Genomic DNA, 54512 nt, shown 5'->3' with positions numbered 1-54512 from the left:
CCGTGCCGAAGGCCACGCGGAAGGGCTGGCCACGGGTCTTGCCGCCGCCAGCGCCCATGCCGAGCAGCTGCGCGCCCTGGCCGCCGCGCTGCCGGCCGCGCTGCGCCACGCCGAGCGCGAACTGGCCGACGCCATCCTCACGCTGGCGCTCGACGTGGCGCGGCAGGTGGTGCACCGCACGCTGCGCGCCGAGCCCGAATGGGTGCTGCCGCTGGTGCAGGACCTGCTGCATGCCGAGCCCGCGCTGCAAGGCGAGCCGCGCCTGCTGCTGCATCCCGACGACGTGGCGCTGGTGAAGAACAGCCTGGGCAACGAGCTGCAGATCGCCGGCTGGCAGGTGCGCCCCGACGACACGCTGGCACGCGGCGGCTGCCGCGTGCAGTCCGCCAGCGGCGAGATGGATGCCAGCCTCGAGACCCGCTGGAAGCATGTGACAGCCGCACTCAACCGCGACGTCGACGCATCATGACGGCCCAGGCCAACCCGCATCTGCAGTCCTGGATCGGCACGCTGAATCAGGCGCGCGTCGACGTCAATCGCATCCCCGCCACCGTCACCCACTCCGGCCGCCTCACGCGGGCCGTCGGGCTGGTGCTGGAGGCCGTCGGCCTGCAGCTGCCCGTGGGCAGCGACTGCCTGATCGAGCTGCCGCAGGGCTATCCGCAGCGCCATGCCGAGGCCGAAGTGGTCGGCTTCGCCGGCGACCGCCTGTTCCTGATGCCGCAGAGCGAAGTGGCCGGCCTCATCCCCGGCGCACGCGTGTTCGCGCGTCCGGGATCGGCCACGGCCGGCGACGAGGCCCATGGAAAGCGCCTCCCGGTCGGCGAGGGCATGCTCGGGCGCGTGGTCGATGCCGTCGGCCGCCCACTCGACGGCCTGGGCCCGCTGGATATCGCGCGCAAGGTGCCGCTGTCGACACCGCCCATCAACCCGCTCACCCGCGCGCCCATCGACTCGGTGCTGGACACCGGCGTGCGCGCCATCAACGCCATGCTCACCGTCGGCCGCGGCCAGCGCATGGGCCTGTTCGCCGGCTCCGGCGTGGGCAAGAGCGTGCTGCTCGGGATGATGGCGCGCTACACCAGCGCCGAGGTGATCGTGGTCGGCCTGATCGGCGAGCGCGGCCGCGAGGTCAAGGACTTCATCGAGAACACCTTGGGCGAGGAAGGCCTGGCCCGCGCCGTGGTGGTTGCCGCCCCGGCCGACAACTCGCCGCTGCTGCGCCTGCAGGGCGCGGCCTATGCGACCTGCCTGGCCGAGTACTTCCGCGACCAGGGCAAGGATGTGCTGCTGATCATGGATTCGCTCACCCGCTACGCGATGGCGCAGCGCGAGATCGCGTTGGCGGTGGGCGAGCCGCCCGCGACCAAGGGCTACCCGCCATCGGTCTTCGCCAAGCTGCCGGCGCTGGTGGAGCGCGCGGGCAACGGCGCGCGCGACGCTCAGGGCCGCGGCGGCTCGATCACCGCCTTCTACACCGTGCTCTCCGAGGGCGACGACCAGCAGGACCCGATCGCCGACTCGGCGCGCGCCATCCTCGACGGCCACGTGGTGCTGTCGCGCACGCTGGCCGAGGCCGGGCACTACCCGGCCATCGACATCGAGGCCTCGATCAGCCGCGCCATGACGGCGTTGATCCCGCCGTCGCAGTTCGACGCGGTGCGCCGCTTCAAGCAGATGCTGTCGCGCTACCAGCGCAACCGCGACCTGATCAGCGTCGGCGCCTACGCCGCCGGCCACGACCTGCAGCTGGACCAGGCGATCGCCCTGTATCCCAAGCTGGAGGCCTTTCTCCAGCAGGGCATGGACGAGCGCACCGACTACGCGGCGTCGGTGGCGCGCATGGCCGGCTTGTTCGACTAGACCGCACCCACGGAGTCACACGATGTCCAGGAAGCTCCCTCTCGACACGCTGCAGGAACTGGCCCGCAAGCAGAAGGAAGAAGCGGCGCGCCGCCTGGGCGCGCTGCAGAGCGCGCAGGTCAGCGCGCACCAGAAGCTGGACCTGCTGCTGCAGTACCGCCAGGACTACGCCAACCAGCTGCAGTCGCTGATGGCGCACGGCCTGCCCGCCTCGCAATGGCGCAACTTCAACAACTTCCTGGGCACGCTGGACGGCGCGATCGAGCAGCAGCGCGCCATCGTCAAGCAGGCCGGGGTGCGGCTGGACCGCGGGCGCGGCGACTGGCAGCACCAGGCGCGGCGCCTCAATTCCTTCGACACGCTGGCCGATCGCCTGCGCCGCCAGGAGCTCGCCGTCCAGGCCAAGCGCGAGCAGCGCGACAGCGACGAGCGTGCGGCGCGCAAGTTCATCGATCGCGCCGCCCATCCGAATTTCTAGAGGAACCGCCATGCCCACCTTCATTCCTTCCGCCACCCTCCCGGCGAGCTCGGCGCAGCCGGCCGCGCCATCGGGCGTGCGCGGCCGCCCTGCCGCGGACGGCGACGCACGCGGCAGCTTCGGCGCCGTGCTGGAGCGCTCGCGCGCGGGCGCGCGCCGCTCGCAGGACGGCACGGAAACGGCCAACGCCGACGCCGCGGCCACGCCGCAGAAGCCGAACCGCCCCATGGGGCGGAAGGACGAACCGGGCTCCGAGCTGCTGACCATCGCGCTGTTCGCGCCGCAGGTCCTGGCCACGGCACCGGCGCCCACCGCGGCGGTCGGCGCGGGCAAGGGCACGGGCGGCACGGCGCTGCCCGCGGGAGGCACGGCGCTGCCGCAGGAGGCATCGCTCGCCGCAACGGCCGCCGCCGCATCGACGCCCACCTCCGATGCGGCGCCCGCCGCGGGCCAAGGCGCGCACCAGGACGCCAAGGCACCGGCGACCGGTCCCGCCGCGGACACGACCACGATCGCAGGCACCTCCACCCCGGCGGCCGACAAAAGCTTCGCACTGCCGGGCGCGCCGGCGACGACGGCCGCGAACGGCGATGCCGTCGCGCTGCCGGCCACGGCCGCTGCACCGGCGATCCCGCTGGCCAACGCCCTGCCGACCGCGAAGACGCCGGCAGCCACCGGAACCGCGAACGCTCCAGCCGCCACCGATGCGAAGGCCGCGCCCACGGCCTCGCTCGCCGCGGGAGATGCCGGCTCCGCCGCAGTGCAACCCGCCGCCTTCCTCGCAGCCGCCGCGGCAGACACCGAAACCGCCGCCGCGCCCGTGGCGCCCCCGGCCATGCTCGCATCGGCCTCCCCGATGCAACCCGCGCTGGACCGCGCGCAGCCCGCGGCCAGCCCTGCACCCGCCCAGACCCTCGCCCCGCCCGTCGGCAGCGCCGAGTGGGCGCCTGCGCTGGGCCACCAGATGCTGCGCATGACGGCCGGTGGCCAGCAGGTGGCCGAGCTCAACCTCAACCCGGCCGGCCTCGGCCCGCTGAAGATCACCCTCAGCGTCGGCGACAACCAGGCCCAGGCCATGTTCGTCTCCGCGCACGAGTCGGTGCGCAAGGCGGTCGAGGCAGCGCTGCCGCAGCTGCGCAGCACCCTGGCCGAGCAGGGCATCAGCCTGGGCCAGACCTCGGTCGGCTCCGAGTCGCGCCCCTGGGCCGGCGCGGGCGGCTTCGGCCAGCAGCAGGAGCAGCGCCAGAACGCATCCTCGAACGGCGCGAGCTACCCGGGCGCGGCACGCAGCGAGCCGGCAGCCGCGCCGCTGGCCGCACGCGCGAACGCACCGTCGCGCACCGCCGGCATCGACACCTTCGCCTGAACGACGAAACCCGCGATCTGAGGCCCTTTCCCCCGCTTGATCGGGGCTTCGTTTCGTCGCGTCCCAACCAAGAATAAAGACCACCCAAACATTGCTTCCATGGCCACCAGTCCCTCTCTCCCCACCGCCGCGGCGCCGCGCTCCTCGAAGCTGTTGATCGGGCTGCTGGCCCTCGCCAGCATCGCCGCGCTGGCCGGCGGCGGCTATGCCCTGAGCCGCAGCAGCCTGTTCGCACAGGAAGCGCCGGCCGCCGCGGCCCCCAAGGCGATGCCCAAGCCGATCTTCGTGACCCTCGAGCCGCTCACCGTCAACGTGCAGTCCGAGGGCCGCAGCCGCTTCCTGCACATCGGCATGGCGCTCAAGGTGAACGACGAGCAGGCCAAGGCGCAGCTGCTCGAGTTCATGCCCGAGCTGCGCAGCCGCCTGCTGCTTCTGCTGTCGAACCGCCAGCCCGAGACGCTGCTGTCCACGCAGGACAAGGCCAGGCTGGCCGAGGAGATCCGCACCGAGCTCAACCGGCCGCTTTCTCCCGAGGCGCAGCCGCAGGCGATCGCGGGCGTCTCCTTCAACACCTTCGTGGTGCAGTGATCAGCCCTAGATTCGGACACACGACCCATGGCCTATGAACAGGTGCTCTCGCAGGACGAGGTCGATGCGCTGCTGTCGGGCGTCACCGGCGGCGCCGTCGACCAGCGCCGCGCGCCCGAGCCCGAGGCCGACGGCCTGCCGCTCTACGACCTCGGCGCGCCCGACCGCGTGGTGCGCGGCCGCATGCACACGCTGGAGGTCATCAACGAGCGCTTTGCGCGCAACCTGCGCGGCGCATTGCTGAACTTCATGCGCCGCAGCCCCGACGTCTCGGTCGGCCCGGTGCAGATCCAGCAGTACGGCGAATTCGTGCGCCACCTGCCGGTGCCGACCAACATCAACATGCTGCACCTGAAGCCGCTGCGCGGCACGGCGCTGTTCGTGTTCGATCCGAAGCTGGTGTTCCTGGTGGTGGACAACCTGTTCGGCAGCGACGGGCGCTACCACGTGCGCGTGGAGGGCCGCGACTTCACGCGGACCGAGCAGCGCATCATCAAGCGCCTGCTCAACCTCAGCCTGCAGTGCTATGGCGATGCCTGGCAGCCGGTGTTCCCGCTGGCCTTCGACTACATCCGCGCCGAGATGCACGGCAAGCTGGCCAACATCGTGGCGCCCAACGAGGTGGTGGTCACCACCACGCTGCAGATCGAGTTCGGCCCGGTGGGCGGCTTCCTGCACGTGTGCATCCCCTATTCGATGATCGAGCCGATCCGCGACCTGCTGTCCAACCCGGTGCAGGACGAGATCGAAGTCGACAAGCGCTGGGTCAAGCAGATGAGCCAGCAGATGCAGAGCGCCGACGTGGCGCTCACCGCCGACTTCGTGACCATCGACACCACCATCGGCGAGCTGATGCGCCTGCAGGTCGGCGACGTGCTGCCGATCGAGCTGCCCGAAACCGTGCTCGCGCGCGTCGACGGCGTACCCGTGATGGAGTGCGGCTACGGCGTCTCCAACGAACGCTACGCGCTGCGCGTGCAACAGATGATCTCCCACCAAGACACCGATCCGAAGAGCGACCATGACTGACAACACTTCCTCCGGCGGCGACATGGACGACTGGGCCAGCGCCCTGGCCGAGCAGACCGCGGCCTCCGCCCCGGCGCCCCAGCCGGCGAGCGCCCCCGCCGCGGCCGCGGCACCGGCCGGCGCCCAGGTCTTCCAGCCGCTGCAGAACACCGCGGCCAGCGCTGCCGGCACGGTGGACATCGAGCGCATCCTCGACGTGCCGGTGCAGCTGATGGCCGAGATCGGCCGCACGCGCATCACCATCAAGAACCTGCTGCAGCTGTCGCAGGGCTCGGTGGTGGAACTCGACGGACTGGCCGGCCAGCCGCTGGACGTGCTGATCAACGGCTACCTGATCGCGCAGGGCGAGGTGGTGGTGGTGAACGACAAGTACGGCATTCGCCTGACCGACATCGTCACGCCTTCCGAGCGCATGCAGAAGCTCAGCCGCTCATGAAGCTGCCCGCGTATCTCGTGCGCGGCGCCGCCGTGCTGGCCGCCTGCGCGGTCACGCTCTGCGCGCATGCGGCCCTGCCCACGGTGCCCGCTCCCGCCGCCGAGGCAGCGCCGGCCGTGGGTGCCTCCGGCCTGCTACAGGCCGGCCTCGGCATGGTGCTGGTGCTGGGCCTGATCTTCCTGTGCGCCTGGCTGGCGCGCCGCTTCGGCCTGCCGCGCTTCGGCGGCAGCGCCCTCGTCAAGGTGGTGGGCAGCGCGATGGTCGGCCAGCGCGAGCGCGTGGTGGTGGTCGAGGTGGGCGAGACCTGGCTGGTGCTGGGCGTGACCGCGAGCCAGGTCAACGCGCTGCATTCGCTGCCCGCGCAAGCTCTGCCCGCCGCATCGGCGCCGCCTGCGGCGCACGGCGGCAGCGGCGTCGGCGCGAAGGCGGTGGACCTGTTCGCACAGAAGCTGCGCGAATCGCTGGGCATCCAGCCGAAGCCGGGCGCCTGATGCGACGCCTTCCTCTTCGCCACCTGCGCCATGCAGGCCTGCTGCTCGCGCTGACCCTGCCGGCGCTTGCCTTCGCGCAAGGCCTGCCGGGGCTCACCAGCACGCCCGGCCCGGGCGGCAGCCAGACCTGGTCTCTCAGCGTGCAGACGCTGGTGCTGCTGACCTCGTTGAGCTTCCTGCCGGCGCTGCTGCTGTCGATGACCAGCTTCACCCGCATCCTGATCGTGCTGGGCCTGCTGCGCACGGCGCTGGGCACGCAGTCTTCGCCGCCCAACCAGATCCTGGTGGGCCTGTCGCTCTTCCTCACCTTCTTCGTGATGGCGCCGGTGTTCGACAAGGTCTACGACGAGGCCTACAAGCCGCTGTCGGAGAACAAGATCAGCACCGAGCGCGCGCTCGAGCGCGGCATCGCCCCCTTCAAGACCTTCATGCTCAAGCAGACGCGCGAGAACGACCTTGCGCTCTTCGCCAAGCTGGCCAAGGTGCCGGCGATGGAAGGGCCGGAGGACGTGCCGCTGCGCATCCTGCTGCCCTCCTTCGTCATCAGCGAGCTGAAGACCGCCTTCCAGATCGGCTTCACCATCTTCATCCCCTTCCTGATCATCGACCTGGTGGTGGCCAGCGTGCTCATGTCGATGGGGATGATGATGGTGCCGCCCGCCTCCATCGCCCTGCCCTTCAAGCTGATGCTCTTCGTCATGGCCGACGGCTGGCAGCTGCTCATCGGCGCGCTGGCCCAAAGCTTCTTCGTATAGGGATCCCGGAATGACACCCGAATCGGTCATGTCCATCGGCAGCCAGGCCATCCACGTCTCGCTGCTGCTCGGCGCGCCACTGCTGCTGGTGGCGCTGGTGGTGGGCCTGGTCATCAGCATCTTCCAGGCCGCCACGCAGATCAACGAGGCCACGCTGTCCTTCATCCCCAAGCTGCTGGCCGTGTTCGCGGTGCTGGTGATCGCCGGGCCGTGGATGCTGGGCCAGATGCTCGACTACATCCGCGCGCTGTTCTCGAGCATCCCGCAACTCGTTGCTTAGCCCCATGGGCGCCGGTGTCCTTTCCGTCACCTCGGCGGAGCTGAACGCCTGGATGGTGGCCTTCCTCTGGCCCTTCGTGCGCATGCTGGCGCTGGTCGGCACGGCGCCGATCTTCGGCGAGCCCAATGTGCCGCGGCAGCTCAAGGTCGCGATCGCGGCGCTGCTCGCCATCGCGCTGGCGCCCGCGCTGCCGGCGATGCCCCAGGTGCCGGTGGTCTCGATCGGCGGGGTGTGGATCCTGATCCAGCAGGTGCTGATCGGCGCGGCCATCGGCTTCACCATGCGCATGTTGTTTGCCGCCGTGCTGGCCGCGGGCGAGTACGTGGGCCTGCAGATGGGCCTGTCCTTCGCCTCCTTCTTCGACCCGACGAGCGGCGGCGCGACCATGGTGGTGGCGCGCCTGCTGCACATGCTGGCGATCCTGATCTTCCTTGCGCTGGATGGGCACCTGCTGCTGGTGGCGGCGCTGGCCGACAGCTTCCAGGTCCTGCCGATCGCCGACGCGCCGCTGGCCGCGCAAGGCTGGCTGCTGCTGGTGCACGGCGGCGCGCAGATCTTCGCGACCGGCCTCATGCTGGCGCTGCCCCTGGTCACGGCGCTGCTGACGCTGAACCTGGCGATGGGCATCCTGAACCGCGCCTCGCCGCAGTTCAGCATCTTCGCGGTGGGCTTTCCGCTGACGCTGCTGGCCGGGATGGGGATGCTGCAGTTGCTGATGCCGCAGCTGGGGGCGTTTCTGGCGCCGCGCTTCGCGAGCGGGTTGGCGTCAGTGGCGGAATTGATGCAAGGGCTGCGGCCTTGATGGGGAAACTGTCAGGTGGGTGTCCGGCGTGCGATCAGTCGCAGAGGCAGGCCGCGGACGAGACGCGATCCCGACAATGTGCTGCAGGGCGCCCGGGCGCCGCTCTGCGCGAGCGAAAGGGGCTTCAGCTTCCGGGCGCAGAACTTGCGCATCGCGTGCGCCATGTGTCGTGCTCCGGACACCGCACACGCGAGACGCAAGTTTGACGAACAGGTGCTGGACCCGGGCAAGCGTTCGGGCGCACCAGAGGCGCTGCGTCGCATCGCGGAGATCTACCGTCGCAAGCGCCTGGCGAGAAGGCGCACTGAAGCCAAGCCACTGTGGGAAGGTCTGCATGCGTGGTTGCCGCCTGACCGCGCGGCGCGCTTGAACAGCCGCCGTTGACCCATGCCACTCCTCGCCGGCCACCTCTGCTGGATGGCGGCGCCAATGCGTTGGGTAGAGTTCGATTGCCCAACCTTCGAGCTCGCCCAGATCAGCGCGGCCCTCGGTCAGGCGGAGCCACTCTTCCCGAAATGCTGCGCGCCACGCAGCGGAAGTCCTGAACTCTGCGCTGGGGGTCATGGGTAGAACTCCGGCCTGCTCGAATGGGAATCCAATGCACAGCGGATCGCGCCCGATCCCGAGACAACACATCGCATACATCACTCCTGAGTTGCTTTTTCATCGACAGTCCCGCCGGGTCACTTCGGATGGCGGGCTTGCCGGGTCCGAATTTAGGCGTGCAGGCAGACATAGACATGAGCGTTGAGTCCCTTTTCGAGGAGGACAGAACGCCCGTCTTGATCTTCGCCAGGCATGACTAAATGCCTACCCATACGGGCCGGAATGCTGGACTGCATGCGCCGGCGCGTCCATGATGGGGGCCATTCGAGCTTGCCGGCGGCGCCCGCCCCGCCGTCGAACCAACGCCGATGTCCACCTGTGCCGCCCGCCTCGCTGCCTTCCTCGTCGGCGCCTTGGCCGCGGCGCCGGTTGCTGCCTCCGACGAGCGCGCCGACGAACGCCAGCGCCTGGTGCAGGCCGTCGCCGCCCAGATGCGGGAGACCGGCAGCACGACCGGCCGGCCGGCGCTCTCCGAGCGCGTGATGACGGCCATGCGCCAAGTGCCGCGCCACGCCTTCGTCCCCGAGGACCAGCGCCCCTCCGCCTACCAGAACCGGCCGCTGCCCATCGGCCACGGCCAGACCATCTCGCAACCCTACATCGTCGCGCTGATGACCGAGCTTGCGCAGCCGCAGCCCGATCACAAGGTGCTCGAGGTCGGCACCGGCTCGGGCTACCAGGCGGCGGTGATGGCGCGGCTGGTGCGCGCGGTCTACAGCATCGAGATCATCGAGCCGCTCGGCCTTGCGGCGCGCGAGCGGCTGCAGGCGCAGGGCCATCGCAATGTCACGGTGCGCCTGGGCGACGGCTACCACGGCTGGGAAGAACACGCGCCCTACGACGCCATCCTGGTCACCGCCGCGGCCAGCCACATCCCCCCGCCGCTGATCCGCCAGCTCAAGCCCGGCGGGCGCATGGTGATCCCGGTGGGCGCGGCCTTCCTGGTCCAGCAGCTGATGCTGGTCGAGAAGAATACGGACGGCACGGTCTCGACGCGGCAGATCCTGCCCGTGGCCTTCGTGCCCCTGACAGGCGGCGGACGCTAGGACACCCATGGCTTCGCGTGGCGCTCCGGTCATTGCCGTGGCGCTGATCTCGGGCGCCGCGCTGGCCTACGAGATCCTGCTGATGCGGCTGTTCTCGATCAGCCTGTGGCACCACTTCGCCTACATGATCATCAGCCTGGCGCTGCTCGGCTACGGCGCGAGCGGCGCGCTGCTGACGCTGGTGCCGCGCGCCGTCGAGCGGCACTTCGTCCTCCTCTTCTGCGCCGCGGCGGCGGCCTTCGGGCTCACGGCCGCGGGCTGCTTCCTGCTCGCCCAGCAGGTGCCCTTCAATCCGCTGGAGATCCTGTGGGACCCGCGGCAGCCCGCCTGGCTGCTGGCGCTCTACCTGCTGCTCCTGCTGCCCTTCCTGTGCGCGGGCGCCTGCGTGTGCCTGGCGCTCGCGCGCTTTCGCGGCATGCAGCCGCGCATCTACAGCTTCGACATCCTCGGCGCGGGCGTGGGCAGCCTGGGCGTGGTGGGGCTGCTGTTCGTGCTGCCGCCGCAGGCCGCGTTGAAGCTGATCGGCGCGCTCGGCTGGCTGGCTGCCGCCACGGCCTGGGTGGAGTGCCGCGGCATGAGCCGCACGGCCGCTCCGAAGGCGAATAGGACCGCAGCCGAAGGCGAAGGCATTCCAGTGAGCCGCTGGCCGGTGCTGCTGCTGTTGGCCGGGGCGGGCCTCACGATGCTGATGCCCGCGGCCTGGCTCACACCGACCATGTCGCCCTACAAGGAGCTCCCGCAGACGTTGCGCATCCCCGGCGCCCGCGTGCTGCTGGAGCGATCCAGCCCGCTGGGCCTGGTCAGCGTGGTGGAGAGCCCGCGCATCCCGCTGCGCCATGCGCCGGGCCTGAGCCTCAACGCGACGACCGAGCCGCCGCCGCAGTGGGGCGTGTTCACCGACGGCGAGGGCCTGAACGCGATGACGCGCTTCGATGGCCGGCGCGAGAGCCTGGCGCACCTCGACCAGGTCAGCTCGGCGCTGCCCTACCACCTGCTGCGGCGCCCGCAGGTGCTGGTGCTGGGCGCCGGGGCAGGCGCCGACGTGCTGCAGGCGCACTATCACGGCGCGAGCCGCATCGATGCGGTGGAACTCAATGCGCAGGTCGTCGCGTTGGTGCGTGAGCGCTTCGCGCAGGAAACGGGCGGCATCTATTCGAAGATCGCGCAGGTGCACGTGGCCGAGGCGCGTGCCTTCCTGGCCAGCGGCGACACGCGCTACGACCTGATCCAGGTCGCGCTGCTCGACGGCTTCAGCGCCTCCTCGGCCGGCCTCCATGCCTTGTCGGAGAACTACCTCTACACGGTGGAGGCGCTGCAGGAAGCACTGCGCCGCCTGCGGCCCGGCGGGCTGCTGGCGGTCACGCGCTGGGTCACGCTGCCGCCGCGCGACACCTTCAAGCTGTTCGCGGCGGCGACTGCGGCGCTGGAGCGCTCCGGCGCCACCGACGCAGCGTCGCGGCTGGTGCTGATCCGCAGCTGGAAGACCACCACGCTGCTGGTCAGGAACGGCGCTTTCGACGCGGCGGACATCGCGGCCATCCGGGCCTTTTGCCAATCGCGCTCCTTCGACCGCGGCTACTACCCCGGCATGCGGCCCGAGGAAGCAAACCGCTACAACGTGGTGGAGCGCCCGGACCTCTTCGAGGGCGCGAGCGCGCTGCTGGGCCCCGGGCGCGAAGCCTTCCTGCGCGACTACAAGTTCAACATCGCCCCGGCCACCGATGACAGGCCGCACTTCTTCCACTTCTTCAAATGGCGCTCGCTGCCCGAGCTGCTGGCCTCCCGGGGCCGCGGCGGCCTGCCGCTGCTCGAGTGGGGCTACCCGGTGCTGGCCGCGACGCTGGTGCAGGCGACGCTGGCAAGCCTGCTGCTGATCGGCCTGCCCATTGCCTGGGTGCGCCGGCAAGGCGCGCTTGCGGCGCCGCGCGGCGCACGCGGCCGCGTGCTGCTGTACTTCCTGGCGATCGGCTTCGGCTTCATGTTCATCGAGATCGCGTTCATCCAGAAGTTCGTGCTGTTCCTGGGCCATCCGCTGTATGCGGTCGCAGTGGTGCTGTTCGCCTTCCTGCTGTTCGCAGGCATCGGCAGCCGCGTGGCCGCGCGCCGGCCGCCGATGAAGGCGGTGGCGGCGGCCATCGCGGCATCGGCGGCGCTGTGCCTGCTGTTGCTGCCGCTGCTGCTGCGGCATGCGATGGGCTGGCCGGATGGGGCGCGGATCGCGCTGTCTGCCGCGCTCATTGCGCCGCTGGCCTTCTTCATGGGCATGCCCTTCCCGCTGGGCCTGGCGCGGGTGGAAGCGATCGATGCCCGGCTCATCCCGTGGGCCTGGGGCATCAATGGCTGCGCCTCGGTGATCGCGGCGGTGCTCGCGACGCTGCTGGCGATCCACCTGGGATTCACCGCGGTGGTGCTGGCCGCGCTGCTGCTGTACGGGCTTGCAGCGGCGGCGCGTCCTTGAGAACATGCAAGCCTCCAAGGACACACAAGCATGGCTGCAGGTCTGCGAATCGCACCGAGCCGCCGCGAGTTCCTGTGCACGCTCGCGGCAGGCCTCCCGCCCCTCCTCGGCCCCTCCGGCGGGCACGCCCAGGCGCGCCCGCGTGGCCCGGCCACGCGCGCGATTCCTTCCACCGGCGAGCTGGTGCCTGCCATCGGCCTGGGCAGCTGGATCACCTTCAACGTCGGCAACGACCGGGCCGCGCGCGAGGGCTGCGCGGAGGTGATGCGCGCCTTCTTCGACGCCGGCGGCCGCATGATCGATTCGTCGCCGATGTACGGCTCCTCGCAGTCGGTCATCGGCGAGGGGTTGTCGCGCATCAACCGCACGGCAGGCGTGTTCGCGGCAGACAAGGTCTGGATCGGCGCCGGGGCGCGCGGGCCCGGGCAGATCGAGGAGTCGCGGCGGCTCTGGCGGGTGCCGCGTTTCGACCTGCTGCAGGTGCACAACCTGCTCGCCTGGGAGGCGCACCTGCCCACGCTGTTCGCGATGAAATCGGCCGGGCAGCTGCGCTACGTGGGCATCACCACCTCAGAAGGGCGCCGGCACCGCGAGATCGAGTCGATCATGGCCAGCCAGCCGATCGACTTCGTCCAGGTCAGCTACAACCTGCTCGACCGCGAAGTGGAATCGCGCATCCTGCCGCTGGCGCGCGAGCGCCGCATCGCCGTGATCGCGAACCGGCCCTTCCGCGAAGGCGCGCTGCTGCGCGCCCTGCAGCGCCATCCATTGCCGCCCTGGGCCGACGAGATCGGCTGCGACAGCTGGGCACAGTTCGCGCTGAAGTTCATCATTTCGCACCCGGCGCTGACCTGCGCGATCCCGGCGACCCGCAGCGTGGCGCACGTGCAGCAGAACATGGGCGCTTTGCTCGGCCCGATGCCGGACGCGCCGATGCGCCAGCGCATGGCGGCACACGTGCAGGCGTTGTGAGCGCGCGCGATGTCGGAATGGTGGAGCTACCGGCCTTCGGACTTCCTGCTGTTCTCCGCACGCACCTGGCACCGGCTCTTCGAGCTCTACAACGCGGAGGTGTGGCCGGCGCAGTTCTTCGCCATGGCGCTCGGGCTGGCGCTGGTGCTCCTCGTGCTGAAGGCGCGCCCCGGCCCCGGGGCGCGCACCTGCTGCGCCATGCTCGCAGCCTGCTGGCTCTGGGTGGCCTGGGCCTTCCACCTGCAGCGCTACGCCGCCATCAACTGGGCGGCGACCTGGTTCGGGGTCGCTTTCGGCATTGAAGGGCTGCTGCTGCTGTGCGCCGCGGGGGCCAGGGTCGAACTGCGAACACCGCGCGGCGCGCGGGACGTGCTCGGCCTCGCGCTGCTGTGTTTCGCGGTTCTGGTGCAGCCGTGGCTCGGCCCCGGGCTGCTCGGCCGGCCCTTGCGCGAAGCCGGGCTGTTCGGAATGGTGCCCGACCCGACGGCGATCGGCACGCTGGGCCTGCTGCTGCTCCTGCGCGTGCCGCCGCAGGCGCGCGGGGCGCGGGTGCTCGCGGTGCTGTTGTGGCCGATCCCGCTGCTGTGGTGCCTGATCGCCGCGCTGACGCAATGGACGCTGCAGGCGCAGGGCGAGGCTCAGGGTGGGGCCTTGCCCAGCAGGAAATCCATCGCGGCCTGCCACCAGCGTGCATCGACCTGCCCGGGCCAGTCGTTGTGGCCGGCCTCCTCGATCGTCACCAGCCGCTTGGGCGGGCCCAGCGCGTCGTGGAGCGCGACGCCCATGCGCGAGGGCACGACGCGATCGCGGCCCGCGACCACTACCAGCACGGGACGGCCGAAGGCGGCGAGGTGGGCGACGCTGTCGTAGCGGTCGCGCAGCAGCCAGCTCACGGGCAGCCACGGGTAGTGGTAGGCGCCGACGTGCGCGAGCCGGTCCCAGGGCGTGATCAGCATCAGTCCGGCGACCTGCTCGCGCTGCTGCGCAAGCGCCGCCGCCGCGACGCCGGCGCCCAGCGATTCACCGATGACGATCAGCGGCGGGCCGTAGGCACGGTGAGCCAGCGCCACGGTCTGCCGCGCGTCTTCGACCAGGCTGCGCTCGCCCACGTCCCCGCCGCGCGGGCCGTAGCCCGGGTACTCGGCCAGCAGCACCCGGAAGCCCAGCCCCACGAGCGCCCTGGCGTAGAAGGCGCGGTGACCGGCATGCCCCGCGTTGCCATGGAAGACGACGACGGTGCCGCGGGCACCAGCCCCCGGTTCCGCCACCAGGCCGCGAAAGTCCTCCACCGAGGGCCAGGCCTGCAGCCCGCCCGTGGCCATTTCGGCCACCGTGGCCGGCGCGGGAAAGTAGAGCAGTCGGTCCTGGAACATGGTGACGCCGGCCAGTCCGATCGTGCAGGCCAGGGCGAGCTTGAGCATCGACGAGATGACCGGGTTCATGGGTGGTGTTTGCCGGCCATTGTCGTCAGAACGCGGGCGGTCGAAAGCGGATGTCCGCTCCCGACTCTGGCGCCAGCACGCAGCGCAGGGCTAGCGAACGTCCGCCCCGCGATCCAGCAACTGCGAGTCCGAGACCGCCTCCGCGCCACCCCACTTGTTCGCACGCCACCATGCGATCAGCCGCTCGAAGTCGCCGCCGAAGACGCGGTGCTTGAGCTCCTCCCCGACCATCGAGCAATGCGCGGCGCTGCCGAGGTCGAGCAAGGTGTGGGTCGCGACCCGGTCGCATTCGAGGTAGGTGCGCTGCAGCGCCTCGACGCTGACCGAGGTCAGGTGACGCCGGTCCGGGACGTGCGCCTGCGCGGGCGCGGGCGATGGCAAAGCCGCCATCAGGGCCAGCGCGGCCGCAGCGGCGCCGAGCATCAGTTGCGATGTTGTCATGTTGACTCCCTTCGGGTGCACGCACGATCGCGTGCAGTTCGACTGTAGGGCGCCGTGGGCGCGGAGGAATCCCCCGCACGGTGGATCTGGGGAGTCCTCAGTTGAAGAAGAGCAGCCGCGTGAGCAAGGTGTGCCCCGCCTCGGCCGCCATCAGCCAGACCAGCACCAGCAGCGCCAGCGGCGGCAGCAGGATGGCGTAGACCAGTGCCAGCCGCTCCCAGGCCATGTGCATGAAGACCGCGACGATCAGACCCGCCTTCAGGAGCATGAAGGTCAGGATCAGCCCCCAGCGCAGGTAGCCCTGCAGCTGCAGGTAGTCCACCAGGTAGGAGAGCGCGCTGAGCACGAACAGCAGCCCCCAGATCTTGAGGTAGAGGCTGATCGGGTGCTGCTGGCCGGTGCCGGGATCCATGGTCTTGCTCCTTCCTCACCAGAGATAGAACAGCGCGAAGATGAACACCCACACCAGGTCCACGAAGTGCCAGTAGAGCCCGGCGATCTCGACGACCTGGTAGTTGCCCGTTCGCTCGTAGTCGCCGCGGATCAGCTTGAAGGCGACGACCAGCAGGTACACCACCCCACAGGACACATGCAGCCCGTGGAAGCCGGTGATCATGAAGAAGGCCGAGCCGAACTGCGCCGCGCCCATCGGATTGCCCCAGGGCCGCACGCCGTCCTCCATGATCAGCTTGGACCATTCGAAAGCCTGCATGCCGACGAAGATCTCGCCGAACATCGCGGTGACCAGGACCAGCGCGGCGGCATTGGCTCGGTCGCGCCGGTAGGCGAAGTTGACCGCCATCGCCATCGTCCCGCTGCTGCTGATGAGGACGAAGGTCATGATCGCGATCAGCAGCAGCGGCACGTCGGTGCCGGCCACGTGCAGCGCGAACACCTCGCTGGGGTTCGGCCAGGGCACGGTGGTGGAGACCCGCACCGTCATGTAGCCGACGAGGAAGCAGCTGAAGATGAAGGTGTCGCTCAGCAGGAAGATCCACATCATCGCCTTGCCCCACGAGACGTGGAAAGCCTCGCGGTCCGAGGACCAGTCGGCGATCAGCCCGCGCCAGCCGCTCACGGCGGTGGCCGGCGCCAGGATGGGGGACGCGATCGGGGGGACGGCGGCGGTGTTCATCGCATGAGCTCCTCGGTCACGCGGTGCCGCAGATGAAGCGCGCCACTTCGGGCGTCACCCAGCCCAGCATGGCGAGCAGCGCCACCCACACCGCCAGCAGGAAGTGCCAGTAGCGCGCGCACAGGCCGATGCGCCAGCCGAGGCCCACCAGATCCGCGGCGGGATGCCAGGCGGCGCGCGCCGTCCAGGCCCAGGCCGCGAGGCCGCCCGCCGCATGCAACCCGTGCATCGCCGTCAGCAGGTAGAAGAAGCTGCCGCCCGGATTGCCCGCAGGCATGACCTGCGCCGACAGCAGCGCCGACCAGGCCCACAGCTGCACCAGCAGGAAGGCCCCCGCGCACAGGCCGCCGGCGAGCAGCAGCCGGCGCGTGCGGCGCATCGCCACGCTGCGCGCCGCCGCGGCGGAAGCCTGCAGCGCGATGCTGCTGGCTGCGAGCAGCGCGGTGCTGAGGCCCAGCTGCCATGGCAGCGCGATCGCGACTGCGTCTTCGCCGCTCATGCGCATCACGTAGGCGATGGCGAAGAGGGAGAACAGCATGGTGGCGACGCCGATGAAGACCCACAGGCCGATGCTTGCGGACAGGGCGGCGGCGCGCGGTTCCGGGTGGCGGGCGGCGTGGTGGGGGCGGAAGATGGCGCTGGTGTTCATCGATCAGCCTCCCGCTCCGGTCTTGCTCCCTTCCCCTCTGGGGGAGGGTTGGGGTGGGGGCACTCGTTTCGGTTGATTTCGAACGTTGCTGTTGTGTTGAGTGCGGAGCCGGGAATTCGCCCCGGCGGGCGAGTCACTTTCTTTGTCTCGCCAAAGAAAGTAACCAAAGAAAGGCGACCCCACTGCGCGTGACCCTCCGCTTCGCTACGGGCAACCTGCGGTGCTCGCTTTTCGCGGGGTCCGCGCAAACTCGCCTTCGGCTCAAACACGCGCGGCCCTTTATCCGCGAAAAGCTGCGCTCCTCGGCACGCGCAGAGGGGATTTGAACTCCAACGCGCCATGGCGCGTCCTTGTGTGGGGTGCAGGTTGGCGAGAGCTCCAGGTCCTCGCTCGCGCTGACACTCGCGCACACGTACGTGCTCGTGCTCGTGCTCACGTTCGCACGCATACGCATGCCCCTGTTGGTTACCTTTTTTGGCGAGACAAAGAAAGTAACTCGCCCGCCGGGGCGAATTCCCGGCTCCGCACTCAAACCAAATGCAATGCAAAGGCAAAGGCCCGGTGCCCCCACCCCACCCCTCCCCCGGAGGGGGAAGGAGCAGGGCAGCAGCACCGTGTCGCGGGCGTGTGGTGATCATGCTGCCGCCCCCCCGCCCTTGCCGCCGTACCCCTCCCCCTCCTCCACCCCACCCGCATCCGGCGGCGCATTCTGCGGAATAAAGTCCTTCCGCGCCCCCGGCACCCCGTAGGCATAGGCCCCGCGATACACCACCGGCAGCGTCGGCCCCCAGTTGCCATGCACAGGCGGCGTCTGCGGCGTCTGCCATTCGAGCGAGGCCGCACGCCATGGATTCGCATCCGCCGGCCGGCCATGGCGCACGCTCCACGCCAGGTTGAAGATGAACAGCACCTGCGCCACGCCGACCGCCAGCGCCACCACCGTGATGAAGGCGTTGAGGGTGTAGGCCGAGGGCGGGATGAACTCGTACAGATCGAAGTTGTAGTAGCGCCGCGGCATGCCCAGCACGCCGAGGTAGTGCATCGGGAAATAGATCAGGTAGGTGCCGATGAAGGTGATCCAGAAATGCAGCTGGCCCAGCCGGTCGTCCAGCATGCGGCCCGTCACCTTCGGATACCAGTGGTAGATGCCGCCGAACACCACCAGCAGTGGCGCCACGCCCATCACCATGTGGAAGTGCGCGACCACGAAGTAGGTGCCCGACAGCGGGATGTCCACGCTCACGTTGCCCAGGAAGAGGCCGGTGAGCCCGCCGATCGCGAAGGTGCAGATGAAGGCCAGCGAGAACAGCATCGGCACCGACAGGTGGATGTCGCCGCGCCACAGCGTGAGCAGCCAGTTGTAGACCTTGATCGCCGTGGGCACCGCGATGATCAGCGTGGTGGTGGCGAAGAAGAAGGCGAAGTACGGGTTCATGCCGGCCACGAACATGTGGTGCGCCCACACCACCAAACTCAGCCCGCCGATGGCCACGATGGCCCAGACCATCATGCGATACCCGAAGATGCGCTTGCGCGCATGGACGCTGATCAGGTCGGAGACCAGGCCGAAGGCCGGCAGCGCGACGATGTAGACCTCCGGGTGGCCGAAGAACCAGAACAGGTGCTGGAACAGCAGCGGGCTGCCGCCCTTGTACTGGGTCGCCTGCCCCATCGACAGCAGCGCCGGCATGAAGAAGCTGGTGCCCACCACGCGGTCCAGCAGCAGCATCACGCCGCTGACGAAGAGCGCCGGGAAGCCCAGCAGCGCCAGGATGGTGGCCACGAAGATGCCCCATACCGACAGCGGCATGCGCAGCAGCGTCATGCCCTCGCAGCGCGCCTGCAGCACGGTCGTCACGTAGTTGAGGCCGCCCATGGTGGTGGCGACGATGAAGATCAGCAGCGACACCAGCATGAGGATGATGCCGGCGTCGTTCCCCGGCGTGCCGGGCAGGATGGACTGCGGCGGATAGAGCGTCCAGCCCGCGCCGGTGGGCCCGCCGGTGACGAAGAAGCTCGCCATCAGCACCAGCACCGACAGCAGGTACACCCAGAAGCTCAGCATGTTGAGGTACGGGAACACCATGTCGCGCGCCCCGACCATCAGCGGGATCAGGTAGTTGCCGAAGCCGCCGAGGAAGAGCGCGGTGAGCAGGTAGATCACCATGATCATCCCGTGCATGGTGACGTACTGGTAGTAGCGCTCGGGGGTGATGAACTCGAAGGCGCCGGGAAAGCCCAGCTGCAGCCGCATCAGGTTGGAGAGCACCACGCCGATCACGCCGACCGCGATGGCGGTGCAGGCGTACTGGACCGCGATCACCTTGTGGTCCTGGCTCCAGACATAGCGGGTCCAGAAGCTCTTCGCTTCATGGTGCGAAACGGGGGCGACGATGCTGGACATGGGCTTCCTTCACTCCTCGCAGGCGCGCGCCCGGCTCATCGCTGCGCCTTCTGCTGTGGCGGGGCCACGGGTGGCGCCGGGCTCAGGCTCTTGATGTAGGCCACCAGCGCCGCGACCTCCTCGTCGCTCAAGAGGATCTTGGGCATGACGGGCGCGAAGCCCTTCACCCCGCGCGCCTGCGGGTCGCGGATGAAGGCTCGCAGGTAGGCATCGTCGACGAACGCCGTGGAGCCGTCGCGCATGTTCTCGGTCTTCCCGAAGAGGTCTTTCCAGGTCGGGCCCACGCGCGGGCTGCCGTCGATGGAGTGGCAGGCAATGCAGCCCTTGGCGGACGCGAGCGCGCGGCCCTGCGCGACCGGCCCGCCCTCGGTAGAAGGGGGCCGCTGCGTCACCGCGAAGGTCTGCTTGTCCTGCAGCCAGGCCTGGTAGCCGGCCGAGTCCTCCACCACCACGACGGCACGCATGTTCGGGTGGCCGACGCCGCACAGCTGCGAGCACATCGCCTCGTAGCGCCCGGTCTCGGTGGGCGTGAACCAGAAGGTGCTGATCTGACCCGGCACCATGTTCATGCGGGCGCGGAACGGGGGCACGTAGAAGTCGTGCAGCACGTCGTGCGAGCGCAGGATCACGTGCACCGGCTTGCCCAGCACCAGGTGGACCTCCTGCTCGGCGATGAGGATGTCGTCCTGGCCCGCGGGGTCCGCCGGGTCGAGACCGAAGGGATTGGTCGACGTGACATGGCGCGTCTCGCTCAGGCCCAGCTTGCCGTCGGCGCCCGGGAGCCGGAAGCGCCACTGCCACTGCTGGCCGAGCACCTCCAGCACCGTGGCGTCCTGCGGCGGCTTCACGTAGTTGGCATAGACCACCAGGCCCGGCGCCAGCAGTGCCATGATGCCCACGGTGGTGATGCCGATCAGCCAGCGCTCAAGCGCCTTGCTCTCAGGCTCGTGCGCCGCGCGCGGGCTGCCCGGCCGGTGCCGGTAGCGCACCAGCGCATACACCATGAACAGGTTGATGCCGACGAAGAAGATGCCGGTGATCGCCAGCGTGATCGTCAGCGTGTCGTCCATCGCCTTCCAGTTCGACGCCAGCGGCGTGATCCACCACGGATTGACGAAGTGGAACAGCACCGACCCGAGGACGATGAGCGCCAGCACGATGGCAATGATCATGTGCGAGGCCCTTCATCCGTGCGCCGCGCATGCGCGTTTCAGGGCAAGGCCGGGACCAGCCGCTCCTCGCCTTCGAAGCGGGCTTCGGGATGGGCGCGCTCGAGCAGCGCCTCGATCTCCGCCACGCGCGCGCGCGGCAGGTCGACCATCAGCAGCACCTGGCCCGAGGCGATCGCGCCCTGGAAGCGCGCCAGCCGCGGGCTGGGAATGGAGATGCCGATCATGCTGGAGGACCAGGCGCCGAACAGGCCGCCCAGCACCGCGAGCGCCACCGCCACCTCCCATTGCGGCGCATCGCCGACGATGGGAAACAGCAGCGCGGCCACCAGGCCGGCGACCGCGCCCACCGCGCTGCCGATCACGAGGCCGCTTTCGGCGGCGTGCACCAGGTCCGAGGTCTGCCAGACGTTGGCCGCATGGAGCCCGCGCATGTCCGCGCCTTCGGGCCCTGCGAAATGAATGTGCGCGGTATCGACCCGCGCCTGCACCAGGTCATGCATCACCCGCCGGGCGCTCGCCAGGTCGGGCATCAGCCAGTAGATGCGTGTCTTCATGGCACCCTCCTTTGCCGTCTTCCAGACGAAAACAAGGAACCACGAAGCCCTTATATGCCAGGGCAAAAAGGTTATCAAGAGTAGTGACCTCCACGGCCGGGCGAGGGGCGGCACGAATTACGCCTGGGCGGACTCGCCATCGGTAATTCCTGCGAGCGCCGGTGCTTGCGTTTTTCTCAAGCAAGCCGCCTGGAAATATCGTTTGAGCGCGAAGGCTCGAAGGCCAAAACTAAGGCCATCCCCCAACCACACAGGAGACCTTCGTGCCAGAGCTTTCATACCCGTTGTGGAGCGCCGCTCCCGACCCCGCCCTTCTCGCCTCGCGCGACCGCGCCACCGGCGAGCTGGTCTTTCCCGCGCTGCCGCCCTCCTCGCCGCTGGCGGACCGGCACGAGGCAGTGAGCGTCGAGGCGGTCGGCGAGGTCTACAGCTTCACGGTAATCCACCCGGGCGCCAAGAGCGGCCAGTCCCCCTATGCCCTGGGCTACGTCGACTTCCCCGGCCCGGTGCGCATCTTCGGCAGGCTCTGCGGCAAGCAGCGCCCGACGATCGGCGGACGCTATGCAGCCCGTGAGGACGATGCCTTCGGCTACGTCTTCGTGGCCCTCGATCACTGATCCGCACAAGGAGCGCAACATGAAAGACATCCACATCACCGGCGGCGCGATGACGCCCTTCGGCCGCCACCCCGGCGTGATGGCGCCCGAGCTGGCCCAGCAGGCCATCCTGAAGGCCATGGCCGACGCGGGCGTGTCGACGCACGAGATCCAGGCGATCTACTGCGCCAACGTGCTCGGCGGCATGATCCTCGGCCAGCTGATCGTGCGCGACCTCGGCTTCGAGGGCATCCCGGTCTACAACGTCGAGAACGCCTGCGCCAGCGGCGCCACCGGAGTCCATCTCGCGCGCCACGCCCTGCTCGCGCAGCAGTACGACACGGTGCTGGTCTTCGGCATCGAGCAGCTCACGGCGCTGGGCGGGGGCACCATCCCGCTGCAGCGCAACGACCACAAGACCGAGCTCTACGCCAAGGCAGGGATGGTGTTGCCCGCGGTGTACGCGATGCGCGGCACACGCTTCCTGCACGAGCGCGAGGCGACGCCCGCCGACCTGGCCGCCGTCGCGGTGAAGAACCGCCGCAACGGCTCGCTGAACGAATACGCTCAGCAGCGCACCGAGACCACGGTCGAGGAGGTGCTGGCCTCGCGCATGATCGCCGACCCGCTGACGCTGCTGCAGTGCTGCCCCTCGCAGGTGGACGGGGCGGCGGCCGTGGTGCTGAGCAGCCGGCCGGGCCGCCGGCAGAAGCCGGTGAAGGTGTTGTCCTCCGTCGTGGTCTCGGGCATTCGCGAAGAGGCCGACGACGACATCCTCGATGCCGAAATCACGGCACGCGCCGCGCGCCAAGCCTACGAGCAGGCCGGCCTGGGCCCGCGGGACGTGAACGTGGTCGAGCTGCACGACGCCTTCACCATCGCCGAACTGCTGTACTACGAGGCGCTGGGCCTGGCGCCGCGCGGCGAGGCAGTGCCGCTGCTGCGCTCCGGCGCGACGCAACTGGGCGGGCGCGTGCCGGTCAACCCGAGCGGCGGGCTGCTGGCCAAGGGGCATCCGCTGGGCGCCACCGGCGTGGCGCAGATGGTGGAGCTCATGTGGCACCTGCAGGGCCGTGCCGGCGCTCGCCAGGTGGCGGGTGCGCGCATCGGCCTGGCGCAGTGCACCGGTGGCGGCATCGCCGGCGTGGACCACGCGGCCTCCTCCGTCCATCTCCTGGGAGCCTGACCATGACCGCTGCACGATTCGAAAACGGCCAGGTGGCCGTGGTAACGGGCGCCGCTCGCGGCATCGGCTTCGGCATCGCGACGCGCCTGGCACGCGAAGGCTTGACGGTGGCGCTGCTGGACCGCGACGGCGCCGCCCTGGCCGATGCCGTCGGCGCACTCGAAGGAGCGGGGCGCCAGGCCATCGGCGTGACCGTCGACCTGACGGATTCCACCGCCGTCAACCAGGCGATGGCCGAGGTCGCCGAGAAGGCCGGCCGCATCGACCACCTCGTCAACAACGCCGGTGCGGTGCGCGACATACGCTTTTTGAAGATGAGCGACGAGGACTGGGACCTGGTCATCGACACCAACCTGCGCTCGCAGTTCCTGTGCTGCCGCGCGGTGCTGCCGGGGATGATCGAGCGCGGCCAGGGGCGCATCGTTAACATTTCCTCGCGCGCCTGGCTGGGGGGCTTCGGCCAGGCCAACTACTCGGCGGCCAAGGGTGGCGTGGTGAGCCTGACGCGTTCGCTCGCCATCGAGTTCGCCTCCCAGGGCGTCACGGTGAACGCCGTCGCGCCGGGCATCGTCGACACGCCGCTGTTCCGCAACTTCGCGCCGGAGGTGCAATCGCGCCTGAAGGCTTCGGTACCGGTCAAGCGCATCGGCACTGCGGAGGACATCGCCAACGCGGTCGTGTTCTTCCTCGACCCCGTGTCGTCGTACGTGACCGGGCAGACGCTGTATGTGTGCGGCGGCCGCAGCCTCTCGTCGCCGAGCGTTTGAGGTGATGCGATGAACGTCCGATTCGACATTCACGGGCCGGTGGCGGTGCTCACCATCGACCGCCCGGCAGCGCTCAACGCCCTGAGCGTGGAGGCACTGCGCGAGCTGCGCGCGCATCTGGCGGAACTGCGCGACCGCAGCGAGCTGCGCGCGGCCGTCATCACCGGCGAGGGCGAGCGCGCCTTCTGCGCCGGCGCCGACCTGAAGGGCACGCAGACCTCGCCCGCAAGCTATGCGCAGGCGGTGTTCCAGGGGACGGAGCGCTCCGCGGACCTGGGCCTGTACATCCGCCTGATGGACCTGACGGACCTGTGCGTCTGGAAGCCGATCGTCGCGGCGGTGAACGGCCACTGCCTCGGCGCCGGCCTCGAGCTCGCGCTGCAGTGCGACCTGCGCATCGCGTCGGCCAACGCCAGCTTCGGCCTGCCGGAAGCCAGGGTGGGATCGATCCCCGCCGTCTCCGGCCTGCACCGCCTGCTGAAGGCTGTCCCCTCGGCGCATGCGATGCAGATGGCCCTGACCGGCGAGCGCATCGCGGCCGCAGAGGCGCAGCGCATCGGCCTGGTCACGCAGGTGGTCGAGCCCGAGGCGCTGATGGACCGCGCACTGGCGCTGGCCGCAAGCGTGGCCGCCAACGCGCCGCTCGCGGTGCAGGCCATCAAGAAGCTGTCGCGCCAGACCCAGCACCTGAGCGAAGCCGATGCGCAGCAGCTCACCGAGCTGTACTGGGGCGTGCTGCGCGACACCGAGGACCGGCTCGAAGGCCGCCGGGCCTTTGCCGAGAAACGGCCAGCCGCCTATACCGGGCGCTGAAGCCACGACGACATCGAACGGAGACCCATCATGAGCACCCTTTTCCAACGGCGCCAGGCCGTCATCGCCCTCGCCACCGCGATGGCCGGGCTGGCCCTGCCGGCTGCCGCGCAGGCCGACTTCCCGAAGCAGAAGCCGATCACGCTGGTCGTGCCCTTCTCCCCGGGCGGCGGCAACGACATCCTCGCGCGCGCCATCGCGCCGCGCATGGGCCAGCTGCTGGGCCAGACCATCATCATCGACAACCGGCCCGGCGCCGGGGGCAACCTGGGCACCGAGCTGGTCGCGCGGGCCGCGCCCGACGGCCACACGCTGGTCATCGCGTCGAGCCAGGTGACGATGAACCCCTTCCTGGACATGAAGGTGCCGTTTCGCATCGAGCGCGATTTCGAGCCGGTCGGCCTGTTGGGCTCGGTGCCGATCATCCTGGTCGCCAACATGCAGGAGCCGTACCGGACGCTGCCGGAGTTCGTCGCCTACGCGAAGGCCAACCCCGGCAAGCTGAACTACAGCAGCCCCGGCAACGGCACGCCGCAGCACCTGGCGGGCGAGGTCTTCGCCAAGCTCAACCGGACCGAGATGCTGCACGTGCCCTACCGCGGCACGGGTCCGTCGATCACCGACCTGATCGCCGGCCAGGTGCAGGTGTCGTTCGCGACCTACGCATCGGTGGCGCAGCACGTCCAGGCCGGCAAGCTGCGCGCGCTGGGGGTGGCCGGCCAGAAGCGCACCACCCTCATGCCCGAGCTGCCCACCTTCGGCGACGCCGGCATGAAAGGCTACGACGCCAGCCTCTGGTACAGCCTGCTGGCGCCGGCGAAGACGCCCGCGGCGATTGTGAACAGGCTGAACGAGGCGATGGCCGGCGCCTTGAACGACCCCGCCGTGGCCAGGCAGATCGCCAACCAGGGCTTCGAGGTGCAGAGCTCGACGCCGGCCGAACTGAAGGACTACATCGGCAAGGAGCTCAAGCGCTGGGAGCGCGTCATTCACGACAACGGCATCAAGGTGTCGCCGTGAGCACGCTTCGCCATGCCCTGGACGGCCTGACGGTCGTCGACTTCACGCAGATCGGCGCAGGGCCGACCTGCACCATGCTCCTGGCCGACATGGGCGCGCGCGTCCTGAAGATCGAGTCGCTCGAGGGCGAGCTCGGCCGCGGCCTCGGACCCGGCTGGATCGGCGACGACGCGGCGCTCTACCACGGCTTCAACCGCAACAAGCTGGGCGTGTCGCTCGACCTGAAAACCCCCGGCGGCGCGGAGGTTGCCAGGCGCCTCGTCACCGGCGCGGACATCGTGGTCGAGAGCATGCGGCCAGGCGCGATGGCCCGGCTCGGCCTGGGCTTCGAGGCAATGACGCGCGTCCATCCCGGGCTCATCTACTGCTCCATCTCGGCCTACGGCCAGGCCGGCCCCTATGCCGAACGCGCGGGCGTCGACGGCATCGTGCAGGCCGACTCCGGCCTCATGGGCCTGATCGGGGTCGAAGGCGCGGAACCCTGCAAGGTCCAGGCGCCGATCGTCGACGTGATGACCGGCTACGTCGCGGTGATGGCCGTGCTGGCCAAGCTGGCGCAGCGGGCGCGCGACGGGCAGGGAGGCCAGCTCGACGTGAGCCTGTTCAACGCCGCGCTGGCGCTGCAGCAATCGTCCATTACCAGCTTCTTCGCCGACGCGCAGCTGCCCGTGCGCGTCGGCAGCGCGGCACCCTACTCGGCGCCCAACCAGGCCTTCGAGACGCGCGACGGCTGGCTGATGATCGCGGCCTACATGCCCGAGCGCTGGACCCGGCTGTGCGCGCTGCTGGGCCTGCCCCGGCTCGCCACCGACCCGCGCTTCGCCACCTCGCCCCTGCGTGTTGCCAACCGCGAGGCCATGGTCGAGATCCTGACCGGGGTGCTGAAGACCCGGACCACGCAGGAGTGGCTTGCTCTGCTGAGCGCGGCAGACATCCTGTGCGCGCGGGTGGCGACTTACGAGGACCTGGCGCGGCATCCGCAACTCGAAGCCAACGGCATGCTGGCGCAGGTCGAGCATCCCGTGCACGGGACCATCCGCATGCCTGGCTTTCCGGTCGACAGCGCACAGGCCAATGCGCAGCCGCACCGGGCGGCCCCGTGCTGCGGACAGGACACGCGGCAGGTGCTGCGCGAGTCGGGCTTCGACGAGGCCGCTATCGATGGGCTGCTGCGGGCCGGCGCGATCCGCTGCGCGGCATCGGCAGCGCCGGCCCATGCATGACGCTGAACTGCTCCAGCATCCAGAGACGGAAAGTCTTCATCTGCGTCGGCTCGTCGCGATGGCTCGGGATGAGGAGGTAGTACGTGAAGTCGCCCATGTCGAGAGTCTTCCGGAAAGGCATCACCAGCCGGCCCTCCGCCAGGTCCTTCTCGACCAGGAAGAGCTGCGCCATGGCGATGCCCTGGCCCTCGATGGCAGCGGCGTAGCTCATGGCCGAGCTCTCGTAGGTCATGCCGGCGCGCGGGTCGAGCTGCCTGGCGCCGCCGGCGGCCTCCAGCCAATAGGCCCAGTCGTCCGGGCGCGCAACGCTGTGCAGCAGCGTGTAGTGCGCCAGGTCGGCCGGACGCTTGAGCTTCGGCCCATTCTTCAGCAGCTCGGGGCTGGCGACCGGCGCCAGGATGTTGTCCAGCAGCCGGTAGCTGTGGGTGCCGGGCCAGTTGCCGTCGCCCAGGCGGATCGCGCCGTCGATGTCCTCCTTGCGGAAATCGACGGGCTCGAGCGAGGCCTTCAGCAGCACCTCGACATCCGGGTGCGCGGCATGAAAGCCCGACAGCCGGGGGATCAGCCAGCGCATCGCGAAGGTCGTGTAGGCGCGGATCTTGAGCTGCCGGCGCTGGCCGCGCCGCTTGAGGCGGCGAGTGGCGTCGCGCAAGGCCTCGATCGCGCGCGTCACCGCACGGTAGTAATCGCCGCCCTGGCGCGTCAGCGAGATCTGGCGGTGCCCGCGCTTGAGCAGCTGCAGCCCCAGCCTCTCCTCCAGACTTTTGATCTGCCGGCTGACGGCGCCGGGCGTGACGTTGAGCTCGTCGGCCGCGAGCGTGATGCTCATGTGGCGCGCGGCGGCCTCGAAGGCCCGGATGGCATTGAGCGGGGGCAGGTGGTCCATTGCGCCGACCTTAGCTTCGATTGAGCCAGGCTCAATCATGGAATGCCAGCATCCTGCGCCCGCTCCCGGGGTCCGCAGCATTGCAGCCGTGCCCGGCACGGCGTATCGTCTCCTCAGGAAGGAGCACCAGATGCCTTCACGAAAAAGCCTCGCGTCCCACGCACGCGGCGTGCACCCGATGCCTCCGGGCTTGTTGGGCTATGCCGTAGCCATGACGCCGCCAACGGATGCCGAGCTGTGCGAACGCGCAGTCCAGGCCATCTGGCACAGCCTGGACGAGCATGACCTGGTCGACGAGCAGGTGCGGCGCGAGCTGGCGGTGGTCCTCGAACCGCTGGTCGCGCTCGGCCTGGGGGAGCGCGCACAACGGCTGATCAAGACGCTGAGGCTGCCGGACCCCATCGATGCGTCCCACCTCTACTGGCTCACCCGCCGGCTCCTCACCTTCGTGCCCGAACTGCAATCCACGGCAAGCGCGCTCGCCCGGCAAGCAGGCGACAGGCCCCCGCCGCTCGCCTGAGCGGCCACAGCCTCAGCGGCCGGCGAACGCGAGCGCCAGCACGGCGTCGGCAAAGGCCTGTGGCGCCTCTTGCGGCACGTTGTGGCCCGCCTTCACGATCCGGTGCGAGCGCGGGCCGGTGAACTTCGACGCGTAGGCCTTGCCGTCGGTGGCAGGCACGACGCCGTCGGAGTCGCCGTCCATGGTGATGGTGGGCACGCTGATCGCCGGCAGCGCGGCAAGCCGCTTTTCCAGCTCGGCATATTGCGGAAGGCCTTCCGCGAGGCTCAGGCGCCAGCGGTAGTTGTGGATGACGATGTCCACGTAGTCGGGGTTGTCGAACGAGGCGGCGGTGCGTTCGAAGGTGGCGTCGTCGTAGTTCCACTTCGGGGAATTCGTCGTCCACAGGATCCTGGCGATGTCGCGCCGGTTCGCTTCCAGGCCCTCGCGGCCGCGCTCGGTCGCGAAGTAGTACTGGTACCACCAGCCATGCTCGGCCTTCGCGGGCAGCGGATGCCTGTTGGCCGGCAGGTTGGTCATGATGTAGCCGTTGACCGACAGAAGCCCCAGGCAGCGCTCGGGCCAGAGCGCCGCGAGGATGCAGCCCGTGCGCGCGCCCCAGTCGTAGCCGACCATCACGGCGCGATCGATCTTCAAGGCATCGAGCAGGGCAATCTGGTCCAGCGCCACGGCCGCCTGCTGGGCCGAACGCGGCGCATCGCGGTCGAGGAAGCGCGTCGTGCCGTGGCCCCGCAGGTGCGGCACGATGACGCGGCAGCCGCGCGCCGCCAGCAGCGGCGCGACGTCGACATAGCTGTGGATGTCGTACGGGTAGCCATGCAGCAACAGCACCGGCACGCCATCGGCAGGCCCGGTCTCGTAGTAGCCGACGTCCAGCTCTCCGGCCTGGATCTGCCTGATCGGCTCGAGCCTGGGCAAGGCGGCGCGCGAGCCGGGCACGGGCTTCGCGCCTGGCCCGGCTTCGGCGTGGGCGACATTCATGAATGCCATCTCTGCGGCTGCGACGCTCGCGACCGCGCCTCCCAGAAAGAACCGGCGCTGACGATTGATTTGTTCTGACATGCGTTTTCCTTGTGCGTTGGTGGAACTCGTCGCCGGCGCACTCGGTGTGCTGGTGGCGATGGCGCTTATTGGATCCAGGGCATGTATGCCGGGTGTGTCATGCGGGGCACGTTTCTGTATGCGCCTGTACCTCCTACCCGGCAGATACGCAGGGATACAAAGCCGAGGCGCGGCAATCGATCGCGAGCGTGGCTTTGTATGCCGCTGTGTCGCACGCGGCGCGCAACACATGGGAATGCAAATGCCCGGGTGGCTCGACACACCGCCGATACAGGCACTCGATTGAATTGCGTCATCGCCATGGGGTCCCTTCGACACGGAAGATCCGGAACCTTGGCGGTGACGAAGCGTTCCTCAACCAACCCGAAGACATCACCATGACCACCAAGATCGACAAGGTCCTCTACACCGCCAGCACCCACACCACCGGAGGCCGGGACGGCGCCGGCAAGTCCAGCGACGGCGCGCTGGACGTCAAGCTCAGCCCGCCGGGCTCCGGCAAGCCCGGCACCAACCCCGAGCAGCTGTTCGCGGTCGGCTGGTCGGCCTGCTTCATCGGTGCCATCGGCCTGGCTGCCGGCAAGCTGAAAGTCAAGCTGCCGCCGGACCTCGCCGTCGACACCGAAGTGGACCTGGGCACCGCGGGGCCCGACTACTTCCTCCAGGCCCGGCTCGATGTCAGCCTGCCAGGCCTCGACCGCGAAGTCGCCCAGGCGCTGGTGGACAGTGCGCACCAGACCTGCCCGTACTCGAAGGCCACGCGCGGCAACATCGACGTCGTGATTCGCCTGGTCTGACGCCGATCCGGCATGCAAGCGCGCCTGCCCGCGAGCATCGGGCAGGCCGCGCAACCAGAGACATGCATGGCGGGCTACATTTGCGCCTGCACCCCGCCCCCTGCAAAGCCGCGCCGCCATGACTCCGAACAGCACCGACCACATCCTCATCGTCGACGACGACCGGGAGATCCGCGAACTGCTGACCACCTACCTGGTCAAGAACGGCCTGCGCGTTGCCGCGGTGCCCACCGGCCGGCACATGCGCGCGGCGCTCGAAGAGTCGGGCCCCTTCGACCTGATCATCCTGGACCTGATGTTGCCTGGCGAAGACGGCCTGTCGCTGTGCCGCGACCTGCGCTCGGGCAAGTACAAGGCCACGCCCATCCTGATGCTGACGGCCCGCAACGAGGAAGCCGACCGGATCCTCGGCCTGGAAATGGGCGCCGACGACTACCTCGCCAAGCCCTTCGCCGCACGGGAACTGCTCGCCCGCATACGTGCCGTGCTGCGCCGCACACGGATGCTGCCGCCGAACATGCGATCGACCGAGGGCGCCAGCCGGCTGGCCTTCGGCGAGTGGCAGGTCGACACCACCGCCCGCCACCTGATCGACGACAGCGGCGTGATGGTGGCCCTGAGCGGCGCCGAGTACCGGCTCCTGCGCGTCTTTCTCGACCATCCCCAGAAGGTGCTGAGCCGCGACCAGTTGCTGAGCCTGACCCAGGGCCGCGAGGCGGAGCTCTTCGAGCGCTCCATCGACCTGCTCGTCAGCCGGCTGCGCCAGCGCCTGCGCGACGATGCGCGCGAGCCCCGCTACATCAAGACGGTGCGCAGCGAGGGCTACGTCCTCGCATCGACAGTCGAGGCGCGGGACTAGCGCCCACTCACCACTTGCCGGCGCTCATCCCGCCGTCCACCGGCAGCACGATGCCGGTCGCGAAGCCGGCGCCGCTCAGGTACAGCACCGCGTCCACGATGTCCTGCGTCGTGCCGATGCGGCCCGCCGGCTGCAGCGTGCCGAGGAAGCCGTGCATGTCCTTCGTGTAGAGCGGCGTGTCGATGATCCCCGGCGCGACGGCGGTCACCTGGACGTTGTGCGGCGCCAGCTCCAGCGCAAGGGCCTTGGTGGCCTGGTTGATGCCGCCCTTGATCAGCACGGGCAGCACGGCCGGCACGCTCTGGTTGGGCGCCGAGGCGATGCTCGCGGTGATGCTGATGATGTGGCCCGCCTTGCGCTCGATCATGTGACGGGCCGCGGCCTGCGACGGGTAGACGAAGCCCTTCAGGTTGGTGTCGACCAGGGCTTCGAGCTCGTCCTGCGTGTATTCGACGAAGGGCTTGGCGTTGAAGATGCCGGCGTTGTTGACGAGCACATCCACCTGCCCGAAACGCTCGATGGCCTTCCGGACCAGCGCGGCGCCGACGGCCGGATCGGCGATGTCGCCGGGCACGCCCAGGAAGTTGTCGGGCGAACCCAGCGATGCGGCGGCCTGATGCAGGCGCTCGGCAGTTCGGGCGTTGCCGACGACGTTGTCGCCGCGCTGGAGGAAAGCGGCGGCCAGCGCCAGGCCGATGCCGCTCGAGGCGCCGGTGATGACGACGGTCTTCGGATGGGTCTTCATGGTGACTTCCTTTGGGTGGTGGAGGTGAGCGGGGCTTGTGTCACTTGCCCCTGAGGCGTACTCTATTTCCCACTATGAGGTTAATAAACACAGCTCATGCCACTTCAGTTCTTACACCATGTAATCCATGAACCGCCAGTTCGATGACTTGATGCTGGGAAGCCTGGAGCTGTTCTGCCTGGCCGCGGAGCACGGCGGGTTCACCGCCGCCGCCAACGTCGCGGGCCTGACGCCCGCCGCCGTGAGCAGGACGGTGGCCCGGCTGGAGGAACGACTCGGCGTGCGCCTCTTCCTGCGCACGACGCGGCAGATCCGGCTGAGCGACGCGGGGCAGGCCTACTACGAGCAATGCCGACAGGCGCTCCACCAGCTGGTGGAGGCCGAGCGCGAGGTCAGCGGCCAGCAGGTCACGCCGAGCGGCCTGTTGCGCATCAGCGCGCCGACCACCTATGGGCATTACCGATTGCTGCCGCTGCTGCCGGCGTTCAGGGCGCGCTACCCCGACATCCGGGTCGAGGTTCACGTCAGCAACCGCAACATCGACTTCGCCGCGGAGGGCTACGACCTGGCGGTGCGAGTGCGCGCGCCCGGCGATTCGACGCTGATCGCGCGCCGCCTCGAGGATGCCGAGCTCGTGCTGGTGGCTGCCCCCGACTACCTGAAGCGCCACGGAGAACCCCGAAGCCTGGACGAGCTGCCCGCCCACGAATGCATCCAGTTCGAGCTGCCCAGCAGCGGCCGCACCATCCGCTGGCTGTTTCGCCGTGACGGGCAGGACATCGAGATGCCCACCTCCGGCGGCTACGCCTGCTCCGACGATGTACTCGGTGGCGTCACGCTGGCCCGCCATGGCGCGGGCATCTTCCAGGCCTATCGGTTCGTCGTCGAGGAAGACCTGCGCCAGGGCCGGCTGATCGAGGTGCTCAAGCCCTTCGGCGGGCGCAGCCGGCCCTACAACCTCCTCTATCCGCAGCTGCGCTTCGTGCCGTTGCGCGTGCGCACCTTCGTGGACTTCCTGGTGAGCCGCCAGGCAGGTTGAAGGCCCTCATTGCCCGTCGCCCTGGCGCAGCGTCCAGCGGAAATGCCGCCAAACTTGTTACTCCCCCCGTTCGAATTCCCGGTGCCAAACTGCCCCGCGAACCGCAGCGAATGGCACCGCGCTTCAGCCCCGAGGCACGGGCATTCGCCCAACCAGGAGATTCGACCATGACCCAGTCAACCGAGAACGAAGGGCAAGGCGGCCAGGCTGGCATGCGCACGCCACCGATCGTGTCGCCCCAGGCGTGGGAGGCGGCCCGCGAGCAACTGCTCGTGAAGGAAAAGGCCCAGACCCGCGCCCGCGACGCCCTGGCCGCCGAGCGCCGGCGAATGCCGTGGATGGCCGTGGACAAGACCTATGCCTTCGAGGGGCCGGCGGGCAAGGCCAGCCTGCCCGACCTGTTCGACGGCCGGCGCCAGCTGATCGTCTACCGCGCCTTCTTCGAACCGGGCGTGTTCGGCTGGCCCGAGCATGCCTGCCGGGGCTGCTCCCTGGTGGCCGACCAGGTCGCCCACGTCGCCCACCTGAACGCCCGCGACACCACGCTGGTCTTCGTCTCGCGCGCGCCTCAGCCGGACATCGTGCGGCTGAAGGCGCGTATGGGATGGGAGATACCGTGGTTCACCCTCACCGACAGCTTCGACGCGGACTTCGGCGTGGACGAGTGGCATGGCACGAACGTGTTCTTCCGCGACGGCGACCGCGTGTTTCGCACCTACTTCATCAACAACCGCGGCGACGAGCAGATGGGGAACACCTGGAACTACCTCGACATCACGCCGCTGGGCCGGCAGGAGGCCTGGGAAGACTCGCCCGAGGGCTACCCCCAGACGCCGCCCTACAAGTGGTGGAACTGGCACGACAACTACGCCGAGGACGGGGTGCCCGACAGGAAGTGGGTCGAAGTGTCGGACGCCGGAGAGGCGGCGTTCCGGAACCAGGAACCGGGCACGAAACCCTGAGCCGGACGGCGGACCGCCACGCGGGCCGCGCGAGTTCCTGCGCGCGAGCAGCCTCCATCCGCTGCGTTGTGAAACGTAGTGTGTCGACTTCGTGCATCGATACAGAGGTGTACCGCTTTCGCGCAAATCGAGGGCGATAGGGTTGAAGATCCGGGCGTTCCTTCACCAACGCCCGGTCATCATGAACATCCGCCTCAGTGCCTCCCTCTTCGCCGTGGCCCTCGTGGCCTCCTTCGCCGCCCTCACCTTTGCAGGCCCTCCGCAGGGCGGCAACGTGCCCGTTGCCGCGCAGCAGCCGGCCCCCGAGTTCCGGGACATCGAGAAGTGGCTCAACGCCCAGCCCTTGAAGCTGGAAGAGTTGCGCGGCAAGGTCGTCCTGGTCGACTTCTGGACCTACACCTGCATCAATTGCCTGAACCATCTTCCGTACGTCAAGGACTGGCACGCCAGGTACAAGGACAGCGGCCTGGTCGTGGTCGGCGTGCATACGCCCGAGTTCGCCTACGAGAAGTCCACGAAGAACGTCCAGAAGGCGATCGAGCGGCTGGAGATCAAGCACGCAGTTGCGCAGGACAACAACTATGCGACGTGGAAGGCCTTCGGCAACCAGTACTGGCCTGCCGTCTACCTGATCGACAAGCAGGGGCGCATCGTCTACTCGCACTTCGGCGAAGGCAGCTACGGCGTCACTGAAAAGAAGATCCAGGCCCTTCTGGCAGAGCCTGCGCCCGCGGGATCGTGAGCTCGATATGAAAAAGCTCTGGCTTGCCCTGCTGTTCTTCGCCGGCGGCGTCGCGCACGAGGTGCGCAACCCGGTGAACTGCCAGCTCATCGCGTCGCGCCGGGTCACCCAACCGGCAGGCCGCTCATGACGCCCCGCTCCCTGTTCGCGCGCGTGACGCTCATCATCGTGGTCGGCCTCGCGATCGCGCAGCTGCTGACCTTCGCGGCGATCCGCTACGAGCGCGGCATGGCGCTACGCGAGCTGATGATGACCGGCATCGAGCGCGACATCGCGAGCTCGATCGCCATGCTGGACCGCCTGCCCTCCGCCGAGCGCGAAAGCTGGCTGGGCCGGCTGGAGCGGCGCAACTACCGCTTCATGCTGGGCGGCGGCGTCGCGGGGCCGCAGCCCGCTTCGCAGCAGTCGCAGGAGTTCGCGGCGGCCATCGTCAACGCGCTGCACCCCTTCGAAGTCGTGAAGGTGGCGCAGAGCACCGGGGAGGACGTCCGCATCCAGGTCAGGCTGACGGACGGCAACCCGGTGGTCGTCGATGCGCGCCGCGTCGGCATGCCGGTGTCGAACTGGGTCGTATGGGTGCTGCTGCTCCAGCTTGCCGTGCTCGGCATCTGCGCCTGGTTCGCGGTGCGCCTCGTCACGCGGCCGCTGGCCCGCCTCGCGGCAGCCGCGGACGAGCTCGGGCCCGACCTGAAGGGGCGCATGCTCCGTGAGGAAGGCCCCACCGAAGTGGCGCATGCGGCGCGTGCGTTCAACGCCATGCAGCGACGCATCGCGGGCTACATGGCCGAGCGCGTGGAGATCCTGGCTGCCATCTCCCACGACCTGCAGACGCCCATCACCCGGATGCGGCTGCGCACCGAGATGATGGACAACGAGAAGGACCAGTTGAAGTTCCGGCAGGACCTCGACGCCATGAATGCGCTCGTCAGGGAAGGCGTCACCTACGCGAGGACGCTGCACGGCGCCACGGAGCCGCCGTGCCGCGTCGATGCCGACGCGCTGCTCGAGAGCATGGTCGCCGACTACGAGGACTCGGGCCAGCAGGTGCGCCTGGAGGGGCGGATCGGCGGACCCATCGTGACGCGTCCGAACGCGCTGCGCCGGATCGTCGTGAACCTCATCGACAACGCGCTGAAGTTCGCAAGCGAGGTGCGCATGCAGGTGCGCGCCGACGCGGACCGGCTCGTCATCGCCATCGTCGACAACGGGCCGGGCATTCCCTCCGATCAGCTCGAGGCCGTTCTCAAGCCCTTCTACCGGCTCGAAGGCTCTCGCAACCGGAGCACGGGCGGCACCGGCCTCGGCCTGGCCATCGCACACCAGCTTGCCATCGCCATGGGCGCGGAGCTGAGCTTGCACAACCGCGACGAAGGTGGCCTGGAGGCCCGCGTCGCCATGCCTCTCCAACGGGACCTCGCACCATGATCATTCTTGCGATTGCCTACCTCGGCGGCGTGCTCACCATCCTGAGCCCCTGCATCCTGCCGGTGCTGCCCTTCGTGTTCGCGCGCGCCGACCGCCCCTTCCGTTCGCATGGCCTGCCGATGCTGCTGGGCATGGCGCTCGCCTTTACCGGCATTGCCACGCTCGCCGCCGTCGGTGGCGGCTGGGTCGTTGCGCTGAACGAGTACGGACGGTACGCAGCCATGGCCCTGCTCGGCGTGTTCGGCCTGACGCTGCTGTTGCCCGCGTGGGCCGACCGCCTGAGCAGGCCGCTCGTCGCGCTGGGCATGCGGCTGTCGGAAACGGGAGCGGGCCCTTCATCCGCGCGCCCGTCGGTCCTGTCGCCGCTCGTGCTGGGCATCGGCACGGGCCTGCTGTGGGCGCCCTGCGCAGGACCGATCCTCGGGCTGATCCTGACGGGGGCCGCGCTCAACGGCGCCAGCGCGGGCACCTCGTTGCTGCTGCTGGCGTATGCCGCGGGCGCGTGCACCTCGCTGGCCGCTGCGCTGTTGTTCGGCGCTCGCGTGTTCTCGGCCTTGAAGGGATCGCTGCGGACCGGCGAATGGGTCCGGCGTGCGGCCGGAGCGGCAGTCCTCGTGGGCGTCGGCGCCATCGCGCTCGGCCTGGACACCGGCCTGCTCAGCCGGCTCTCGTTCGCGACCACCTCGGAGCTGGAGCAGACGCTGCTGGAGAAGATCGAGCATCAGGGACCGCGGTCGTCCCTCCCGCGCGCGGGCGCCGAAGCCGGCGTCGGCGAGCCAGTCATGCTGGCGACCGCGGCCCGCGAACCGGCACCCGCACCTGCACCGGCACGCGCGCTTCGAACGGAAGGCCTCTTCCCATCGCTGGCCGGTGCGACCGAATGGATCAACTCCGATCCGCTCACGCCCGGAGGCCTGCGCGGCAAGGTCGTGCTGGTGGACTTCTGGACCTACTCGTGCATCAACTGCCTGCGCACGCTGCCCTACCTTCGCGCATGGGCCGACAAGTACAAGGACGCGGGCCTGGTGGTCCTCGGCGTGCATGCGCCCGAGTTCGCCTTCGAGAAGCGCTCTTCCAACGTGCGCAAGGCCACGAAGGATCTCGGCATCGGCTTCCCGGTCGCGGTCGACAACGACTTCGCCATCTGGCGCGGGTTCGGCAACCGTGCCTGGCCGGCCTTCTACTTCATCGATGCGCAGGGGCGCATACGTCACCACCAGTTCGGGGAGAACCAGTACGAGGAGGCGGAGCAGGTCATCCAGCAACTGCTGCAGGAAGCGGGACGGCCGCAGGTGCCATCCGGGCGAGTCGCGCCGCAGGGCCAGGGCGTGCAAGCCGCGGCGGCCCCCACCCCTGCAGGGTCGGAGGAGACCTACCTGGGCTACGAGCGTGCGCACAACTTTGCCTCGCCGGGCGGCCTGGCGCGCGACCGCGCCAACGGCTATCAAGTCCCCGCGTCGTTGCGAACGAACCAGTGGGCGCTGGCCGGCGACTGGACGGTCGAGCGTGAGCGCGCGGTAATGAATCGCGTCGACGGACGCATCGCCTATCGCTTTCACGCACGCGACCTGCACCTGGTGCTCGGCCCATCGGCCGACGGCAAGCCCGTGCGATACAGGGTGCTGCTGGATGGCAAGGCGCCGCTTGCGGACCACGGCTTCGACGTCGACGCGCAGGGCAACGGTGTCATCGATGGGCAACGGCTTTACCAGCTGGTTCGCCAGGCGAGGGACGGGAAGGACCGCTTGTTCGAGATCGAGTTCATGGACCCGGGGGTGCAGGTTTACGCGTTCACTTTCGGCTGAGCGGGGTGGATGCCGGCAACGGCACTACACTCGCTACCCCTTTTTTTGCCGCACCACGCCCATGAAGAAGAAGAACGCTACGTCCGCCTGGCTCCAGCCTGCCCTCGACTACATCCCTGCGTGGCTCGCCTTCCAGCTCGAACGGCACCAGCAGGTCGGCTGCAGCGTGGCGATTGCGCAGGGCCAGGACCTCGTTGCGGAGTTCGCGCTCGGCTCGGCCGACCTGAGCACCGGCGAGGCGCTCACGCCGCGGCACCGCTTTCGCATCGCCTCGCACTCCAAGACCTTCACCGCCAGCGGCGTCATGCTGCTGCGGGAACAGGGCAAGCTGGGCCTCGACGATCCCATCGGTCGCCATGTGAGCGGCCTGCACAAGGACCTGGCGAAGGCGCGGATCGGCGAGCTGCTGTCGCACGGCGCCGGCGTCGTGCGCGACGGCGCGGACAGCGGGCAGTTCCTGGACCGGCGGCCTTTCCTGTCGCGCGACGAGCTGCGCGCGGAACTGGCGAAGAAGCAGCCGCTCGCGCCCGGCCTCCAGCTCAAGTACTCCAACCATGGCTACGGACTGCTGGGGCTGATGATCGAGGAGATCAGCGGCACCGAGTACACGGCGTGGATCGCCCGCCACGTCGTCAAGGCGGCAGGCCTGCGCGAGACCGTGCCCGACATGCCGCAACTGCCTCGATCGACCCCGTTGGCCAGGGGGCACAGCACCGCGTTCCCTTTCGGGCAGCGCCTCATCGTGCCGGGCGACAACGTCTGCCATGCGATTGCGCCGGCGGGCGGCTTCGTCTCGACCGCGGCGGACGTGGCCCGCTTCTTCGCGCAGCTCGCGCCCGAGAGCAGGAAGAGCATCCTGTCGCCCGCGAGCCGGCGCGAGATGATGCATCGCCGCTGGCGCGACCCCTGCAGCACGCAGGAGTCGCACTACGGCTACGGCACCATGATGAGCGGCCCCGGGCCGAAGGAGTGGTATGGCCACACCGGGAGCCTGCAGGGCTTCGTTTCGCGCACGGCGCGCTTCCCGGAGTCGGGCCTCACGATCACAGTGCTCTGCAATGCGCTGGATGGGTGGTCCTACGCATGGGTGGACGGCATCCAGGGCATTCTTTCCGCGTTCAAGCGCCACGGCGCGCCGGGCCGCAAGCAGGCGGCCTGGAACGGCCGCTGGTGGAGCATGTGGGGTGCCAGCGATCTGGTCGCGATGGGCCAGGTGGTCTGCCAGCTTGCGCCGGCGATGAGCGTGCCCTTCGACGGCGCGACGACGGAGTTCGAGATCTCGGGCAAGGACAGCGGCGTCATTGCCAGGACCTCCGGGTACAACAGCCCCGGCCAATCGATCCGCCTGGTGCGCGACCGCAAGGGCAATCCGGTGGGGCTGTGGGTGGGTGGCACCCAGCTGCTGCCCAAGGAGTCCATGCTGGCCGAGGCCCGGCAGCGCTATCGCACGGCCGCGGCCAAATGATCACGACATGCCGGCATGGAGCCGGCCTGCCTGCCTGAGCTTCTCAGGCGCGGACGAAGCTGAGCCGTGCCTCGTGCGCCAGCGCATCGCGAACGATGGGCCGGGCATCGTCGTCGACGAAGTCGAAGAGCGCGTCGGGTATCTCGTCCTCCTCGAGCCCGAAGAGGATCTCGATGGCATCCTGCTGGGCTTCCGAGAACGTGCCGGCCTTGACCGATTCGTTGAACTTCGCGGCGGTCTCCTTCGGTGCCAGCTGGCGCAGCTCGAGCAACTCGAGCACCAGCTCGATCTGCGACGGGGTCAGGGGCTGAGGGGCGGAACGCTTCATGACGTGGGATCCTTTCGGTGGAGCTTCGGGACTTCTTCCCTTGCTGTGGAATCAGTCTCTGGGTCGATGCTTAAGCGTCGCTGAAGCCCACGTAAAGAAGCATTGCTGGGCGTGAAAACTTTGTGTCGGTGTGAGGAAAGTCTCGCGTTGCAGTTCGGGGGCGTTGTTCGGACGATACGGCTCGGGTCTCCCGCCATCGGACGACCATCGCTCGGACGCTCGGCGGCGCCTACACACCAATTCACATACGGCCTATCCTCGCCCCCATGAACCAGCAGTCCACCACATCTCTGGACATCGATACGCCCGGCCGGGCGCTCGTCGAGATCACGCGCCCGGTGACGGCATGGGTCGATGCGCAACGTGTCCGGACCGGCCTCCTCACCCTCTTCATCCGCCACACCTCCGCCAGCCTCCTGATCCAGGAGAACGCCGATCCCGATGTGCAGGCCGATCTGAATCGCTTCCTTGCGCGCCTGGTGCCCGACGGCGATGCGCTGTTCCGCCATCGCGATGAAGGCCCGGACGACATGCCGGCCCATGTCCGCGCCGCGCTCACCGCGGTGCAGTTGTCCGTCCCGGTCCTGAACGGCCGGCTGGCCCTGGGCACATGGCAGGGCATCTACGTCTGGGAGCACCGCCTGCGCCCGCACCGTCGCCAGGTGGTGCTGCATCTTCTGGGAGACCACGAGTCATGACCGATGCAGTTTCTTCAGCTCTGCAGGCCCATGCATCGTCTGCGCAGTACGAGGCGCTGAAATTGGCGTTTGCCTGCGAATGCGTCGAACGAGTCCGTCACTTGCTCGAGGATGAGCACGTCATGCGCTGCCTCGACATCCTGGCGGCGTACATCAAGGGCGGGGCGGATCGAGATGCGCTCGACCAGGCTGCGGCAGAGGCCGCGGCCCTCGCCAATCGGCATCAAGGTTCCCGATCGTTGGACGGCGTGGGTCACGCAGCCGTGTCGGCAAGCTATGCGGTGGCGAATGCGCTGGCCGGCCGGGCTGTTCAGGCGGCAGACTACGCCGCGTACGCCGCGGTCTACGGCTACGGCGGGTACGGCGCAGTCTGCGATCCCGAGTCGTTCGTCGAGGAGACGAATTGGCAGCTTGCCACGCTGGAACGGCTTGCGAACGCTCTCGCCCTGCGATGAGCGTCCTGCCGAGCGAGCGGCTGCAGTCAGCCACAACCAGCTCCCGCAAGCCGACGCACTGATCGCCGAGGAGGATGTCCTACCGAAGCATGCAGGCTTAGCCGATGTCCCCGCCCCGGCCAGCGCAGAGCATGGACACGCGGCGCACCACCAGTTTTTATCGGGAGCAAACGCCATGGCACATCCAGACCCCAAGCGGCAAGGCAGCGAGAAGGATCAGCGCCGTCACGCCGGCACGACGAGCGAGGCGTCCGACCTCGGCATGCAGGACAAGTCGCAGGGCAAATCCGGCACCGCAAAGCCGGAGCGGAAGGCCCCTGACGACCCTTCGCGCGCGCCGGAAAGCGGCGACAAGCCCGAAGCGGAAGAACAGGGCTGAACGAACGCGATTGCAGCAGCGAGAACAACCGTCGGCTCGATGCCTCGGGCCGACGATCAGGTGCTGCCCGCACGAATCCCACAAGCATTGAGGAGCCAGCAACGCCGACACCCGGTTGACATCTGCCCATCGGCCATCTAGTATTGAACGACTGTTTAAACCAGTCGGTGAATCGATGATGCCAGATGCTGCTGCCCCCCGGTCACGATCCGTGGCCTCGAAGCTTCACGACGGTGACGCAACGCACACGCGGGAGCGCATCCTGGATGCTGCGTTCAGGCGCCTGGTATCCGAAGGCTACGCAGCATTGAGCGTGCGCGAGATTGCCAAGGACGCCGGCGTCAACCATGCGCTGATCAACTACCACTTCCGCAGCAAGGACCAGTTGGTCATCGACGTGTTGGACGCCGCGAACCAGCGGCTGTTGGCCCGACAGGCGTCGATGTACGCCAGCGACGATGGGTTCGCGCAGAAGTGGGCCAGCGCGCGGCGCTTCTACCAGGAAGACCTCAAGTCGGGATTCGTGCGCTTGCAAGCGGAGCTGTGGGCGGCCAGCTTGTCGAACCCCGGTCTGCGCGAGAAGTTCCTGCCGCGCCTGCTGGCCTGGAAGGAGCTCGTGCTGGGGGCAGTGCGCGAGGCCGTTGCCGAACTGCAGGCCGACGGCACGAAGCTGCCGCCCCCGTTCACGCCCGAGGTCATCGCCTGCTGGATCTCGGAGTTCTGGCTCGGCATGGAATTCGCCGACCTGCTGGGCGTGAAGGAAGATCAGGCCCAGCACCGCGCGGCGCTGGACGCCGTGCAGTGGTTGCTCGAATCGCTGGACGCCAAGGCGGCGGCTCGCACTTCGCAAGCACCCGTGGTGCGCGGCAGGAGCCAGCGATGAGCACGGCCGATCGCAAGCTGCCGGAGCGTCTGGCCAGCATCGCCGGTCCCCTGCCCGAGCCCGGTGCCGTGCCGGATGCGGCCCCCTCGCCATACGAAACCGTCCAGCCGGTACAAGAGGGCTTCATCGAGCGCGAGGGCGTCAAGGTCTGGTACGCAACCTGGGGCGAGAGCGGCCCGTGGATCGCCTTCGCACCGCCGTTCCAGATCGTGCACAGCCAGATGCTCAAGGGTACGGTGCCCTACCTGTCACGGCACTTCCGGGTCATCACGATGGACGGCCGCGGCAACGGGCGCTCCGACCGGCCGGCGGCACAGGAGGCTTACAGCTTCGATCACTTCTACGGCGACTTCGTCGCCGTCCTCGATGCGGTGGGCGCCGAACGCGTGGCCCTGGTCGGCATCTCGGCCGCGGCCATGACCGTGCTGCGGCTGGCGGCCGAACAGCCGCATCGCGTCACGCACCTGGTCACGGCCGGCGGCTTTGCCGAGTCGCTGCTCAAGGACCCGAAGATGGCGCAACGCGTGGCGATGGAAGCCGAGTTGCTGCGTGGCGACTGGCCGGCCTACGTCGACTGGTTCATGTCCATCATCTTCAGCGAATCGCACTCGACCAAGCCGTACGAAGACGGCGCGCATTACGCCTGGGCCACGCGGGCCGACTGGCTGGCCTGGTGCCGCGAGGCCTGGCTGGGCAACGATGTGCGGGAGCTGGCGCGGCGCGTGACCTGTCCCACGCTGGTGATCCATGGCGACGAGGACGGGCGCATTCCGTACGCCAAGGGCCGGGAGATCCATGCACTGGTGGCGGGCTCGGAAATGCTCACCATCGGGGGCGGCGGCCATGTGACGGCGGCACGCGACCCGGTGGTCTTCAACCGCGCGTTGCGAGAGTTCGTCGGCGGCAGGCCGCGCGAGCGCACCTGGACGCGCGCCATGAAGCGCCCTCGCCGCGCGCTGTTCATCTCCAGTCCCATCGGCCTGGGCCACGTGCAGCGCGACCTGGCCATCGCGCGCGAGCTGCGCAAGCTGCAGCCGGACCTGTCGATCGACTGGTTTACCACCGACCCGGCCGCGAGCTACCTCGAGCGCGAAGGCGAACACCTGCATCCGATTACCCGGCGCCTGGCCAACGAGAGTCGCCACTTCGAACGGGTCGCGGGCGAACACGACCTGTCGGCCTTCTTCGCGCTGCGCACCATGGACGAGGTCATGAGCCACAACTTCATGAGCTTCGTGGACCTGATCGAGGCCGAGCACTACGACATCGTGATCGGCGACGAGGCGTGGGAAGTGGACTACCACTATCACGAGAACCCGGAACTCAAGCGCCAGCCGTATGTCTTTCTCACCGACTTCGTCGGCTGCCTGCCCATGGAGGAAGGCAATGAGCGCGAAGCCTTGCTGTGCGCCGACCGCAACGCAGACGACATCGAGCACGTGGCGCGCTATCCGTACCTGCGCGACGCGGCCATCTTCGTCGGCAACCGCGAAGACGTGACCGAGCAGCCCTTCGGCCCCGGCATGCCGGCCATCCGTGACTGGACCGATCGCAACTTCTGCTACTGCGGCTACTGCCTGCCTTTCGATCCGCGCACCCTGGCCGATACCGAGCGCCTGCGCACGCGGCATGGCTACCGCAGCGACGAGAAGATCGCCATCGCGGCCGTGGGCGGCACATCCACCGGCCGACACCTGCTGCAACGCATCGCCCAGGCCTTCCCGCGCATGAAACGCGAACTGCCGGAACTGCGCCTGATCCTCGTCACCGGCCCTCGGCTGTCCACCGACGAGTTCGAACCCCAGCCGGGGCTGGAGCTGCGGTCCTACGTGCACAACCTCTTCGAGCATCTGGCTTGCTGCGACCTGGCGCTGGTGCAGGGCGGGCTGTCGACGACGATGGAATTGGTGGCGACACGCCGCCCCTTCCTGAGCTTTCCGCTCCAGCGCCATTTCGAACAGTGCGTGCACGTACGCCAGCGCCTGGCCAACTACGCCGCCGACCGCTCGATGGACTACGCGGCGACGCTGGACCCGGACGCCCTGGCCCGGCGGGCGCTCGCCGCGATGCACGAACCTGTGCGCTACCGCCCGGTGGAAACCGACGGGGCGGCGCGCGCCGCCATGCGCATTGCCCAAGTGCTCGACAACCGCGGGTGGGCACGATGAAGCCGCGCAAGCCCTACGGCTGCGAAGTGCCGTAGCGCCAGCGGCGCCGGGCCCGCAGCGGGCCAATCTTTTCTCCCAAGGCCTTTCGTGCCTGCAGCGCGCAGGCACGCGGGCCCGACTCGTCCTCGAATCATCGCTACAGGAGACTCGTCATGGCAATCCTCGCCGCACTCTATGGGCTGGTGGTGTACCTCTTCTTTCTCGCCACCTTCGTCTACGCGATCGGCTTCGTCGGCAACCTGCCGCTACTGCCGAAGACCATCGACAGCGGGGCCAGTGCGCCGCTCGTCGAGGCGCTGCTCGTGAACGTCATGCTGCTGGGGCTCTTTGCGGTGCAGCACAGCGTCATGGCCCGACGCGGCTTCAAGCGCTGGTGGACCCGGCTGATCCCGGAATCGGTGGAGCGCAGCACCTTCGTGCTGGCAGCGAGCGCGGCGCTCGCCCTGCTGCTGTGGCAGTGGCGGCCCATCGCCGAGCCGGTGCTGTGGAGCGTGAACGATCCCGTTGCGCGCATCGCCTTGCAAGGCGTGTTCTGGCTGGGCTGGGTTGTGCTCCTCATCAGCACCTTCCTGATCAACCACTTCGAGCTCTTCGGCCTGCGGCAGGTGTGGGCGAACCTGCGCGGACACGCGCTGCCGGCGGCGGACTTTCGCACGCCGCTGTTCTACCGCCATGTGCGGCACCCGATCTATCTCGGCTTCATCCTGGCCTTCTGGGCCACGCCGACCATGACGGCGGGCCATCTGCTGTTCGCCGTGGCCACCACCGGCTACATCCTGATCGGCATCTGGTTCGAGGAGCGCGACCTCATCGCACAGTTCGGTCAGCGCTACCAGGCGTACCGCCAGCACGTCGGCATGTTGCTGCCCAGGGTCGGCGCGCGCGGCCGGAAGAATCCCAGCCAGCCTTGATCGCCTGTGCGCGTGCGGCCCGGTGGGCGTCGAGCCAAAGGGCCGAGCCCGGTTGCGCTACTGTCTTTGCAGTCCGGCGCGCGCAAGAACCACGGCGGCAGACAGCACGATGGCGAGGATGCTCAACGCCATCGCACCGCGCCATGCCGTGCTGTCTGCGCGTGCAGCCAAAGGCCGGAACCCGGGCAACTTGTCGTAGTCCTCCCTGGTCAACCCTCGGTAGCTCATGATCCGAGGCACGAAATAGGCGCGCCAGGCATCTTCGTAGGAGTTGACGGCATTCACATGTCGAGCGTAGCGCGGCGCGTCGATGCCCGCGAGCCGGTCGGCGGTCGTGGCAAGCGCCAAGCTCGGCGACAGCCAGGACCATCGCTCGAGCAGGACGAAGCGGCGTGCCCGCGTCTCGTCGAAGGCAGCCATCAGCGGCCGCACCTCGCGGTCCTGAGCCAGATACCTGGGCAGGAAACTGACAGGCCACGTGTGGCTGTCGCGCAGGGCCGGCCGATGAGCCGGATGAGCCGCGTACCAGGCGGCCAGGTGGTCCTCCATGTGCACCTCGGCCTCTTGCTGGGCCGCGCGCAGCTCGGCAATCGCCGCCAGTCGCGAAGGCATCGGCACCTCGCTGTCCGCGACGCCAGCCAGGGCGGCAGGAACGACGAACGTGGCGAGCAGCCAGGCACCGAGCATCCCGAGCGCCGCAGCGCCCGACGACACGGGCAGCAAGCAGAACAGCCCCGCCAAGGCGGTCCAGCAGGCCGCGAAGGCGGCCAGCGTCGCCAGCCAGACCACCAAGGCGTGCAATGTGGCGCCTGGGTCCAGCGCGAACCCGATCAGCGACGCACCAGCAGCCACTGCCCATGCCATCGTTGCGCGAATGCAGAGCGCGATCGCGAAGACGCTCCAGGGTTGCGCACATTGCGCGACCACGAGCCGCCATCGGCCCTGTTCACGGTCTTCCTGCACCAGTCCATAGCACAGGCCCAGGACGGCTAGTGGCAGCAGCAGCGCGACCAGCGTCGCGAAATCGGGCGGCCCCAGGTCTTCGAGCAACGGGTTGGAGATCCGGTCGCCCCTGCGAGCGTCCGTATGCCGGCTCTCGACCGTGACGCGCGACGTCGGACTCAGCAGATCGAATGTTCCGGTCCCGAGGGCAAGCCCACCGAGCGCAGGCAGATGCGCGGGCGGCGCACCGAGCCGAGCGAACTGGAACGCGGTCATCACGGCCTTTGCATCGTCGCGCGGCGTCGCGGCTTCGATCGCGGCCGCAGCCTCGCGCGCCTTGGCACGAGCCTGCTCCCACACGGCCATCTGCTGCGCATTCAGCGCACGCAGTTCCCTGGCTGAAAGGCCCGACCAGACCGCACTGATGCACAGCAGCGCCCCCAACGCGCCGAGCACCCAGAGATGGGTACGCTGGCGGACGAAGCGGCGCCATTCCGCGCGCAGGAAGAGCTTCGTCATGGCTGCAACCTCCGCGCCGCAAGCCCCAGCAGCCCGCAGGCCGCGACGGCCCAGGCCAGCAGGATGCCTAGGTCGGGCAACGCTGCACGCAGCGCGAAAACGACATCCGGCGCCCGGTAATGGAAGGCATCGATCGAGCGCCACAGCGCGTCACCTGCGTATTTCTCGTCGAACGAGGTCAGCCCGCGCGTGTTGTCCATATCCCACTGGTCGATCCTGACGTTCACGCGGCGACGATACTGCTCGGCCGCCTCCTCGAAGTGCCGCTGATGTGCGAGGTCGGTGCCCGACAGCTTCATCGAGACGGCGCGCATGGCCACTGCCGGGCTGAATGCCGACGCGATGCGCGCCACGCTCTCCTGCCTTGCATAGCGCTCCCACAGGCTGTCGAAGTGGATGGCATGCACGCGATCGGCGTACGCGTCCCGATCCATCCGGCGCAGCGCATAGGCTCCGAAAGGAAGATCCTCCAGGCGCCGCACGCCGTGCCGGCGCAAGAGCTCCGCGTCGAAACGTTCTGTCCGCGCGGCCAATGCACCATCGCCCGGCAAGCCTTCGGCATAGTCGCGCTGGATGTCGCCCCAGAAGCGCTCGGCCGTCGGCAGCGGCGCCACGTACTGGGCGCCCGCGGCGCCCAGGCGCGGAACGACGAACACGAAGGCAATCCACAAGCCCAGCAGGACGAACAGCGCGCGCCGGCTGCTGGCAAGCGACGCGGACGCCGCCAATCCGAGCGCGGCAAAGACACCGCAGTACATCAGGAAGGTTGCCGCCAGCACCACTGCGCGCCAGACCGCATCGGCGTCAGGCCACGTCCCCGCGGACACGAGCGCGAGGCCCACGCCCACGGCTGTCAGCAGCACGAGCGAGACCACCGCAAGCAGCGCCACGAGCTTGCCTGCCAGCAGCGCGCCGCGCGGCAAGCCGACACTGTGCAGCATGCGCAAGCTTCCACTCTCGCGTTCCGAGCTGACGGCGTTGAAGGCCAGGGCAAAGATCAATAGCGGCAGCAGCGCCTGCAGCACGAATGCGGGTGTCAGGGCACCGAAGCGTACCGACGGCGGCTCGTCGGCCGCGGGGCGAAAGCGCGTCATATTGCGCCGGTGCGGCTCGAGCCAGAGCGCCTGACCCAGGTAGGGACCGAGCCCGGGGTCGACCACGGCAAGCGGCGAGTCGGGCCGGAAGGCGTAAAGACCGAAGTGCGCGCCGCGGTGCGGGTGCTTGTCGCCTTGCGAATCCCATTGCTGCCGCACCAGCGCGCCGACCTCCGCCTTTTCTTTCGCAAGCCGGGCCTGCTGCTGGGCCGAAGCGAGCAGCAAACCGGCCAACAGCAGCGACAGCGAGATGGCGAGGACAACGAAACGCCCGTCGCGAACGATCGCACGCAGTTCCTTCTGCACCACGGCGCGCGCTCTCATGCGTTGGCCTCCGGCTGCGCAGCGCGTGTGTAGGCCAGGTAGGCGCGTTCCAGGTCGTCGTGGCTGACCGTGTGCGTGTCGAACTCCGCCACGAGGCGGCCCTCCCTCATGATGCCGATGCGATCCGCGACCTGCTTGGCGTTGAACAGGTCGTGCGTGGCCATCAGGACTGCCATGCCCGTTCCAGCCGCTGCGCGCACGCGCTGTGCGAAGTCGTTGGCCGCGCCAGGGTCCAGGCCTGACGTGGGCTCATCGAGCAGCATCGCCTTTGCGTGTTTGGCATGCGCAATGGCGAGGCCGACCTTCTGGCGCATCCCCTTCGAGTAGGTGGCGACACGGGCTGCGTGCGACGGCCCCTGCAGGCCGGCCTGGTCCAGCAAAGCCGTGGCTGCTGCATCGGCCAGCGGCACGCCGCCGAGCGCGCAGAAGTACTGGAGGTTCTCGATGCCGCTCAGATACGGGTACAGCGCGACGTTCTCCGGCAGGTAGGCCAGAAGGCGCCTTGCCGCAGCAGCGTCGCGAACCGGATCGAGGCCGCCGACGTGGACGCTCCCGGCCGTCGGCATCACAAAGCCCAGGAGAGCGTTGAGGGTGGTTGTCTTGCCCGCGCCATTGCCGCCCAGCAGGGCGTAAACGCTGCCGGACGGCACACTCAGGTCGAGTCCATCGATCGCGCGGCGGCCGCCCAGGCTGACAACCAGTCCCCGCGCCGAGAGCACTTCGTGAAGCATGTCGACCTCAGAAGAAGTAGCGCACGGACGCGCCGACCTGTGTGCGCGGCTGCGGCGACACCAGCAAGCCGGCTGGGGTGCCGTAGGCGATGTCGCTCGCAAACCGCCGCGGCTGAAAGATCGCGAACACCGAGAACTGGAACTGCTGCCAGTCGTAGGTCGCCTTGAGGTCGTAGCGCGTGTAGGTGGGCATCACCCGCAGCTGCGTCTGCGGCGTGCCTTCGTAGTACGGATTGCCCGAGGTCAGATAGGCGTCGGCGTTGACGGTGAGGCGGCCCTCGCCCAGGCGCTGCCGATATTCGGCGCCCAGCTTGACCTGGTGCCGCGGCACCGACAGCCGCTCGCCGGTGTTGGGCAAGGGGTTGTTGACGCGGGCCTCGAGCACGCGGCCATAGCTGCCGTAGACCGACCACGCGCTGTCGATCCTGAGCCTCGACTCGAGTTCGAATCCCTTGCGCGTGGTCTCGCCCACCGACTTGAACGAACCGTCGGGCTGCGCGACGATCTCGTCCTGGTTGAGGGTGTGATAGACCACGCCCGAAGCGCTCCAGGATGCCGTCGGCATTGCCGTGAAGCCAAGGTCGTAGGATTTGACCTTCGAGGGCGCGACATCGAACACCGCGCCGCCGCGCGCGCCCAGGGGGCCGGTCGCCCCGCTGCTGCTGATCTGCTCCGCGGCCGGCGATCGGAAGCCTTCGGCCACGTTGGCGAAGATGTCGAGCGCCGGCGTCACGCTCCACACCGCCCCTATCTTCGGGGTCGTCACGCCGTCCTTGTACGTGGTCGAGGCAGCGGGTAGTTTGCGGTTGCCGATGTCGTAGTCGAACCAGTCGCGCCGCACACCGCCGAGCAGCTTGAGGTTCGGGGCCAGCTTGTACTGGCCTTGCGCGAACAGGCTGTAGGTCAGCAGATCGAGCTTCTGGTTGTTGATGTAGTTGGCGGTGGGAACGCCATTGCGCCAGATGCGGCGCAGCGCATCGCCTTTGTCCTGTCGCAACTCGCCGCCCACAAAAAGCGAGGCCGCGTCGCCGAAGACGAAGTTCTGTGCCAGCCGTCCGCCATAGAAATGCCGGTCGTCCTCGCCGACCGTTTGCAGCACGCTGCTCGTCGAGGTGCCGCGCACGCGCTCGAAGGTTTCGCCGTAAGCCGTGGCGTACCAGCCCGCCTCGCCGTTCGCCGGCGTGCGGTTGAAGACCAGCGCCGTTCGTTCACCGCTGCCGAAGCCCGGCAGGTTGAATTGCGTCGACCTCGGGTCCACGGCGCCGCGCTGCAGATCGGACAGCAGCAGGTAACCGGGCGCGCTCGTCTCCGAGCGGTAGTGGTTCAGCCGAAGGCTGTACAGGCCCTCCCCCAGCTGGGTTGAGAGCTTCCAGAACACGTTGTCTCGTTCGATACGGCCATCGCGCCGATAGCTGTCGGTGCGATAGGCATCGGCGATGAAGAGCGATTGCACTTCGTCGAACTGGTGGGACAGCACGAGCGAACCGCGGCGCCCGCCATAGCTTTCGAGCGAGACGCCGACGCTGGAGGATGCAGGCGCCGTCTGGGTCGTGATGCTCACGGCGCCGGCGCGATTCTGGTCGCCGTACAACGCCGAGATGGGACCCTTGATCACGTCGATGCGCCCGATCATGTCCGGCGTCAGCCATTCCAGGAAGGCGGGACCGTGGCCGGCGCCGGCCTGGCTCGAGGGCATGTTCTGAGGCACGCCGTCCACGTAGACCGCGGTGTCGGCGCCGTGCGTTCCTTGCGTGGCGAAGCCGCGCATGCGAAAGCCGTTGCCTGTGTCGCCTTGATCGATATTGTTGGCGACCACGCCCGGAACGCGGCGGAACACATTCGAGATGTCGCGCCCGATATTGAGCGTGCCGAGCTCTTCCGGCGTGATGACAGTGACGCCCGCCGGCAGGCCGGTGCTGTCGTTGGTGATCTGCGTGCGCTTGCCCTGGAGATCGACACGATCGCCTTCGGCGGTCACGCGCACTTCGTTCAGCGTGCCCACGGGTGCTTGAGCCTGAGCGGAAATGGTCAGGGGTGCGGCAATGGCGAACGCGATAGCCATGGGTGCGTGGCACCCCCAGGATGGTGAGTTCATGGAAAGAGAGAAAAGGGTCGTCGAGCGGCAGCCTCGCTGGCGTGGGCCAGCGAGTGCGATGAGTCCGGGTGGCGGCGCCGCTCGTGCGGCGGCGTCAGGTGCCCTGCGGCGGGCCTCGGGGTGAAGCACCCCGATAAACGGGGGCTGCAGTGACGTGCGCGGCGGCGTCGCCATTGCGCTGAAGACGCGCAGGTGGCGGGCTGGCCGGGAGTTCCGGCTTGGAGGCCAGCATGACCTGCTGAGCGTGTGCCATGCAGCCGCTGCAATGGCAGTGGGCCTCAACACCTTCCTCAGTGTTCTGCTCGCTTGCGCTGCCCGCGAGTCCGGAATGCCCGGACGTCGAAGCGTGATGCCCGGCGCTCGTGTCGAAACCATGCGCTGCGGTCGCGCCTGCGTTGACGAACGCGAACGCAAGGACCAGCCAGAGGAGAAAACGAGAGATGCGCATGGCGGAGAGCGTGGATCATAGCGACGAAACGCTCTATTGCAAATGCAATCGCATTTGCGACTACCATCGGCATGTGGAACGCCAAACTCGCCAACGTGATGCGGTGCTGGCCGCGCTGTCGGACAGCGGGCGATCGCTCACGCCGCAGGAAATCTGCGAGCTTGCGCAGCGCTCGGTCCCCACTCTGAATATCTCGACGGTCTACCGACAGTTGAAGGGCCTGCTGGAGCGCGGCGAAATTCTGAGTGTCGACTTGCCAGGCCACCCCCCGCGCTACGAGGCGCCGTGTGAGTCCGACCATGGCCAGGCCGATCACCATCATCATCACTTCCACTGTGATGACTGCGGCCGCGTATTTCCGATTCACGGCTGCCCTGGAAGCATGGAGGACTTGGCCCCCGACGGCTTCCTGGTCCGCCGCCACGATCTGACGCTGCACGGGCGATGCGCAGACTGTTCAGGCACCAGTCGGCGTGCCAGGCGATGAATGCAAGCCACGCCACGACCTGAAGACGTCAAGCGTTCGGCCACTCCTTCCCGCGGGCCGTGAACTCGACACGCCTGCGCGGACCCAAGCTTTTTTGCCGACGAGTCCGGCATGTCGTTCGGACGGCCACGCGGGCGGGCGTCCGACGGACCTGAAAGGATGGACGAAGGTGATGAAAGGCACTTCAACAGTCACCGGATGATGCGGCGCTATGCCGCCGAGGCTTGCCTGCGGTGAACCGGCACCGCGCGTCTAGAGCGCGGGCGGGATGCGCACCCCGATCGGATTCGCCGCTTCGTACGCCTCCTGGCAACTCACGCAGCGGTTGCTGAAGGGCAGCGCTTGCAGCCGCGCAAAAGGAATGTCCGCCCCGCAGTCCACGCAGGCTCCGTAGGTGCCGCGGTCCATTCGCTCGCGGGCCTCCGCGATCTGGCGCAGCTCGATCTGGTCGCGCTCCTTCTCCGCATGACGCACCGCGCCGCGGATGAGCTCCTCGCCCTGGTCGCCGAGGTCTCCGACGTTGTCGCGCGCAGCGCGGCTCGGCGCCTCCTCTGCCTCTTCGTTCACGCCTCTCACCTCCGCCCGGAGTTCAGCCTCGCGGGCGTCCAGCCTGGCCAGCAAGATGGCGAGCTCTGCGTCGGTCAATGTGGTCATCTGGGGTCTCTCTGTGCCATGCGCCAAGGGGGCAATCCGGATGCCTGATCGGGGCTTCGGGAGCCGCCGGGCGAAAGGCCTCACTGCGCACGGCGTGCAGCGGCAAAGAGTGCGGCAACATCTGCCACATTGAGGCTCGGTGTTCGGGAAGGCGATGGAAGGCAGTCATGCCCTGGCGCGAACCAGGCTCGAGGGCATGCGGCTTGCCGGGTAGCGATCCCTTTTCCAACTCTTTGGAGATCAGCATGCCAGGTCGGCGGCTCGGCCAACCGCAGCATCGAAGCGGGCAGCTCGAGTGGGTGAACCATCGAATCGGGCTCAAAGGAAACGTCCGGCCAGAGCCGCAGGCGGCGGGCAGACAAGCCCAAGCTCCGCAACCACGGCCTGAGCTGGCGCTACTGACGGGACATCAACTTCAGCCGCCGTCTGACAAACGGAAGCGCGTGGCTGTAAGACAACCGCACTACTCGTGTGAATGTTTCCCACGCAGCGGCTCTGATCGGAGAAGAAGAATGTCACGGTTAGCCAATCGCCAAAAGAGATCGGCCGCACGGCGCAAGTGCCGGCCCACACCCGCTCCGCGGAGCTCGTCGGTCAAGGAAGCCTGCGCCAGGAAAGAACGAGAACGCATCGATCTCGCGGCTGCGGCGCGTGCGAGGCGAGCAGTCCAGTTGCGCATCGTCGATGCGTTCCGAAGGCATGTCCGTGGCGCCGGAGCCGGGCCCAGGGACGAAGACCTCCAGGCTTTCGCCAAGCTCGCCGTTGCGGAGCAGCGGCTTCGGCGGCGGTTAGCCGGGACCAAGTCCTCGGACAAGGAGAACCGCCGTGAACTCTAGCTTGGCCGTGGGCCAGAAAAGTTCGCCAGGACCTTGGCGCGTCTGGTTCACCGTCAGCTGCGCCGCAGCGGCCGCGCCGATGCCCGTCGCATGACGATCGCAACCAGCTGCAAGCCATGACCGAGCCGGCCCGCCAACCTGGATCGGACATGAGCGAGCCGGCGACGGACTCGCCGACGTTGACTCACGAGGCCGACGCCGCAGCGAATGAGCCGCGGCAAGCCGTGAATTCAGCACTATCGGCAGAACCGGCGCGGCCCAACTGGACGGGCTGGGAGGCACCAGGTCCGGCGGTTCAGCCGCAGCACCTGACCCGCGTCTGCAGCCAGTGCCAGACCCTCAACAGGGACACGGCTCGGTATTGCCGCCATTGCGCCGCAAAGCTTCTGCCGGACAGCGATGCACCGGCAGAGATCCGCACGCATGGCACGCCTGCGCAGCAAAGCATGGCCCGGTCCGTGGATTCATGGCCGCCGGTGCGCGCCGGGCGTGGGAGCAAGGTGCCGCGTCGCGTTCTGGGAATCCCGGTGCCAGCAGGCGTCGACGTTTCGATCGTGTGGCTGTTGATCATTCTGGCGCTGCTGCATGTCGCTTTCGTGCTCTGGTATCTCGGCCGTCCCGCAAGGCAGAACCCGCCGCTTTCCGATCCAGCTTCGGTCGCCCTGAAGCCGAGTACGCCACCAGAAAGTCCGGGCGCCGCGGCAGTGCTGCCGCCTCCGCCCGAACCGGCGCCCGCGACGCAAGCCCGGAGCGAACCCGCGCCGCCGACGGATGCGCAAGCCACGACAGAACCCGCGCAGCCGCAGACTCAAGAGGCACAGCCCGCCCCACCGCCGGCAGATGCTGTTGCCGAGAACGAAGCCGCGCGACCCGAGGAGAAAGCGGCTGACGCGGAAGAACCCATGCGTGTCGCGCCGGCGCGCACGCCAACCAGGTCCGGAGCCGTCGGCCTTGCGCGAAGCGAGCGAGCGGCAAGAAGCCGCGAGAGCTCAAGGATTGTCGAAGCACCCAGAGCCACCGAGCCAAGGAAAGTCGCTGCGCCTGACAAGGCGGACGAGATCAACGCGAACGGCCCTCCCAAGGGCAATGCTTCGCCAGCCGTGGCGCAGCCGTCGTTGGTTCCCGCTACGCCCGGCCGCGTGATCGAGCCGCGTTCCAGCCCGACGCCTGGCACCCAGTACCAGACCGCTGCGCCCAGATCGCCGGTGGTTCCCTCCCGTTGCGACAGGTACAACCCCTACGGCGAGGCGCCCTGCGTGAACCCTGTTCCATCGGCGCGGGTGGCGCAGCCATCGGGGGCGGCTACCGGCCCGCGTTGGACGGGTACTGGCGCGCCGTCCAAGGGCACTGGAAGCAGCGGCCTCAACTGGCTCTTTGCAGGTGGCGACGGATCTGGCGGCGGTGGCGGTGGCGGTGGCGGTCCCGGCGGCGGCGGTGCCGGCGGTGGCGGTCCTGGTGGTGGCGCTGGGGGTGGCGGTGCCGGCGGTGGCGGTCCTGGTGGTGGCGCTGGCGGTGGCGGTCCTGGTGGTGGCGCTGGCGGTGGCGGTCCCGGTGGTGGCGCTGGCGGTGGCGGTCCTGGTGGTGGCGCTGGCGGTGGCGGTCCCGGTGGTGGCGCTGGCGGTGGCGGTCCTGGTGGTGGCGCTGGCGGTGGCGGTCCCGGTGGTGGCGCTGGCGGTGGCGG

General features: G+C 68.8%; 57 protein-coding genes and 1 pseudogene (1 of these 58 running past the window's edge). 40 read left to right on the top strand and 18 right to left on the bottom strand.

All coding sequences use genetic code 11. The annotated features are described in order from the left end of the window. The 16 genes and pseudogenes from fliH to ACMGEZ_RS27590 all read left to right on the top strand — a co-directional run. Positions 1-469: the 3' portion of a flagellar assembly protein FliH gene (fliH, locus tag ACMGEZ_RS27665; RefSeq protein ID WP_436825484.1), read on the top strand. 302 nt of this gene lie to the left of the window's left edge; only the last 469 of its 771 coding nucleotides appear in the window; the start codon falls outside the window, past its left edge; the stop codon is at positions 467-469. Next, a complete protein-coding gene (gene fliI / locus ACMGEZ_RS27660; RefSeq protein WP_436825483.1) occupies positions 466-1863 on the top strand; it encodes a flagellar protein export ATPase FliI in 1398 nt (465 codons plus the stop codon). Before fliH ends, fliI begins: the two co-directional genes overlap by 4 nt. Before the next feature lie 22 nt (positions 1864-1885). Next, positions 1886-2341, top strand: a complete 456-nt coding sequence (fliJ, locus tag ACMGEZ_RS27655) for a flagellar export protein FliJ (protein WP_436825482.1) — start codon at positions 1886-1888, stop codon at positions 2339-2341. A gap of 10 nt (positions 2342-2351) precedes the next feature. Then, positions 2352-3707, top strand: a complete 1356-nt coding sequence (locus tag ACMGEZ_RS27650) for a flagellar hook-length control protein FliK (protein WP_436825481.1) — start codon at positions 2352-2354, stop codon at positions 3705-3707. A gap of 99 nt (positions 3708-3806) precedes the next feature. Beyond that, on the top strand, positions 3807-4295 hold the full coding sequence (fliL, locus tag ACMGEZ_RS27645) for a flagellar basal body-associated protein FliL (RefSeq protein ID WP_436825480.1): 489 nt from the start codon (positions 3807-3809) through the stop codon (positions 4293-4295). A 27-nt stretch (positions 4296-4322) separates the two neighbouring features. Further along, the gene (gene fliM, locus ACMGEZ_RS27640) at positions 4323-5324 is read left to right on the top strand and encodes a flagellar motor switch protein FliM (protein WP_436825479.1); all 1002 of its coding nucleotides are present in this window, start codon (positions 4323-4325) and stop codon (positions 5322-5324) included. Further along, positions 5317-5760, top strand: coding sequence for a flagellar motor switch protein FliN (gene fliN, locus ACMGEZ_RS27635; RefSeq protein ID WP_436825478.1), 444 nt, complete (start codon positions 5317-5319; stop codon positions 5758-5760). The genes fliM and fliN overlap by 8 nt, the downstream gene beginning before the upstream one ends. Next, positions 5757-6251: a flagellar biosynthetic protein FliO gene (gene fliO, locus ACMGEZ_RS27630; protein WP_436825477.1), complete on the top strand. Its 495-nt coding sequence runs from the start codon at positions 5757-5759 to the stop codon at positions 6249-6251. Before fliN ends, fliO begins: the two co-directional genes overlap by 4 nt. Further along, positions 6251-7006 (top strand): flagellar type III secretion system pore protein FliP, encoded by a 756-nt coding sequence (gene fliP / locus ACMGEZ_RS27625; RefSeq protein WP_436825476.1) that lies wholly within the window; start codon positions 6251-6253, stop codon positions 7004-7006. The genes fliO and fliP overlap by 1 nt, the downstream gene beginning before the upstream one ends. Before the next feature lie 10 nt (positions 7007-7016). Then, entirely contained in the window at positions 7017-7286 is a 270-nt protein-coding gene (fliQ, locus tag ACMGEZ_RS27620; protein WP_068677035.1) for a flagellar biosynthesis protein FliQ, read from the top strand. 4 nt (positions 7287-7290) lie between these two features. Continuing rightward, a complete protein-coding gene (fliR, locus tag ACMGEZ_RS27615) occupies positions 7291-8088 on the top strand; it encodes a flagellar biosynthetic protein FliR (RefSeq protein ID WP_436825475.1) in 798 nt (265 codons plus the stop codon). Positions 8089-8103: 15 nt separating this feature from the next. Beyond that, positions 8104-8472, top strand: a complete 369-nt coding sequence (locus tag ACMGEZ_RS29745; protein ID WP_496084680.1) for an IS66 family transposase — start codon at positions 8104-8106, stop codon at positions 8470-8472. A 530-nt stretch (positions 8473-9002) separates the two neighbouring features. Beyond that, complete coding sequence (locus ACMGEZ_RS27605) at positions 9003-9740, top strand: protein-L-isoaspartate(D-aspartate) O-methyltransferase (protein WP_436825474.1); 738 nt, start codon at positions 9003-9005, stop codon at positions 9738-9740. Between the two features lie 7 nt (positions 9741-9747). Then, entirely contained in the window at positions 9748-12198 is a 2451-nt protein-coding gene (locus ACMGEZ_RS27600) for a spermine/spermidine synthase domain-containing protein (RefSeq protein WP_436825473.1), read from the top strand. A gap of 30 nt (positions 12199-12228) precedes the next feature. Continuing rightward, positions 12229-13170, top strand: a complete 942-nt coding sequence (locus ACMGEZ_RS27595; protein ID WP_436825472.1) for an aldo/keto reductase — start codon at positions 12229-12231, stop codon at positions 13168-13170. 9 nt (positions 13171-13179) lie between these two features. Beyond that, a pseudogene (locus ACMGEZ_RS27590) lies at positions 13180-13773 on the top strand (DUF6064 family protein); the annotation flags it as partial. A gap of 35 nt (positions 13774-13808) precedes the next feature. Here the strand turns inward: ACMGEZ_RS27590 and ACMGEZ_RS27585 are convergent. From ACMGEZ_RS27585 to ACMGEZ_RS27550, 8 genes are all read right to left on the bottom strand, one after another. Continuing rightward, a complete protein-coding gene (locus tag ACMGEZ_RS27585) occupies positions 13809-14612 on the bottom strand; it encodes an alpha/beta hydrolase (protein WP_436825471.1) in 804 nt (267 codons plus the stop codon). A 90-nt stretch (positions 14613-14702) separates the two neighbouring features. After that, positions 14703-15053: a hypothetical protein gene (locus tag ACMGEZ_RS27580; RefSeq protein WP_436825470.1), complete on the bottom strand. Its 351-nt coding sequence runs from the start codon at positions 15051-15053 to the stop codon at positions 14703-14705. Positions 15054-15150: 97 nt separating this feature from the next. After that, positions 15151-15465 (bottom strand): cytochrome C oxidase subunit IV family protein, encoded by a 315-nt coding sequence (locus ACMGEZ_RS27575; RefSeq protein WP_436825469.1) that lies wholly within the window; start codon positions 15463-15465, stop codon positions 15151-15153. Positions 15466-15480: 15 nt separating this feature from the next. Continuing rightward, positions 15481-16188 carry a heme-copper oxidase subunit III family protein gene (locus tag ACMGEZ_RS27570; RefSeq protein WP_436825468.1) on the bottom strand — a complete coding sequence of 236 codons (708 nt, stop codon included), beginning with the start codon at positions 16186-16188 and terminating at the stop codon, positions 15481-15483. Between the two features lie 16 nt (positions 16189-16204). Beyond that, positions 16205-16837: a cytochrome c oxidase subunit 3 family protein gene (locus tag ACMGEZ_RS27565; protein WP_436825467.1), complete on the bottom strand. Its 633-nt coding sequence runs from the start codon at positions 16835-16837 to the stop codon at positions 16205-16207. A 634-nt stretch (positions 16838-17471) separates the two neighbouring features. Further along, entirely contained in the window at positions 17472-19241 is a 1770-nt protein-coding gene (locus tag ACMGEZ_RS27560) for a cytochrome c oxidase subunit I (protein ID WP_436825466.1), read from the bottom strand. Positions 19242-19276: 35 nt separating this feature from the next. Continuing rightward, entirely contained in the window at positions 19277-20413 is a 1137-nt protein-coding gene (locus ACMGEZ_RS27555; RefSeq protein WP_436825465.1) for a c-type cytochrome, read from the bottom strand. Positions 20414-20451: 38 nt separating this feature from the next. Next, positions 20452-20967, bottom strand: coding sequence for a DUF1269 domain-containing protein (locus tag ACMGEZ_RS27550; RefSeq protein ID WP_436825464.1), 516 nt, complete (start codon positions 20965-20967; stop codon positions 20452-20454). Between the two features lie 263 nt (positions 20968-21230). Here ACMGEZ_RS27550 and ACMGEZ_RS27545 point away from each other — a divergent pair, with 263 nt between their 5' ends. From ACMGEZ_RS27545 to ACMGEZ_RS27520, 6 genes are read left to right on the top strand one after another with little or no spacing between them, the layout of a single operon-like run. Next, complete coding sequence (locus ACMGEZ_RS27545) at positions 21231-21584, top strand: Zn-ribbon domain-containing OB-fold protein (protein WP_436825463.1); 354 nt, start codon at positions 21231-21233, stop codon at positions 21582-21584. A 19-nt stretch (positions 21585-21603) separates the two neighbouring features. Continuing rightward, the gene (locus ACMGEZ_RS27540; protein ID WP_436825462.1) at positions 21604-22749 is read left to right on the top strand and encodes a thiolase family protein; all 1146 of its coding nucleotides are present in this window, start codon (positions 21604-21606) and stop codon (positions 22747-22749) included. A gap of 2 nt (positions 22750-22751) precedes the next feature. Beyond that, positions 22752-23516 carry an SDR family NAD(P)-dependent oxidoreductase gene (locus ACMGEZ_RS27535; RefSeq protein ID WP_436825461.1) on the top strand — a complete coding sequence of 255 codons (765 nt, stop codon included), beginning with the start codon at positions 22752-22754 and terminating at the stop codon, positions 23514-23516. A 9-nt stretch (positions 23517-23525) separates the two neighbouring features. Continuing rightward, a complete protein-coding gene (locus ACMGEZ_RS27530) occupies positions 23526-24329 on the top strand; it encodes an enoyl-CoA hydratase/isomerase family protein (protein WP_436825460.1) in 804 nt (267 codons plus the stop codon). A 30-nt stretch (positions 24330-24359) separates the two neighbouring features. Further along, positions 24360-25349, top strand: coding sequence for a Bug family tripartite tricarboxylate transporter substrate binding protein (locus ACMGEZ_RS27525; RefSeq protein ID WP_436825459.1), 990 nt, complete (start codon positions 24360-24362; stop codon positions 25347-25349). Then, positions 25346-26572, top strand: a complete 1227-nt coding sequence (locus ACMGEZ_RS27520) for a CaiB/BaiF CoA transferase family protein (RefSeq protein ID WP_436825458.1) — start codon at positions 25346-25348, stop codon at positions 26570-26572. Before ACMGEZ_RS27525 ends, ACMGEZ_RS27520 begins: the two co-directional genes overlap by 4 nt. Here the strand turns inward: ACMGEZ_RS27520 and gcvA are convergent. Continuing rightward, positions 26505-27458, bottom strand: a complete 954-nt coding sequence (gene gcvA / locus ACMGEZ_RS27515; protein WP_436825457.1) for a transcriptional regulator GcvA — start codon at positions 27456-27458, stop codon at positions 26505-26507. The genes ACMGEZ_RS27520 and gcvA overlap by 68 nt on opposite strands. A gap of 130 nt (positions 27459-27588) precedes the next feature. Between gcvA and ACMGEZ_RS27510 the strand changes: the two genes are divergently transcribed. After that, positions 27589-27978: a hypothetical protein gene (locus tag ACMGEZ_RS27510; protein WP_436825456.1), complete on the top strand. Its 390-nt coding sequence runs from the start codon at positions 27589-27591 to the stop codon at positions 27976-27978. Positions 27979-27990: 12 nt separating this feature from the next. Here ACMGEZ_RS27510 and ACMGEZ_RS27505 read toward each other — a convergent pair whose 3' ends face one another. Beyond that, positions 27991-29040, bottom strand: coding sequence for an alpha/beta fold hydrolase (locus ACMGEZ_RS27505; protein WP_436825455.1), 1050 nt, complete (start codon positions 29038-29040; stop codon positions 27991-27993). A gap of 377 nt (positions 29041-29417) precedes the next feature. Between ACMGEZ_RS27505 and ACMGEZ_RS27500 the strand changes: the two genes are divergently transcribed. Together ACMGEZ_RS27500 and ACMGEZ_RS27495 are read left to right on the top strand one after the other, a co-directional pair. After that, positions 29418-29837: an organic hydroperoxide resistance protein gene (locus tag ACMGEZ_RS27500; RefSeq protein ID WP_436825454.1), complete on the top strand. Its 420-nt coding sequence runs from the start codon at positions 29418-29420 to the stop codon at positions 29835-29837. 118 nt (positions 29838-29955) lie between these two features. Beyond that, the gene (locus ACMGEZ_RS27495; protein ID WP_436825453.1) at positions 29956-30696 is read left to right on the top strand and encodes a response regulator; all 741 of its coding nucleotides are present in this window, start codon (positions 29956-29958) and stop codon (positions 30694-30696) included. A 7-nt stretch (positions 30697-30703) separates the two neighbouring features. Here ACMGEZ_RS27495 and ACMGEZ_RS27490 read toward each other — a convergent pair whose 3' ends face one another. Beyond that, positions 30704-31441: an SDR family NAD(P)-dependent oxidoreductase gene (locus ACMGEZ_RS27490; RefSeq protein ID WP_436825452.1), complete on the bottom strand. Its 738-nt coding sequence runs from the start codon at positions 31439-31441 to the stop codon at positions 30704-30706. A 127-nt stretch (positions 31442-31568) separates the two neighbouring features. On the opposite strand from ACMGEZ_RS27490, the gene ACMGEZ_RS27485 reads away from it, so the two are divergent. The 7 genes from ACMGEZ_RS27485 (at position 31569) to ACMGEZ_RS27455 (ending at position 38879) form a co-directional block, all read left to right on the top strand. Continuing rightward, positions 31569-32480 carry a LysR family transcriptional regulator gene (locus ACMGEZ_RS27485; RefSeq protein WP_436825451.1) on the top strand — a complete coding sequence of 304 codons (912 nt, stop codon included), beginning with the start codon at positions 31569-31571 and terminating at the stop codon, positions 32478-32480. 167 nt (positions 32481-32647) lie between these two features. Further along, on the top strand, positions 32648-33442 hold the full coding sequence (locus ACMGEZ_RS27480; RefSeq protein WP_436825450.1) for a DUF899 domain-containing protein: 795 nt from the start codon (positions 32648-32650) through the stop codon (positions 33440-33442). Between the two features lie 181 nt (positions 33443-33623). After that, positions 33624-34184, top strand: a complete 561-nt coding sequence (locus ACMGEZ_RS27475; protein WP_436825449.1) for a thioredoxin family protein — start codon at positions 33624-33626, stop codon at positions 34182-34184. 7 nt (positions 34185-34191) lie between these two features. After that, positions 34192-34314 carry a hypothetical protein gene (locus ACMGEZ_RS27470; protein WP_436825448.1) on the top strand — a complete coding sequence of 41 codons (123 nt, stop codon included), beginning with the start codon at positions 34192-34194 and terminating at the stop codon, positions 34312-34314. Continuing rightward, on the top strand, positions 34311-35609 hold the full coding sequence (locus ACMGEZ_RS27465; protein WP_436825447.1) for an ATP-binding protein: 1299 nt from the start codon (positions 34311-34313) through the stop codon (positions 35607-35609). Before ACMGEZ_RS27470 ends, ACMGEZ_RS27465 begins: the two co-directional genes overlap by 4 nt. Continuing rightward, complete coding sequence (locus tag ACMGEZ_RS27460) at positions 35606-37414, top strand: cytochrome c biogenesis protein DipZ (RefSeq protein ID WP_436825446.1); 1809 nt, start codon at positions 35606-35608, stop codon at positions 37412-37414. The genes ACMGEZ_RS27465 and ACMGEZ_RS27460 overlap by 4 nt, the downstream gene beginning before the upstream one ends. 61 nt (positions 37415-37475) lie before the next feature. Beyond that, positions 37476-38879 (top strand): serine hydrolase domain-containing protein, encoded by a 1404-nt coding sequence (locus ACMGEZ_RS27455; protein ID WP_436825445.1) that lies wholly within the window; start codon positions 37476-37478, stop codon positions 38877-38879. 43 nt (positions 38880-38922) lie between these two features. Here the strand turns inward: ACMGEZ_RS27455 and ACMGEZ_RS27450 are convergent, their stop codons facing one another. Next, entirely contained in the window at positions 38923-39207 is a 285-nt protein-coding gene (locus ACMGEZ_RS27450) for a hypothetical protein (RefSeq protein ID WP_436825444.1), read from the bottom strand. Positions 39208-39473: 266 nt separating this feature from the next. On the opposite strand from ACMGEZ_RS27450, the gene ACMGEZ_RS27445 reads away from it, so the two are divergent. The 6 genes from ACMGEZ_RS27445 (at position 39474) to mddA (ending at position 44701) form a co-directional block, all read left to right on the top strand. Further along, positions 39474-39905, top strand: a complete 432-nt coding sequence (locus tag ACMGEZ_RS27445; RefSeq protein ID WP_436825443.1) for a secondary thiamine-phosphate synthase enzyme YjbQ — start codon at positions 39474-39476, stop codon at positions 39903-39905. Further along, positions 39902-40360 (top strand): hypothetical protein, encoded by a 459-nt coding sequence (locus tag ACMGEZ_RS27440; RefSeq protein WP_436825442.1) that lies wholly within the window; start codon positions 39902-39904, stop codon positions 40358-40360. The genes ACMGEZ_RS27445 and ACMGEZ_RS27440 overlap by 4 nt, the downstream gene beginning before the upstream one ends. Then, the gene (locus ACMGEZ_RS27435) at positions 40317-40739 is read left to right on the top strand and encodes a hypothetical protein (RefSeq protein ID WP_436825495.1); all 423 of its coding nucleotides are present in this window, start codon (positions 40317-40319) and stop codon (positions 40737-40739) included. The genes ACMGEZ_RS27440 and ACMGEZ_RS27435 overlap by 44 nt, the downstream gene beginning before the upstream one ends. 211 nt (positions 40740-40950) lie before the next feature. Then, the gene (locus tag ACMGEZ_RS27430) at positions 40951-41622 is read left to right on the top strand and encodes a TetR/AcrR family transcriptional regulator (RefSeq protein WP_436825441.1); all 672 of its coding nucleotides are present in this window, start codon (positions 40951-40953) and stop codon (positions 41620-41622) included. After that, positions 41619-43790, top strand: a complete 2172-nt coding sequence (locus ACMGEZ_RS27425) for an alpha/beta hydrolase (RefSeq protein WP_436825440.1) — start codon at positions 41619-41621, stop codon at positions 43788-43790. The genes ACMGEZ_RS27430 and ACMGEZ_RS27425 overlap by 4 nt, the downstream gene beginning before the upstream one ends. A 152-nt stretch (positions 43791-43942) precedes the next feature. After that, positions 43943-44701 (top strand): methanethiol S-methyltransferase, encoded by a 759-nt coding sequence (gene mddA, locus ACMGEZ_RS27420; RefSeq protein ID WP_436825439.1) that lies wholly within the window; start codon positions 43943-43945, stop codon positions 44699-44701. Between the two features lie 57 nt (positions 44702-44758). Here mddA and ACMGEZ_RS27415 read toward each other — a convergent pair whose 3' ends face one another. The 5 genes from ACMGEZ_RS27415 to ACMGEZ_RS27395 all read right to left on the bottom strand — a co-directional run bounded on the left by ACMGEZ_RS27415 (position 44759) and on the right by ACMGEZ_RS27395 (position 50854). Then, entirely contained in the window at positions 44759-46162 is a 1404-nt protein-coding gene (locus ACMGEZ_RS27415) for a DUF3526 domain-containing protein (RefSeq protein WP_436825438.1), read from the bottom strand. Next, entirely contained in the window at positions 46159-47580 is a 1422-nt protein-coding gene (locus ACMGEZ_RS27410) for a DUF3526 domain-containing protein (protein ID WP_436825437.1), read from the bottom strand. The genes ACMGEZ_RS27415 and ACMGEZ_RS27410 overlap by 4 nt, the downstream gene beginning before the upstream one ends. Continuing rightward, entirely contained in the window at positions 47577-48311 is a 735-nt protein-coding gene (locus ACMGEZ_RS27405; RefSeq protein ID WP_436825436.1) for an ABC transporter ATP-binding protein, read from the bottom strand. Before ACMGEZ_RS27405 ends, ACMGEZ_RS27410 begins: the two co-directional genes overlap by 4 nt. A 7-nt stretch (positions 48312-48318) precedes the next feature. Continuing rightward, the gene (locus ACMGEZ_RS27400; protein WP_436825435.1) at positions 48319-50373 is read right to left on the bottom strand and encodes a TonB-dependent receptor; all 2055 of its coding nucleotides are present in this window, start codon (positions 50371-50373) and stop codon (positions 48319-48321) included. Between the two features lie 127 nt (positions 50374-50500). Next, positions 50501-50854, bottom strand: coding sequence for a hypothetical protein (locus tag ACMGEZ_RS27395; RefSeq protein WP_436825434.1), 354 nt, complete (start codon positions 50852-50854; stop codon positions 50501-50503). Here ACMGEZ_RS27395 and ACMGEZ_RS27390 point away from each other — a divergent pair. After that, a complete protein-coding gene (locus tag ACMGEZ_RS27390; protein ID WP_436825433.1) occupies positions 50847-51341 on the top strand; it encodes a Fur family transcriptional regulator in 495 nt (164 codons plus the stop codon). The two genes, ACMGEZ_RS27395 and ACMGEZ_RS27390, sit on opposite strands and share 8 nt — an antisense overlap. A gap of 252 nt (positions 51342-51593) precedes the next feature. Here ACMGEZ_RS27390 and ACMGEZ_RS27385 read toward each other — a convergent pair whose 3' ends face one another. After that, positions 51594-51995 carry a TraR/DksA family transcriptional regulator gene (locus tag ACMGEZ_RS27385; protein WP_436825432.1) on the bottom strand — a complete coding sequence of 134 codons (402 nt, stop codon included), beginning with the start codon at positions 51993-51995 and terminating at the stop codon, positions 51594-51596. 2216 nt (positions 51996-54211) lie between these two features. Between ACMGEZ_RS27385 and ACMGEZ_RS27380 the strand changes: the two genes are divergently transcribed. Beyond that, positions 54212-54512, top strand: a 301-nt coding sequence (locus ACMGEZ_RS27380) for a hypothetical protein (RefSeq protein ID WP_436825431.1), incomplete at its 3' end; no start/stop codon positions are given.

Source organism: Variovorax stachyos (assembly GCF_051400855.1).
Classification (GTDB): domain Bacteria; phylum Pseudomonadota; class Gammaproteobacteria; order Burkholderiales; family Burkholderiaceae_C; genus Variovorax.
This window is presented reverse-complemented; position numbering and strand designations above follow the sequence as displayed.

Bases quoted from the DNA above. Each gene is read 5' to 3' on its own strand.
- ACMGEZ_RS27470 (WP_436825448.1), top strand. From the start codon at position 34,192: ATGAAAAAGCTCTGGCTTGCCCTGCTGTTCTTCGCCGGCGGCGTCGCG.
- ACMGEZ_RS27560 (WP_436825466.1), bottom strand. From the start codon at position 19,241: ATGTCCAGCATCGTCGCCCCCGTTTCGCACCATGAAGCGAAGAGCTTC.
- mddA (WP_436825439.1), top strand. From the start codon at position 43,943: ATGGCAATCCTCGCCGCACTCTATGGGCTGGTGGTGTACCTCTTCTTT.
- ACMGEZ_RS27465 (WP_436825447.1), top strand. From the start codon at position 34,311: ATGACGCCCCGCTCCCTGTTCGCGCGCGTGACGCTCATCATCGTGGTC.
- ACMGEZ_RS27510 (WP_436825456.1), top strand. From the start codon at position 27,589: ATGCCTTCACGAAAAAGCCTCGCGTCCCACGCACGCGGCGTGCACCCG.
- gcvA (WP_436825457.1), bottom strand. From the start codon at position 27,458: ATGGACCACCTGCCCCCGCTCAATGCCATCCGGGCCTTCGAGGCCGCC.
- ACMGEZ_RS27480 (WP_436825450.1), top strand. From the start codon at position 32,648: ATGACCCAGTCAACCGAGAACGAAGGGCAAGGCGGCCAGGCTGGCATG.
- fliM (WP_436825479.1), top strand. From the start codon at position 4,323: ATGGCCTATGAACAGGTGCTCTCGCAGGACGAGGTCGATGCGCTGCTG.
- ACMGEZ_RS27555 (WP_436825465.1), bottom strand. From the start codon at position 20,413: ATGATCATTGCCATCGTGCTGGCGCTCATCGTCCTCGGGTCGGTGCTG.
- fliP (WP_436825476.1), top strand. From the start codon at position 6,251: ATGCGACGCCTTCCTCTTCGCCACCTGCGCCATGCAGGCCTGCTGCTC.
- ACMGEZ_RS27395 (WP_436825434.1), bottom strand. From the start codon at position 50,854: ATGCGCATCTCTCGTTTTCTCCTCTGGCTGGTCCTTGCGTTCGCGTTC.
- ACMGEZ_RS27455 (WP_436825445.1), top strand. From the start codon at position 37,476: ATGAAGAAGAAGAACGCTACGTCCGCCTGGCTCCAGCCTGCCCTCGAC.
- fliL (WP_436825480.1), top strand. From the start codon at position 3,807: ATGGCCACCAGTCCCTCTCTCCCCACCGCCGCGGCGCCGCGCTCCTCG.
- ACMGEZ_RS27570 (WP_436825468.1), bottom strand. From the start codon at position 16,188: ATGAACACCGCCGCCGTCCCCCCGATCGCGTCCCCCATCCTGGCGCCG.
- ACMGEZ_RS27390 (WP_436825433.1), top strand. From the start codon at position 50,847: ATGCGCATGGCGGAGAGCGTGGATCATAGCGACGAAACGCTCTATTGC.
- fliO (WP_436825477.1), top strand. From the start codon at position 5,757: ATGAAGCTGCCCGCGTATCTCGTGCGCGGCGCCGCCGTGCTGGCCGCC.
- ACMGEZ_RS27440 (WP_436825442.1), top strand. From the start codon at position 39,902: ATGACCGATGCAGTTTCTTCAGCTCTGCAGGCCCATGCATCGTCTGCG.
- fliQ (WP_068677035.1), top strand. From the start codon at position 7,017: ATGACACCCGAATCGGTCATGTCCATCGGCAGCCAGGCCATCCACGTC.
- ACMGEZ_RS27410 (WP_436825437.1), bottom strand. From the start codon at position 47,580: ATGAGAGCGCGCGCCGTGGTGCAGAAGGAACTGCGTGCGATCGTTCGC.
- ACMGEZ_RS27495 (WP_436825453.1), top strand. From the start codon at position 29,956: ATGACTCCGAACAGCACCGACCACATCCTCATCGTCGACGACGACCGG.
- ACMGEZ_RS27605 (WP_436825474.1), top strand. From the start codon at position 9,003: ATGTCCACCTGTGCCGCCCGCCTCGCTGCCTTCCTCGTCGGCGCCTTG.
- fliN (WP_436825478.1), top strand. From the start codon at position 5,317: ATGACTGACAACACTTCCTCCGGCGGCGACATGGACGACTGGGCCAGC.
- ACMGEZ_RS27585 (WP_436825471.1), bottom strand. From the start codon at position 14,612: ATGAACCCGGTCATCTCGTCGATGCTCAAGCTCGCCCTGGCCTGCACG.
- ACMGEZ_RS27565 (WP_436825467.1), bottom strand. From the start codon at position 16,837: ATGAACACCAGCGCCATCTTCCGCCCCCACCACGCCGCCCGCCACCCG.
- ACMGEZ_RS27540 (WP_436825462.1), top strand. From the start codon at position 21,604: ATGAAAGACATCCACATCACCGGCGGCGCGATGACGCCCTTCGGCCGC.
- ACMGEZ_RS27450 (WP_436825444.1), bottom strand. From the start codon at position 39,207: ATGAAGCGTTCCGCCCCTCAGCCCCTGACCCCGTCGCAGATCGAGCTG.
- ACMGEZ_RS27650 (WP_436825481.1), top strand. From the start codon at position 2,352: ATGCCCACCTTCATTCCTTCCGCCACCCTCCCGGCGAGCTCGGCGCAG.
- ACMGEZ_RS27385 (WP_436825432.1), bottom strand. From the start codon at position 51,995: ATGACCACATTGACCGACGCAGAGCTCGCCATCTTGCTGGCCAGGCTG.
- ACMGEZ_RS27600 (WP_436825473.1), top strand. From the start codon at position 9,748: ATGGCTTCGCGTGGCGCTCCGGTCATTGCCGTGGCGCTGATCTCGGGC.
- ACMGEZ_RS27415 (WP_436825438.1), bottom strand. From the start codon at position 46,162: ATGACGAAGCTCTTCCTGCGCGCGGAATGGCGCCGCTTCGTCCGCCAG.
- ACMGEZ_RS27505 (WP_436825455.1), bottom strand. From the start codon at position 29,040: ATGTCAGAACAAATCAATCGTCAGCGCCGGTTCTTTCTGGGAGGCGCG.
- ACMGEZ_RS27405 (WP_436825436.1), bottom strand. From the start codon at position 48,311: ATGCTTCACGAAGTGCTCTCGGCGCGGGGACTGGTTGTCAGCCTGGGC.
- ACMGEZ_RS27460 (WP_436825446.1), top strand. From the start codon at position 35,606: ATGATCATTCTTGCGATTGCCTACCTCGGCGGCGTGCTCACCATCCTG.
- ACMGEZ_RS27485 (WP_436825451.1), top strand. From the start codon at position 31,569: ATGAACCGCCAGTTCGATGACTTGATGCTGGGAAGCCTGGAGCTGTTC.
- ACMGEZ_RS27535 (WP_436825461.1), top strand. From the start codon at position 22,752: ATGACCGCTGCACGATTCGAAAACGGCCAGGTGGCCGTGGTAACGGGC.
- ACMGEZ_RS27475 (WP_436825449.1), top strand. From the start codon at position 33,624: ATGAACATCCGCCTCAGTGCCTCCCTCTTCGCCGTGGCCCTCGTGGCC.
- ACMGEZ_RS27400 (WP_436825435.1), bottom strand. From the start codon at position 50,373: ATGGCTATCGCGTTCGCCATTGCCGCACCCCTGACCATTTCCGCTCAG.
- ACMGEZ_RS27530 (WP_436825460.1), top strand. From the start codon at position 23,526: ATGAACGTCCGATTCGACATTCACGGGCCGGTGGCGGTGCTCACCATC.
- ACMGEZ_RS27500 (WP_436825454.1), top strand. From the start codon at position 29,418: ATGACCACCAAGATCGACAAGGTCCTCTACACCGCCAGCACCCACACC.
- ACMGEZ_RS27575 (WP_436825469.1), bottom strand. From the start codon at position 15,465: ATGGATCCCGGCACCGGCCAGCAGCACCCGATCAGCCTCTACCTCAAG.
- fliR (WP_436825475.1), top strand. From the start codon at position 7,291: ATGGGCGCCGGTGTCCTTTCCGTCACCTCGGCGGAGCTGAACGCCTGG.
- fliI (WP_436825483.1), top strand. From the start codon at position 466: ATGACGGCCCAGGCCAACCCGCATCTGCAGTCCTGGATCGGCACGCTG.
- fliJ (WP_436825482.1), top strand. From the start codon at position 1,886: ATGTCCAGGAAGCTCCCTCTCGACACGCTGCAGGAACTGGCCCGCAAG.
- ACMGEZ_RS27550 (WP_436825464.1), bottom strand. From the start codon at position 20,967: ATGAAGACACGCATCTACTGGCTGATGCCCGACCTGGCGAGCGCCCGG.
- ACMGEZ_RS27425 (WP_436825440.1), top strand. From the start codon at position 41,619: ATGAGCACGGCCGATCGCAAGCTGCCGGAGCGTCTGGCCAGCATCGCC.
- ACMGEZ_RS27525 (WP_436825459.1), top strand. From the start codon at position 24,360: ATGAGCACCCTTTTCCAACGGCGCCAGGCCGTCATCGCCCTCGCCACC.
- ACMGEZ_RS27490 (WP_436825452.1), bottom strand. From the start codon at position 31,441: ATGAAGACCCATCCGAAGACCGTCGTCATCACCGGCGCCTCGAGCGGC.
- ACMGEZ_RS27445 (WP_436825443.1), top strand. From the start codon at position 39,474: ATGAACCAGCAGTCCACCACATCTCTGGACATCGATACGCCCGGCCGG.
- ACMGEZ_RS27580 (WP_436825470.1), bottom strand. From the start codon at position 15,053: ATGACAACATCGCAACTGATGCTCGGCGCCGCTGCGGCCGCGCTGGCC.
- ACMGEZ_RS27595 (WP_436825472.1), top strand. From the start codon at position 12,229: ATGGCTGCAGGTCTGCGAATCGCACCGAGCCGCCGCGAGTTCCTGTGC.